This window comes from Skermanella aerolata KACC 11604, assembly GCF_000936425.1.
Lineage (GTDB): Bacteria > Pseudomonadota > Alphaproteobacteria > Azospirillales > Azospirillaceae > Skermanella > Skermanella aerolata.
The window spans coordinates 1-55,333 of sequence record NZ_AVFK01000041.1; the positions used below are offsets into that span (position 1 = coordinate 1).

Below are 55,333 nucleotides of genomic sequence, written 5' to 3' on the forward strand. Positions count from 1 at the left end.
CCAGCGCGCTTCAGTTCGCGATCTCGGTGATCGGCGTCGTCGTCTTCACTGGCCTGACCGCCTACGACACCCAGAACATCAAGGAATCCTACGCCGAGCACTTCGGTCATGACACCATCACCAAGATGGCCATCATGGGCGCGCTCAGCCTCTACCTCAACTTCATCAACCTCTTCCAGATGCTGCTCCAGCTTACAGGACAGCGCGAGGAGTAACGGCAGGGACAACACTGCCGGCCCCTTCAACACGTCTTGCACAGAGAGAAGACAATGGACCAGAACGAGCGCCAGATCATCGACGAGCTTTTCGGCAAACTGCGTCAGGCGGAGGCCCAGTCGGGTCCCCGCGACGCGCAGGCCGAGGGTTTCATCCGCGAGCAGGTCGCCCGTCAGCCGGCGGCGCCCTATCTGATGGCCCAGGCCATCGTCATCCAGGAGCAGGCACTGGCCCAGTCCCAGGCCCGCATCCAGCAGCTTGAGGAGCAGATCCGCAGCCGTCCCGCGGCATCGTCGGGTGGTGGCGGGCTGTTCGGAAGCCTGTTCGGCGGCGGTGCGCAGCAGCGCCAGCCGGCACCTCCGCCGTCGAACTCTCCCTGGGGCAACCAGGGCGGTCAGCAGCAGCAGGTCGGCGACCCGCGCGTGGCGCAGTATGCCAATCCGCAGTACCAGCAGCGTCAGGGTGGCGGCTTCATGGCCGGCGCCATGCAGACGGCCATGGGCGTCGCGGGCGGCATGCTGATCGGCAGCGCACTCGGCAGCATGTTCTCGGGCGGCGAGGCGATGGCGGAAGATGCCGTCGGCGCCGTGGAGGAGCAGCTTCCGGAGGAGATGCCGGTCGATGAGGGCGGCGATTTCTTCGGCGGTGACGAGGAATTCTGATCCCTTCGCTCATAGCTGCTTAGCTGAGAGCGGACAGTAAGCCGGGGGGTGCGGACGTAATGTCCGCACCCCCCGGATTGTTTCCGGCCGCTACGCCGCGTCCGAGCCGTGCCGCGCGCGGCGGCGCTGCATGAACAGCACGCCGCCAAGGGCCGCCAGGATCACCACGAAGGAGATCGCGGTGGTCAGCGAGCCAAGGGCATAGAGCACCGGCGTCGTGACATTGGTGGTCATGCCGTAGATTTCCAGCGGCAGCGTGTTGAAGCTGCCCGCCGTCATCAGCGTTCGGGCGAACTCGTCGTAGGACAGCGTGAAGCCGAACAGGGCGATGCCGATGACGCTGGGGGCGATGATCGGCAGCACGACGAAGCGGATCGTCTGCCACGGTGTGGCGCCCAGGTCGCGCGCCGCTTCCTCGTAGGCGCGGTTGAAGCGGTTGAACACGGCGAACATGATCAGCAGGCCGAACGGCAGCGTCCATGTCAGGTGGGCGCCCAGGCCGGAACTGTACCAGTTCGGCTCCCATTCCATGATGTTGAACATCAGGCCGATGCCGAGGCTGACTAGGATCGACGGCACGATCAGGCTGGCGACCGCGATGTAGAAGATCACGCCCGACCCGAAGAACCGCCGGGGGAACGCCAGCCCGGCCGACACCGCGAACACGACTGTCACCACCATGACGATGACGCCCAGGCTGAGCGACCGGGTCAGCGCGCCGCCGAAGTCGCCAACCGCCTGCTGCTGGAACAGGTTGTGGAACCAGTGGGTCGAGACGCCGTTCATCGGGAAGGTCAGGCCGCCGTTCGGTCCCTGGAACGACAGGATGACGATGGTCGCGATTGGTCCATACAGGAACAGCACGAACAGCCCGAAGAACGCCGCCAGCAGGTAGAAGCTGAGGGAGCGCGGCTCGCGTCTCCTCACATGTTTCGCCATGGCCTACAGTTCCTTGCGGATATCGACGATGCGTAGCATCAGCGCCACCATGATCAGCACGACGCCGAGCAGCACCACCGCGTTGGCCGCCGCCGCCGGGTATTGAAGCAGCGAGATCTCGTTCGCCATCATCAGGCCGACCGACGCGCTCTGGCCGCCGCTCATCAGGCGGACGGTGATGAAGTCGCCCATGACCAGAGTCACGACGAAGATCGACCCAATGGCGATCCCCGGCTTGCTCAGGGGGATGATCACGTTGGTCAGGACTTGCCAGCCGGATGCTCCGGCATCCACCGCCGCCTCGATCAGCGACCGGTCGATCCGCATCATCGAGTTGAAGATCGGCACGACCATGAACAGCACGTAGAGGTGGACGAAGGCGAGCACGACCGAGAAGTCCGAGAACAGCAGGAATTCCAGCGGCTGATCGATCACGCCCATGGAAATCAGGGTGGAATTCAGGATGCCGTTGCGCCCGAGGAACGGGATCCACGAGATCATGCGGATGATGTTGGAGGTCCAGAACGGGATCGTGCAGATCATGAACAGAGTGATCTGCCACGTAAGCGACTTGACGTGGAAGGCTACGAAATAGGCAACCGTGAACCCGATGCCGAGCGTCAGCGCCCAAGTCAGCGCCGCGTACTTCAAGGTGTTCAGGTAGATTCGCCACGTGACCGACGACGTCAGCAGCTCTTCGTAATTGAGCAGGATGAAGTCGGGGATGACCCGGATGGAATCATAGTCCCAGAAACTGACCACGACGATGGTCACGATCGGGACCAGCAGGAACACGGCGAAGGTCAGCGTGAGCGGCGCCACCTGGAGGTACGGCGCCAGTGCGTCGGTCACGCGGCCCCAGTTGAACCGCCGGGAGGGTGTACCCTCCCGGCGTTCCGTAACGATCGTTGTGGTGCGTGCCGTCATGCCGCGACAAACTCGTTCCACTTGCGGACCATGTAGCGGTCCTCGTCCATCACGGCGTTCCAGCAGGCGACCTTGCCCATGCGGTCATAGAACGAACCGCCGTCGCGGACGGCACCGGCCTTCTCCATCACCTTGCCCTCGGGGCTGAGGATGTCGACGGCCGCCGGCTTGCCTTCCATCCAGAAGGCCCATTCCTCCGGGCTCATGTGCTGCTTGGCGGTGTCCAGCACGGCGCTGTAGTAGCCTTGGCGGTTGAGATAAGCGCCGACCCAGCCGGACAGGTACCAGTTGATGTATTCGTAAGCCGCTTCCAACTCCAGCCCGCTGACGTGCTTGGCGATGCCGAGACCACCGCCCCAGGCGCGGTAGCCTTCCTTGAGAGGCTGGTAGGTGCAGGCGATGCCCTTGCCGCGCACGGCGGCGACGGCGGGCGACCACATCGACTGGATCACGACTTCGCCGGACGCCATCAGGTTGACGCTCTCGTCGAAGGTCTTCCAGAAGGCGCGGAACTGGCCGGCCTTCTTGGCCTCGATCATGATGGCGATGGTCTTGTCGATCTCCGCCTTGGTCATGTTGCCCTTGTCGCCGTACTTCACCTCGCCCATGGACTCCGCGACCATGGCGGCGTCCATGATGCCGATCGACGGGATGTTGAGGATCGACGCCTTGCCCTTGAAGGCGGGATCGAGCAGGTCCTTCCATTGGGTGATCGGGCGGCCGACGAGGTCGGGCCGGATACCCAGCGTGTCGGCGTTGTAGATGGTCGGGATCAGCGTCATCCACTGGGTCTGGGACTTGGCGAACTTGACCGAATCCTTGCCCTCGACGAAGCCGACGGAATGCGGCGCAGTGCCCTGGGCGATAACCGATTCCGGCGTCAGCTTGCCGGAGACGAACAGCGGGACGATCTTGTCGAAGTTCTTGATCTTCGACACGTCCATCGGCTGCATCACGCCGGCCGGGAAGACCTTCTTGCAGATCCAGTATTCGATATCGGCGATGTCGTAGGACTTCGGCTGGGTGACCGCCCGCTGGGAAACCGCGTCGCTGTCGAGTGCCGTCATCTGAAGGGTGAAGCCGAGGTCTTCCTTGACCTTGTCGGCCACCGCGTTGAGGTTCGACACGCCGGTACCGAACTGGCGCAGCGTCACGTTCTTGATGTTCTGCGCCCAGATCGTCGGGAAGCCGGTGATGGCGCCGCTGCCGATGGCGACGCCTGCGGCTGCGGCCGCGGTGCCCTTCAGCGCCTGACGGCGGCTGATGCCGGTAGTGGTCGCCTTGGGCGGGGTGTTCGTTTCGCTGCTCATCTCTGAAGCCTCACTTGTTCTTGTTTGTAAGTTCTTGCCCTGCCGTTCACGCGGCCAGGGGATGCATGTCGTCGTCGTTCCACGCCGCGGTCACGGTGTCGCCCTCGCCGAACGGCGCCGCGAAGTAGGCCTGTTCGGTCACTGCGACGGTGAACTCGTCCACGCCGGGCGATGCCAGCCGCAGATGCACCATCGGTCCCTGGTACTCGACCAGGCGCACTTGCCCGGCGAGGCTGTTCACTCCGTTGGTTGCGGAATTCGGCGGCAGGATGCGGATGCGGTCGGTCCGGACCGCGAACTGCTTCTCGACCCCGCCGATAGAGCGGGCCAGGACGTTGTGGCCGCCGATGAAGCGGGCCACGAATGCGTCGCGCGGGTGGTTGAAGACTTCGCGCGGGGTGCCGGCCTGGGCGATGCGGCCGTTATTCATCACGACGACCAGATCGGCCAGCGCCATCGCTTCCTCCTGACCATGGGTCACGTGGATGAAGCTGATGCCGAGCCGCCGCTGGAGGCGCTTCAGCTCTTCCCGCATCTTGACCCGCAGGAACGGATCAAGCGCCGACAGCGGCTCGTCCAGCAGCAGGGCGCTTGGGTCGGTGATCAGCGCGCGGGCAAGGGCAACGCGCTGCTGCTGCCCGCCGGAAAGCTGTGCAGGCAGGCGTTCCGCATACTTGTCCATCTGGACCAGCCGGAGCAGTTCCATCGCCTTCGCCCGCCGCTCCGGCTTGGCGACGCCCTTCAGCTTGAGGCTGAAGGCGACGTTGTCGACGCAGTTGAGATGCGGGAACAGCGCGTAGCTCTGGAACATCATGGCGGTGCCGCGCCGCGCCGGCGGCAGGTCGTTGATATGCGTGTCACCCAGCAGGATGTCGCCGTCCGAAACGGTTTCATGGCCGGCGATCATGCGCAGGGTGGAAGTCTTGCCGCAGCCGCTCGGTCCCAGGAGGCAGCAATAAGTCCCGGCCGGGATCTTGAGGTCGATCGAATCTACGGCGGTCGTGCTCCCATATAGTTTGGTAACCGCAGCGAGTTCGATATCAGCCGGTCCGGCCATCTGCATTGTCTCCGTGTTCTTGCCTGTAAGAGCCTTTTTTCTCTCGTCCGCTACGTTAGCAATTTGAATGCCAAGGAGTGGCCGGCGCTGCCATAAAGGTGTATCGCGGTCGGGCAGGAGGACGCCTAGCTTCTTGATGCGCAACGTTTATGCAAATCTATCATTTTGCACAAAGTATATGCAGAAGAGGAATGGTTGTATGCCTATCGGTGAAATCGAGCGGCCGGGCATAGTCGTGGGCATGGAGGCAGAGGCACGCATCGCGCGTCAGTCTGGGTATGCGGTCGCGACGCTGGGCGGCGCGGAGCAGTTGCTAGCGGCAGGGGCCGGCGGGCTGATCAGCTTCGGCATTGCCGGCGGGCTGGCGCCTGGACTGAAGCCGGGGAGGCTCGTGGTCGCGACCGAGGTCGTCGCGGCGGACGGCCGCCGCTATCCGGCTTTTGCCCTCACACTCGGCGCACGCGGAGAGCCGGAACCGGTCAGGGCACCGATCTACGGCGCTGGAGCTATCGTATCCCGATCCATCGACAAGCAGGCCCTATACAAAGGAGCGGGTGCCGTTGCGGTCGATCTGGAAAGCGCCGCGGTAGCGCGGCTCTGTGCGGATGCCGGAGTGGCGATGGCCGTCATCCGGGCGATCGGCGATCCGGCGGATCGCGATCTTCCTCCGGCGGCGCTTGTCGGTCTGAAGCCAAACGGGCAGGTAGATATCGCGGCAGTCCTGCGCAGCGTGTTCGGGTCTCCCGGCCAGATCCCGGCGCTGCTACGGGTTGCCCTGGATACCCGCCATGCCCTCGCGGCACTTCGGCATGCCCTCGCTTCCTGATCGGCTGCCGGTCAGGTCTCGGTTGCCGAAACGAGGTTCATCACGACGCTGACCCATTCCAGGTCGACCTGGATGCGGACCGGCACCGGCGGCTCGCCTGCAAGCGGCTTCGCGAACCACGCGGTCGCTGTCCGGTCAACGCCGTAGCGGAAGAAGTCTTCCTCGTCCTGGTCGCGTTCGAAGCCGGCGACCGGACGAAGGAGGATCGTGCATTTTTCGGCGGCGCCCGCATGCATGTTGCGCGAGGATTTCTGAAGCGTGTCGGTCCCATTCGACGTCACGATCACGTCGTAGCGGCGGCGGCCGTCGAATACCGGGAAGGTGCCGGCACAGCCGGACGTGCCGCCGGTCGCGATGACGCCGACCATGGCGCTGACAGGATCGAGCGTTCCGGGCCGGAACTCCGGCGCCACGGCGCTGGCGGAGAGTTCCGACTGCGGCGGCTCCGCCGTAACCGAAACGTTGCCGGCGTTGTCGTAGTCCATATTGAGCGCACGCTTACGTTTGCGCTGGCTGCGGAAGGATCTGAACTCCTCCGGAGCGACATGGACCCCGTTCTCGACCCTCCCTCCCGCCGACGCCGTATACGACCAGCGCGACAGGAGATCGACCAAACGGCCGCCCTTCGCCACCACCCCGGCGGCATAGCGGTCGCGCTGAAGGTCCAGCTTCATCTCCCCGCTGACGAGGAACAGCCCGCCCGCATAGATATCGTAGTCCAGTTTCATGGCTTGGGCCTGAACGGGCGACACGATGAGGAGAGCTATGGCGGTCGTGATGAGTCGAAGGGAAGACATTGCTGCTGCCGGACCATTGAGACTGCGGATGGAGGATCGTCCGCAGTCTCAACAATCGGCATGGCAATACGGTGGCAGCGCCCGCCGGATCGAGCCCTAAATCCGCCTCTTCTACGATCCCGCCGTCAGTGCTTGCCGGTGCTCCGGGCGCTGCCGCGCCCCGACAGGCTGGGATTTCTCATGAAATAGGTGTGGGCGTTGGGGGCCTCGGGGTCCTCTTCCATGCGGGTAAAGGTCCCATCGGGCTCCATGATCCAGCTTTGCGCCGTATCGCGAAGATTGGTGCCCATGATCTGCTCGACAATCTGCTCGTGGACTGTCGGGTTCTCGATCGGCACCAGCGTCTCGATCCGGCGATCCAGGTTGCGCGGCATCCAGTCGGCGGAAGAGATGAAGACTTTAGCCTTGGGGGAGGGCAGGCCGTTGCCGTCGCCGACGCACAGGATGCGGCTGTGCTCCAGGAAACGGCCGACGATGCTCTTGACCCGGATGTTCTCCGAAAGGCCCTTCACGCCCGGCCGCAGGCAGCAGATGCCCCGGATGATCAGGTCGATCTGGACTCCGGCCTGCGACGCTTCGTACAGCTTGTCGATGATGTCGGGGTCGACCAGGGAGTTCAGCTTGACCCAGATGGCGCCCTTGCGGCCGGCGCGGGCGTGTTCGATCTCCTTGTCGATCAGTTGGACGATCTTGGGGCGGATCATCAGCGGAGCGATGGCGAGCTTTTCCAGGTGCTGCGGCTTGGCGTACCCGGTCATGTAGTTGAACATGACCGAGGCATCCAGGCAGAGCGCCGGATCGCAGGTGAAGAACGAGAGGTCGGTGTAGACCTTTGCGGTGATCGGGTGATAGTTGCCGGTGCCGAAGTGGACATAGCTGTGCAGCCCGTCGGCTTCGCGCCGCATGACGAGCGACACCTTGGCGTGCGTCTTCAAGTCGACGAAGCCGTAGACGACATGGACGCCGGCCCGCTCCAGGTCGCGTGCCCACTGGATGTTGGCTTCCTCGTCGAAGCGGGCCTTCAGCTCGACCATGGCCGTCACCGATTTGCCGGCCTCGGCCGCCTCGATCAGTGCCGCGACGATGGGGGAGTTCTTGCTGGTCCGGTAGAGCGTCTGCTTGATCGCGACCACGGCCGGGTCGCGCGCCGCCTGGAGCAGGAACTGCACCACCACGTCGAAGCTCTCGTACGGGTGGTGGACGACGATGTCCTTGTGCCGGATCGCGGCGAAGCAGTTGCCGCCGAAATCACGGATCCGCTCGGGGAAACGGGCGGTGAAGGGCGGGAAGAGCAGGTCGGTCCGCTCGTTCAGGATAAGCTGGCGGACCTCGCCCAGTGCTATCAGCCCGTCTTGGACGAACATCTCCTCGGTCGAGACGCGCAGTTCCGACACCAGGAACTCCCGCAGGTCCTGAGACATGGCGGATTCGACCGCCAGACTGATGACGACGCCCCGGCGGCGGCGCTTCAGAGCGGTTTCGAACGTGCGGACGAGATCCTCGGACTCCTCGTCGATATCGATCTCGCTGTCGCGCAGGACGCGGAACAGCCCGTGCGCCGTCAGCTTCAGGGGCTTGGGGAAGATGCGGTCCAGAAACATCAACACGAGATGTTCGAGCTGGATGAACCGGGCCTGGGCGCCCGGCATCCGGATGAAACGGTCGAGCTGGTTCGGCAGCGGGATCATCGCGTCGAGCGGTTCCGACTTTTCCGGATCGCTCAATTGAAGGACCAGCGCCACGCCCCGGTTCGCGATGAAGGGGAAGGGATGTGCCGGATCCACCGCGATGGGAGTGAGGACCGGGAATATCTCGCGCAGGAAACGGCCTTCCGCCCAGGCGCGGTCCTCCTTGGACAGTTCCGCCGGATCGACCACCGTGATGCCGGCCTCCCGCAGTTCGCTCCGCAGGTTCTGGAAACAGCGCTGCTGTGCCTCGTTCAGCCTCGTGATCGCCTGATTGATCAGGGATAGCTGCTGTTCGGGCAGCAGGTTGTCGGGCGTGACGGTCTTGACGCCCGCACGCACCTGAGCCTTCAGGGCGGCAACCCGCACCATGATGAACTCGTCCAGGTTGCTGGCGGAGATCGACAGGAAGCGGAGGCGTTCGAGCAGCGGGTGCTTGACGTTGTTGGCTTCGCCCAAGACCCGGTCGTTGAAGGCGAGCCAGGAGATTTCACGGTTGATGAAACGCTCTGGAGTAAGGTCTGGAGAGGCTGGAACCTTCTCGTCCTGTTCCTCCGCAGCCTGCTTCGTCTTTCCCGTCTGCTTCGTGGCTTCCGCGGTCGTGCTCATCAGGTCCCCCTCCCTTTCGGCGCTTAGCGGCGCAACATGCCGCAACATTCAAGGCTGCGGCATGGAACTTTTGTTAACATTATTTGACGAACCGCTTCCTGTGTCATATCGCCCCGGCGGATGCTTGACTTAAGTACGGGAAATGCGCGTCAGTGTGCGCAAAATGCCCGAAGGTGGGTATGGCAAGTTGTCGGAGCATGAACATGTTGAAAGCTGGACTTCTCATTGCGGGCATCGCGCTGGCTATCGCGTATTCGGCGCCCGTGAGGGCGGAAGATGTCGGTTGCGTCACGACGGCCTGGAAAATGCTGGGCGCCAACCACCGCGTCTGCGTCGAAGCCTTCGACGATCCCAAGATACCCGGCGTCGCGTGCCATCTGAGCCAGGCACGGACGGGCGGCGTATCGGGCAGCCTTGGACTTGCGGAGGACCCGTCGCGCTTCTCGATCGCCTGCCGGCAGGTCGGACCGATCACGCTGCCCGACAAGCTTAAGGACAACGAAGAGGTCTTCACGGCGGACACCTCGATCCTGTTCAAGGAGACGCGGGTCGTGCGGATGTTCGACCGCAAGCGCAACACCCTGGTCTATCTCAGCTACAGCACCAAGATGGTCGATGGTTCGCCGATGAACGCGGTGTCGTCGGTGCCGATCATGCCGTGGCGTCAGTAGGACGCTTTTGTTCCAGGCTTCTCCGCACCATATGGTGCCGACGCCCGTGTTCCCGAAGACCCTATATAGAGAGTGGATTGTGACGTCGCCGACCCATCCGATTTCGGTCGCTCCCATGATGGACTGGACGGACCGGCACTGCCGGTTCTTCCTGCGCCAGATCAGCCGGCATGCGCTGCTGTATACCGAGATGGTTACGACCGGGGCCTTGCTCCACGGGCCGCGCGACCGCCTGCTGGCCTTCCATCCGGACGAGCATCCCATTGCCCTGCAACTCGGCGGCAGCGATCCGGTCGATCTGGCGGAGTGTGCACGGATGGCGGAAGCGGCCGGCTATGACGAGGTCAACCTGAACGTTGGCTGCCCCAGCGACCGCGTTCAGTCCGGACGGTTCGGCGCCTGCCTGATGGCCGAACCGGAACTGGTCGCCGAGTTGATGTCGTCGATGCAGTCGGCCGTCTCGATCCCGGTCACGGTCAAGTCCCGCATCGCGATCGACGAGATGGAGGAATGGCCGACGCTGGAGCATTTCGTCGGCCGCGTCCGCGAAGCCGGTTGCACCCGGTTCATCGTGCATGCCCGCAAGGCTTGGCTGAAAGGGCTGAGCCCGGCCGAGAACCGCGATATCCCGCCGCTCCGCTACGATCTGGTCCACCGTCTGAAGCGGGAGAACCCCGACTTGGATATCACCATCAACGGTGGCATCACAACCTTGGATCAGGTTGCCGGCCATCTGGAGGTATTGGACGGCGTCATGCTGGGGCGGGCCGCCTACAAGAATCCATGGGTGCTGGCGGACGCCGATAGCCGGTTCTACGGAGCCGGCGAATCGGGGATCGACCGCCATGAAGTGGTTCGTAGGATGCTCCCTTACATTGAGGAACGGAGGGGGGAGGGCACACCTCTGAGCGCCATCACCCGACACATGACAGGATTGTTCCAGGGACAACGCGGCGGTCGGGCATGGCGTCGGCATTTGAGCGAGAATGCTCACAAAACCGGCGCGGGACCTGAAGTTGTCGAGGCGGCGCTGGCTCTGATCGAGCCGGCCGCGGTCTTTTCTCAAGCAGCGGAATAAGCACCCGCGACAAAAGGAACAGACCCGTGTTGTACAGAATTCGTCGTTTCGCTCTTGACAACCGCTCCACAAAGACCGAAATGGCCCGCCGTTCACCTATCGGAAATAAGAGTGTCTGAATTTGGTAACGTACACGGGGCCGCAGATCGTAGGCGGTGCCGCAACGTTGGTTTCCGTAGCGTGTGAATTGTTTTTCCTCCGCCTCGGCTGGGGCCGGCGGATAGAGTTGGTAATCCGAGGACAATCGTAATGACCGCCCTTGAAATCACGGCGCGCCCCGTCGCCGACGCCGACCGCGCCACTACGGCGCGTACAGAGACCGCTGGTGCTCGTGGCAACATCGCTTTTGCCGAGCACTCTACCGATCCGGTCCGCCTCTACCTGCGGGACGTGGCGCAGCATCCGCTGCTGACGCGCGAGCAGGAAGTGATGCTGGCGCAGCGTATGGAAGCGGCTCGCGCCGCCATCGACGACGTGATTGCGGCGAGCCCTTTTGCATGCACCCGTCTTATGCAGTGCCTCCAGGGCCTGCGTGAGGAGTCCGTGGCGCTCGGTTCGGTGATCGACCTCGACCGGTTCGCCCGCATGGGTGCCGAGGCGGAAGCGGCGGCGCATGCCGACGACGTCGTGGAAGAGATCGACGAGACTCTGGTGGATGCCGACGACGGCGACGTCGCCGGCGTTCCGCCCGCGATTTCCGCCGCCGAGATGGCAATCGCGGTGATCGAGGCGCTTGAGCGGATCGAGGCGGTCCAGGCCGACCCCGCCGCTGCCGCCGTACTGATCCGCGAGCTTCCGCTGTCGCTCGACCTCCGCGCCGAGCTGATCGCCGCCATGCGCGACCTCAACCGTCGGATCGTCGGCGTAGACGGCCGGCTGGCGCGCGTCGTGATGGCCGGTGGGGTCAAGCGGGAGGTCTTCCTGGAAGCCTATCTCGGCAAGGAGGGCGAGGCCAACTGGCTGGCGACCCGGGCCGCCAAAGGTGGCGCCTGGGCAAAGCTGGCCGAGCGCAAGGGCGAGGAAGTCGATGCGCTGTTCGCCGAGCTGACCGAGATCACGCAGACCATCGGCCTGCCGATCGGTGAGTTCCGTGAGCTGGCGGCACGCCTCCAGAGATCGCAGAACGAGCAGACCCGGACCAAGGAAGCCTTCGCCAAGGCCAACCTGCGTCTGGTCGCGGCGCTGGCGCGCAAGCACCTCAACCGTGGCCTGCCGTTCCTGGACCTGGTCCAGGAGGGCAATATCGGTCTGATGACCGCCATCGAAAAGTTCGACTGGCGCCGCGGCTATAAGTTCTCGACCTACGCCACGTGGTGGATCCGGCAGTCGATGACGCGTGCTCTGGCCGACCAGGGCCGCACGATCCGCATGCCGGCTCATGCCTGCGAGGCGCTGACCAAGATCCGTCGGTGCGCCGTGCAGCTCCGCCTGCGCCGTGGCATCGAGCCGACCAACGAGGACATCGCGTCCGCGCTGGCGATGCCGGTCGAAAAGGTCGCCGAACTGCTGCGCATGGCGGCCGACGCCGTCAGCCTCGACGCCCCCGTCGGCGACGACGACGACGGTGCGCGCCTGGGTGACTTCCTCGAGGACAGCGCCACGACCGGCGCCTTCGACGCCATCGCGGCCGGTTCGCTGCGCGAGAAGCTGTCGGAGATCCTCGACGACCTGACCCCCCGCGAGGCGGACATCATCCGTCGCCGCTTCGGTCTGGCCGGCACCGAGGAGACCCTCGAGGACATCGGCCGCGATTACAACGTGACCCGCGAGCGTATTCGCCAGGTCGAGGCGAAGGCACTTCAGCGCCTGGGCCGGGCCAAGCACGCCCGGGTGCTGAAGACCTTCCTGGAAGGCTGAGAAACGCCTCTCTGGACTGCCAAGTTGAAAAAGGGGCGCCGGACCGCGATGGTCCGGCGCCCCTTTTCCATGTCATAGGCCCTGGATCAGGGGACCTGAGCCCCACGAGTATTGACGTAGAGTGAGTACAGCGACGTGCTGCCGGTCATGAACAGGCGGTTCTTGCGCGCTCCGCCGAAGCACACGTTTGAGCAGATCTCGGGCAGATGGATCTTGCCGATCGGCTTGCCGCCTTCCGGTGAAAAGATATGGACGCCGTCGAACCCTTCGCCGGCCCAGCCCGCCGCCGCCCAGACGTTGCCGTCCACATCGGTCCGCATCCCGTCGGCCAGCCCAGGCGCCATATCCGCGAACACCCGCGCATTGGCGAGCGTCTTGCCGTCAACGACGTCGAGCACCCTGATCTGTTTTGGACCCTTGTCGCTGGTGTCGGCGATGTAGAGCTTCTTCTCGTCGGGCGAAAAGCAAAGGCCGTTTGGTCGATCGAAATCCCCCGCGACGACAGCAGCCTTTCCGCTCACCGGATCGATCCGGTAGACGTTCCGGGGGAGTTCGAACTCCGCTTTCCCGCCCTCGTAGTCTCCCAGGATGCCGTAGCCGGGATCGGTGAACCAGATCCCGCCGTCGGAATGCACCACCGCATCATTGGGCGCATTCAGCCTCTTGCCTTCGTACCGGTCCATCAGGACCGTGACCGTGCCGTCATACTCGGTCCGGGTGACGCGCCGTCCGCCATGCTCGCAACTGATCAGCCGGCCTTGGCGGTCCCGCGTATTGCCGTTGGTGTAGTTGGATACCGGACGGAAGATGCTGACGGCGCCGGTCTCTTCCGTCCAGCGCATCAGCCGGTTGTTCGGTATATCGCTCCAGATCAGGTAGCCGCCGTCGCGGAAGTAGACCGGACCTTCGGCCCAGCGCAGCCCTGCGGCCAGACGCTCCACGTTGGCATTGCCGACACGGTACTTCGCGAAGCTCGGATCAAGGACCTCGACCGAGTCGTCTGGGTAGCGGACCGGCGGCGGGTCGCCCCAGTCACGGGCGAGAACGGGGCTTGCTGCAAGGGTCGCGGCGGCTGCTGCCCCGTTCCGCAGAATCCAGCGTCTGTCGATCTTCATAAATCTTCCTCCCATTCTGTTATTTTCGCCGGTCAGCCTGACGATTGACTGCTTTCTTTTGGCGGCTGCCTTGTCGGATGGCCAGCATCGCACCTGAGTTAGTCGTTGGCGATATATCCGGTTAGTCTATACCGACGAAATTGTTCGCTGATCTTGCGTGGGAACAATCGCGGTATTGACTGGTTGTAGTGTCGGCGCGGGTGACAGCCGCGTATTCCAATCATCTCAATTGCCGACGAGAGTGTGATGTCATGTCCTTAACGTCCAGAGGATGGCGTATGCGCGGGCTTTTTCTCATTACGGGTGCCTTGGCACTTGCAGCCTGCGGGAACGAAGTTCCGCCGCCCAACACACAGGTCACGTTGTCGGATAGCATCATTCGTGACGCGGAAAGCGCGGGTGCCGTCCAGCACGCACCCGTGGAACTGAACACGGCGCGCGAGAAGCTGGAAGCGGCCCGCCGCGAGATGCAGGACGAGAACAACGAGAAGGCTCTCCGGCTGGCCGAGGAAGCCGAGCTCGACGCCCGTCTCGCTCAGCTGAAGTCCAGGACCAAGACGACCCGCGACGCCGCCGCCGCGATCCAGGCCAGCATCGACACGATGCGGCGGGAAATCACGACGCGGCCGACGAGCTGAGAGGGAGGGAAGCCAATATGACCACATCAGCATCGACGATCCGCCGGCTGGCGGTGGGCGTTGCCGCCTGCGCGCTGCTCGCCGCGTGTTCCAACGCCCCGACTCAGACGCGCAGCGTAACGCAGGCCGCCACCGCCTACGATACGGCGCGCAACGATCCCCAGGTCGTCAGCACCGCTCCGCTGGAATTGCAGCGTGCCGAACAGGCGCTCAAGCTGGCGCAGGATTCCCAAACCGATGGCGAGGATGTCGCCGTCGTCGATCATCAGGCCTACCTGGCGCAACGGCGGGCCGACATCGCGGTTCAGACCGCTGCACTCAAGGACGCTGAAAAGCAGATCGAACAGGCCAACCAAGCACGCGACCAAGCTCTGCTCGGCGCTCGCACTGGTCAGGTCCAGAACCTCCAGCGCCAGTTGCAGGACCTCCAGGCCAAGCAGACCGATCGCGGCATGGTATTGACGCTGGGCGACGTGCTGTTTGCGACCGGCCGCGCCGAGCTGCGGTCGGGTGCCGACAGGACCGTCAGCCAGCTCGCCAACTTCATGCAGCAGAACCCGAACCGGACCGTCGAGATCACCGGCTTCACCGACAGCACCGGCAGCGTCGAGTTCAACCAGGAACTCTCGGAACGTCGGGCCGAGGCCGTCAGGCAGGCGCTGGCCAGCTACGGCATCAGCCCGCAGCGTGTCGTCACGCGAGGGCTGGGACCGGCACTGCCCGTCGCCAGCAACAACACAGCCAGCGGCCGTCAGCAGAACCGGCGGGTCGAAATCACGATCTCGGACGAAAACGGATCGATCCCTCCCCGGGGCTGATCAGCACCGCCGGCAGTCGGAGAAACCAGGGGGTTCCCTGGAACTCCGGCTCGCCGGAAGGGTTGAGCGTTTGAATGAAATGTCGGCCATGATGGCGGGCCGGCAGATATTGGTACGGGCGCATTTCTGATCAGGAGCGGAGAATGAACGAAGATAGAACGGTCGATTTGCCCCTGAGCGGCCTTTTCGCCAATCTGCGGCAGGAGGCGACGCTTCTGATCAAGCGGGAAGTCGAACTTGCACGGGTCGAAGCATCCCAGAAGGTCGGTCAGGTAACCCGTGGCGCTGTGGCGCTTGCCATCGGCGGCGCCGTGCTTTTCATCGGCATCCTCTTCCTCATGCTTTCGGGGACGTTCGGCCTGTCCAAGGTTGTGGAGCCGTGGCTTGCCGCCCTGATCGTCGGCGGCGTCGTCCTGCTGGTCGGCGTGATCATGCTGCTGAAAGGCATCAGCAACATGAAGAACATGAGCCTGACGCCGCAGCGGACGATCGAAACGCTCAAGGACGATGCGCGGCTGGTCCGGAGCCGGACACCATGACGGGAACCAGCCGCTCTCCCGAAGAGATCCAGCGCGAGATCGCCGAGACCCAGAACAATCTTTCGCGGACCATTGCGTCGCTTGAGCGCAAGCTGGCACCCAGCGACCTGCTCGAAGAGGTGACCGGTTCGCTGAGGGCCGCCGGCGGCAACCGGCTCGCCGATGCGATCCGGGACAACCCCATTCCGGCGGCGTTGATCGCCCTTGGGGCGGCATGGCTTGCCATTTCGGTCGCGTCGACCAAGCCCCAACCCGACCGCTTCGTGGCCGACGCGCAGGGATGGCGCCGCCGCTCCGTGCTATCTGCCCAATCCCTGCTCGGTGACGAAGTCCGAAATCTTGAGAACCAGATGCTCGGCCGGATCGAGGACATCATGATCGATGTCCCGACCGGCCGCGTTGCCTATGCGGTCCTTTCGTTCGGTGGGATCATGGGCATGGGCGAAAAGCTGTTCGCCTTGCCCTGGCAAAGCCTTCGGGTCGACGAGCGGCGCCGGCAGGTCGTAGTCGACGTGGACAAGGCCCATCTTCGGCAGGCTCCCGGCTTCGACAAGGGCAATTGGCCGGACATGGCCGATCTGTCGTGGAGCAATCGTGTCCATGGCTTCTGGATGGGGCGTGACGGCGATGTCCTTCATCGCCGCGTCGTCTCGACGGGCAGCTTGGCAGGGACCCCGGTCCGCAACCACAGCGGCGAGGACATCGGCACGGTCGAGGCGACCATGGTCGATCTGGCCGACGGCAGGGTCGTCTACGCCGTGCTGGAGTTCGGCGGCACGCTGGGCTTCGGGACGCGCTTCTTCGCCGTGCCGTGGCGTGCGTTCCGGCTGAACGAGGACGAGAAGCGCTTCGAGCTCGATGCCGAGAAGGAAAGGCTGAAAGCCCTTGACGGCTTCGACAAGGACAATTGGCCAGACATGGCGGATCCGGCCTGGAGCAGCCGCGTGGAAATGCAGTTCGCCCGCTAATCCGGATAAGTCGATACGGATCCGGTTATCTGCATATACTGATACGATGTGAGAGAAGACCGTCCAGCGGAGGAAGCGTCACGTGAACAGACCATCTACACTCAATGCGGGGCTTCTCCTTCCTTTGGCTGCTCTTGCTCTGGCGTCCTGCGCCAACCCCAACGCCGACAAGGCCGCCGATGCCCGGCAGGTGCTGGTCGGAATGCCGAAGGAGACGCTGCTGTCCTGTGCGGGCGTGCCGCAGCGCTCCGCCACGGTCGATAATTCGGAGTTCCTGACCTACACCAGCTCCGACTACAGCGGCGGCGGCCCTTCGACCTCCTTCGGGGTTGCCGGCGGCAGCGGTGGTTCGGGCGTCGGGATCGGTTTCGGCTTCCCGCTGTTCGGCGGTGGTGGCGGATACTCGAGCAGTTGCGAAGCCAATTTCACGGTTCGGAACGGCGTCGTTCAGCAACTGAACTATACCGGCTCGTCAGGTTCTTCCGCTTCGCTCGGCCAGTGTTACCGGATCGTCGAAAACTGTCTGGCGCTGGTGCCGCAATCGACCCGTCCGCCGGGCTGACGCCAATCAGGTTCGCGCGGTGTCGCGAAGATTGGCGCTGAAGACCCGGATCGCATCGACCAGATCCGGAACAGCGCGTTCCGTCGCCGCCGCACCTTCCTCCACCGCTTCGGCCGCACGGTCGAATTCCAGCAAGCCGACATGCCCCAATCGGGGCGCTATCTGTACGTCCGGCGGATCGGCGGCAAGTCGGGTCCGTCCGATACGGTCCGTGATGATCCCGAGCGACGACACCATGACGCCGAACAGGCTCGGACCGTCATATTCACGGGTGAAGACCCGCCGCGTCAGGGCGTTCAGGCGTGACGGCGGGGCGGGAGTCTGGTGGGACTGCTCCTCTTCCAATACCTGGATCAGGTCGAATCCCGCTGCGGTCGCGATGCTCGCTCCGGGCTTGCGGGCCTTGCCCAGGATGTCGGAGTTCAGGTTGACCGCGATGACCATCTCGGCGCCGAGCGCGCGGCAGGAGGCGACCGGTACCGGATCGACCAGTGCGCCGTCGACCAGCCAGCGCTGGTCAATGCAGACCGGTGGAAAGACGCCCGGCAGCGAGAAGGAGGCGCGCAGCGACTCCACCAACGGTCCCGTCCTCAGCCAGACCTCATGCCCCGTGACCAGATCCGTGGCGATAGCGGCGAACGGCATCGGCAAATCCTCGATTCGCTGATTGCCCATGTGCTTGGTCATTTCCGCCATCAGGCGGCCGCCACTGATGAGGCCGCCGCTGCGCACGCGCAGATCCAGGTAGCTGACGATCTTCATGCGGCTGAGGTTGCGCGTCCATTCTTCCAGCGTATCCAGATGACCGGCCAGATAGCATCCGCCGACCAGGGCGCCGACCGACGTGCCGGTTACGATATCGGGTTCGATGCCCAACTTCTTGAGCGCCCGCAGGACGCCGATATGGGCCCAACCACGGGCGACGCCGGCACCGAGCGCCAAGCCGATGCGGGGACGGGTTCTGATCAGACTGGCTTCGTCGGGCATGGGCGGACCTGACTGCGTTTTGAAAAACCACTGATACAAACAACGCTACGCGCAACTTGTTAAACGATGCTGAGTAACCATATCGCGACCGTGACAATAGGGCTGTGATGCTCTTCACCAGGGTCGGCGGCGATATCCAATCCACGTAAATGGCCGGTGGGACAAGTCACCGCTGGTCAAATCCCGCCGGATGGGGCAGGGTCCCGTTTCCCGCCGGGCTGTTTTTCCTGTCTCCGGTGACGATCCGCGTCCGGTCAACGCTTCATGAAAATCGCTGCATCCTCTTCCCCTTCCGCGTCCTTCGATAAGTCTCCCAGCCGTCACACGGCCACCATGCCGTTGCTGAAGCGCCTGGTTTCGACCTATCTGAGCCCGTACCGCTGGTTGCTCGCCCAGGCTTTGTTCTGGATGGCCGTTGCGGCCGCGACTACCGGGGCGATGGCAAAGCTCATGGAACCGATCATCGACGAGGTGTTCACCAACCGCAATCAGGCCATGCTGTTTCCGGTCGCCGCCGGTGTGCTAATCGCCTTTGGGCTGCGGGGGATATCGACCTACTTCCATAGCGTTCAGATGAACCAGATCGGCCAGAGCATCGTGGCCGATATCCAGCGTCAGATGTATTCGCACCTCCTTCGCCTGGATCTGGCCTTCTTCCACGGGACATCGGCCGGCAACCTGATTTCGCGCATGGTCAACGATGTCGGCCTGATGCGGCTGGCCGTGGCGGAGTGCCTGACCGGGATGGGCAAGAGCGTGCTGACGCTGATCGTGCTGGTCGCGGTCATGTTCCAGCAGGACTGGGTGCTCGCCACGGGCGCCTTCATCGTCTTCCCGGTTGCGTCCTATTTCGTGGCACGCCTCGGCAAGCGGTTCCGCAAGGTGTCGGCCAGCACGCAGGCGGAACTGGGCCACTTCTCGACGATCCTGAACCAGACCTTCCAGGGAGCCCGCCACGTCAAGGCGTACGGGATGGAGACGTACGAGGAAGGCCGCGTCGGCGGCATCATCGAAAACCTGTATCGGCTGGTCCACAAGGGATTCCGCGTCTCCGCCCTGTCCGGCCCGGTGACCGAGATCCTGAGCGGGCTGGCGATCGTGACCGTCGTCGTCTATGGCGGCATCCAGGTCATCAACGGCGAGCGCACGGCCGGCGCCCTGTTCTCCTTCATCACGGCCTTCCTGCTGGCCTATGAGCCGATGAAGCGGATGGCCAAGCTGAACAGCCAGCTTCAGGGCGGTCTGGCCGCCGCCGACCGGGTCTTCGCTCTGCTCGACACTCCGCCGTCCATCCTGGACAAGCGGGATGCGAAGGCGCTGGACGTCACGTCCCACGACATCCGGTTCCAGGACGTGCGGTTCTCCTATGGCCAGGATTCGACGGCCATCCAGGGCATCGACCTGGACGTGCCGGACGGCCATACCGTGGCGCTCGTCGGCCCCTCGGGTGCCGGCAAATCGACGCTGCTGAACCTGATCCCCCGCTTCTACGACGTGACCGGCGGTGCCGTCCTGGTGGGGGGGGCGGATGTCCGGGACGTGACGCTGGCGAGCCTGCGCGGCCACATCGCCCTGGTCAGCCAGGAGGTGGCGCTGTTCGACGACACCATCCGCGCCAACATCGCCTACGGCAGGATCGGCGCCACGGAAGACGAGATCGTCGCGGCTGCGCGCGGTGCCGCGGCCCATGACTTCATCATGGGGCTTCCCGACGGCTACGACACCATGGTCGGCGAGTTTGGGGTCAAGTTGTCCGGTGGGCAGCGTCAGCGGGTCTCGATCGCACGCGCCATGCTGCGCAACGCTCCCATCCTGCTGCTGGACGAGGCGACTTCCGCCCTCGATACCGAATCGGAACGGATTGTACAGGGTGCCCTGAAGGCTTTGCAGCAAGGCAGGACGACCCTGGTGGTGGCGCATCGCCTGTCCACCATAGTCGATGCCGACCGGATCTACGTGATCGACGACGGACAGGTGGCGGAGGCCGGTACCCATGGCGAATTGCTGCGGAGGAACGGCATCTACGCGAAACTTTGGGGCATGCAGAGCGGTGCCGTTTCTCCGGATGCGGGGGCTCCCGCTCAAGCGGCAATGCAATGATGTTTCGATTTTTTTTGCAAATGAGGGATTGTTAGAGGCCTCGCTTGCGTTCATCTTATGACACTGCGCAAAATGCGGACCGCACCGCATACGCATCTCCCATACATCCTGTTTCTCCAACACGGTAGGTTGCCGTGCCTGATATCGTTATTGCCGAACCCATGCACGAAGCGGCCGTTCTCGAACTGGGCCGCAGCTTCGAAGTCCGCTACGACCATGCTCTTGCCAGCAACGGCGCCGCCCTGAGCGGTGCCGTCGCCGACGCACGGGCCTTGATCGTCCGGGACTGCACGATCATCGACGCCGACCTTCTGGCCGCGGCGCCGCGCCTGCGCGTCATCGGCTGCCTGGGCGCCACGTCGGGGCTGGTGGATGAGGACGCTTGCCGCGCCCGCGGCATCGAGATCCACAGCTACGTCTCCAGCGACGAGCTGACACCGACGGACCGCGTGATCGCCGGACTCGTCCGCCTTCTCGGCCGTTCCGGATGGCAGCCCGGCGGCGATCCCCGGATACTTGGGTTGATCGGCTTCAATCCGACCGCGCGGGACGTGGCGGGCCGCGCCCGTGCCCTGGGGCTGACCGTCTGGGCCTACGATCCGCTGGTCGACCGGGAAAGCCCGCTCTGGGCCGATCTCGGTGTCGAGCCTTCGGGCCTGCTCCATCTGCTGGAACAATGCGACGCCGTCAGCCTCCATCTGCGTCTGACGCCTGAGACGCGCGAGCTGATCGATTGGGAAACCATCACGGAGATGCGGCCGACCTCCGTCCTGATCAACGCTTCGCACGCCGGTCTGGTCGATACCGGCGCCGTTATCGGCGCGGTCCGCACCGGTCGCCTCGCCGGAGCGCTCCTCGACCTGGATCAGGCGGACGACGAACCGGAGTTGGAGACCAGAAGTGCCGCCGATGCCCGTATCGGCGCCTTGATCGCCCACAAGGTTCGGACCACACTGGAGCGGCGCGAGGAAGTCTGATCGGGCAGTCTGACCCGACGGTCTGACCGGACGGCAAAGCCCGCTGCAAATCTGGAGGAGGGAAGATGCGCGTCGTCATCGCGCTGTTGAAGCACGAAACCAACACCTTCTCTCCCGTCCCGACACCGCTCTCCCGCTTCGGCAACGGCGGTCCCGCCTGGGGTGAGGACGCGTTCCGCGCCTACAAGGGCACGGCAACGCCGATGGGCGCCTTCATCGATCTGGCTGAAGCCGAGGGCGCCGAGATCGTGACTCCGGTCGCGGCGGAGGCATGGCCGAGCGGCCCGGTCCATGACGACGCCTATACCCGCCTGACCGACTCCATCCTGGTGGAGGTCGCCAAGGGCTGCGACTGCGTGCTGCTCGACCTCCACGGCGCCATGGTGACGCAGAGCCTGGAAGACGGAGAAGGCGAGTTGCTGGCCCGCATCCGGGCGCTGGCGCCCGACGTGCCGGTCGGGGTGGCACTCGACCTGCACGGCAACCTGTCGCAGAAGATCGTCGGCAACGCCACGGCCATCGCCGGTTTCAAGACCTATCCGCATGTCGATATGTACGAGACCGGCGAGCTTGTCGGGCGAATCGTTTTTCGCGCGCTTAAGGGCTTGTCGCGGCCCACGATGGTCTGGGGCAACCGGCCCATGCTGCCGCACATCATGCGGATGGGCACCGCCGAAGCCCCCATGCGCGATCTGGTCGATGCGGCTCGTGGGTTCGAGGAGGACGGCGCGCTGGCAGTCAGCGTGTTCGGCGGCTTCCCCCATGCCGACATCCATGATGCCGGCATCAGCGTCGTTACGGTGACGGAGGACGATCGGGACTCGGCCGAGACAATATGCAACGGTCTGCTCGACGTCGCTTGGAACCGGCGCGAGGAGTTCGTCTACCGCGCCGAACCACTCGCCCGGTCGGTCGCCCGCGCACGGGATCTGGCGGACGGCCCGGTGCTGTTGCTGGACCATTCCGACAACTGCGGTTCAGGCGGCACCCAGGACGTTACCGCCGTCCTAGCGGAGATCATCCGGCAGGGCCTCAAGGATGTCGTCGCCTTCGCGATCCACGATCCCGGTTCGGTCGCAAAGCTGATCGAAGCCGGCGTCGGTGCCGAGGTGACGCTGGATATCGGCGGCAAGCTGCCGATGCCGGCGATCGGGCTGAAGGCGAAGCCGTTGACGGTGACCGGCAAGGTCCGCGTCATCACCGACGGCGAATATACGATCCGGGGGCCGATGTATACCGGCGTACGTGTCGGCATGGGCCGGACGGTCGTGCTCGACACCGGCACCGTGGAGATCGTGCTGATCGAGCGGCATCACGAGCCCTGGGACCTTGGCTGCCTGCTCAGCCTCGGCATCGATCCGGCGGCCAGAAAATACGTCATGCTGAAGTCGCGGATACATTACCGCGCCGGCTTTCAGCCGATCGCCCGCCATATCGTCGAATGCGCGGGCGAGGGCGTAACGACATCGGATTACGGCCGCCTTCGCTTCGACCGGGTTCGGCGCCCGATCTTTCCTCTCACCTGATGTGAACCGCCATCTTGCGCATCCTTGTCGTCCAGAACAGCCGGACAGCGCCTCCGGGCCTGCTCGGAGAATACCTTGTTGAATTCGGCGCCGAACTCGTCACCGTCACGCCGCCCGAGGGCGATGCACTTTCCGCTGAAGCGGAAGGCTTCGACGGCGCCGTCGTTCTAGGGGGTCCACAGTCGGCGGCGGACGATGGGACCAGCCCCTATATCCCGCGCCTGCTCGCCCTGATGCGGAGCTTCGCCGAGGCTGACAAGCCGATCCTGGGCATCTGTCTGGGCGCGCAGCTTCTCGCCCGTGCCCATGGCGAGCGTGTTTACCAGCACAGTCTGATGGAGCGCGGTTTCAGGGCGGTGGAAACGACTGCTGCCGGCGCTGAAGATCCCATACTGGGATCGTTCGGCCCGGTGCGGCATATCATGCAATGGCACTACGACACCTTCGACCTGCCGAGGGATGCCGTGCTGCTTGCCACCGGTCCTGACTGCGCCAATCAGGCATTCAGGCTCGGCGACAGCCAGTACGGGCTTCAATTCCATCCCGAAGTCAACGCTGACATCGTAAAGGACTGGGTGCGCCGAGCGGAAGGCGCCACGCCGGAAGAGATCGCCACTCTCGGTCAGCAGATGGACGCCCAAGTTGAGCGGTACCTGCCCGACGCAGCGGCCTTCGCCCGCGATCTAGCGCGCGGCTGGCTGGAGTTGGTGCGGCGGAAGAAATCCATGCTTCGATGATCGTGTTCGCTCCGGAGGTTTGTTGGGCCACGGCCCCAACCTACGAAGCCGGAGCCTGTAGGTTGGGCCGTGGTTCAACAAACGTTTCGTCAAGCCGCGTTACGACCCCAACTGCCGCAGCGCCTCCGGCGTATCGATATCCAACCGACGCGTCTATGTCGGGTGCCGCTTCGCTTTAGCCACCAGTTGCGCTACGGCATGAGTTATTTTGACCGGTAAACTTCTGCGGCCATAGGTATGATTCCGATGTCGGTTTGCTTTTGACTAGCGAACACCGCAATCACGTACCCTCATTGATTTCGTGTACTTAGACATCTCTGCTTTAGAAATAGGCGATCAGCCGTCCCAGTGTGGCCGTGGCAGCCCAGGACGCGATCGAAACCGCAGCACCCGTCTTGGCCGACAGTGGGGCAGGGATGCCCGCTACCCAGTGCTCCGCCGAGCGCCAGACGCCGAAGTGGAAGACGCCTATGTTTACAAGCCCAAGCGCTATCAGCGCCAGCTTGTAGACGAAGACCGGGTTGTTCCAGACCGCTGTCGCGTCGGCGATGAACAGCAGCGATCCCGTGATCACCGCCACGATGAAGCCGATCGCGGAGATCGGTAGAAGCAGCCGCGCCAGCCCGGCCACCGGCAGAGACTTCGCGGCGCCCATCAGCCGGAGGTCGAACGCCAGAATGCTGCCGATCATCGCCACAACAGCCAGCACGTGAAGTACGTTGGCGATTGGGTACAGCCACAACGCCTGCCGTAGGATCTCACCGAGCGCTGAATGCTCCAGCGCCAGGGCCCAGGCGGGGCCGGCGCCGGCCGAATGCTCCATCAGCGCAACTCGACCGATTTGCCATCCACCCTGATCCGCTCGGCCCGCAGTTCCACCGGATCGCTCTTATGGATGTAGCCGTCCAGGCTGACCGTTTGGCCCGACTTCAACGTACCGTCCGGCAGACCCCGGCTCGACATCCGAGACGGCGGCGCCAGCACGATTGTCCAGACCTTACCCTGCGCTTCGAGCTGTGCTGAGGCGTGGGGGTTGCTGAATGCGACTGACTGGACGGTCCCCTCCAGTGTCGTCAGGGTCGTGCTGTCGTAGCTGCCCCAGCCATGGTGCGCCAGCGCCGGAACGGCGAGGGCGAGAGAACCCAGGATGAGTGCGGCGCCCGTAACGGCTCTTGCCTGATGTGGGGACATCGCGGCCTCCCTTTTTCGGCGGTTGCTGATGAAGCGCCTATATGGGGCCGCGTCCGGTTTAAACGATACCGTCGCTGCGCAACTTCGAGACAGCTTCGGGATCGAGACCGAGCCATTCCGTCAGCACCTCGTCGGTATGCTGGCCCAAAGTCGGCGGCGCATGGCGATAATCGACCGGCGTTTCGGAGAACTTCATCGGACTGCCGATCAGGTGGATCGGCTCCGGCGCCAGCCGATGCGGCATCTCGATCTCCATGCCGCGCGCCTTGACCTGCGGGTCTTCGAAGACCTGATCGACGCGGTTGATCGGACTGCACGGCACGCCCAGCGTCGCGAGGCCCGTCAGCCAATGGTCACGGGGCTGCTGCGAGATGATTTCCCGAAGCATCGGGATCAGCTCCAGTCGGTTGTTCACCCGTGCCTCGTTGGTCGTGAACCGGAGATCGGTCGCCAAGTCCGGCCGACCGGCGAATTCGCAGAAACGGGTATATTGCCCATCGTTGCCGACGCCCAGGATCACGTAGCCGTCCGCCGCCGGAAATGCCTCGTACGGGACGATGGTCGGATGCGCATTGCCCATGCGCGGCACCTGCTGGCCGCTGGTCAGGAAGTACTGGCCAGCATAGGACAGCCATGCCACCTGGGTATCCAGCAAGGCCATGTCTATATGCTGACCCTTGCCGGTCTGATCGCGATGCCGAAGCGCGGCCAGGATCGCAACCAGCCCGTACATGCCGGTCATCAGGTCCGCGATGCCGACGCCCAGCTTCTGCGGGTCGCCGTCCGGCTCGCCCGTGATGCTCATGATCCCGCCCATAGCCTGCACCAGAAAGTCGTATCCGGCGCGCGGCGCATAGGGGCCGGTCTGCCCGAACCCAGTGACCGAACAATAGACCAGCCCCGGAAACTCTTCCTTCAACTGCTCATAGGCCAGATTGTAGCGCTTGAGCGTCCCGACCTTGTAGTTCTCCAGCACGATATCGCTCCGCGCCACCATCCGCCGCGCCAGCGCCTGACCTTCCGGCTTGGTGAAGTCCAGCGTGATCGACCGTTTGTTGCGGTTGGCGGAGAGGTAATAGGCGCTCTCCGTCGTGTTCTCGCCCTCCGCGTTCCGGATATAGGGCGGACCCCATTTCCGCGTGTCGTCGCCCTGACCGGGCCGCTCGACCTTGACGACGTCGGCGCCGAGATCGCCCAGGATCTGGGTGGCGCTGGGGCCGGCCAGCACCCGCGTCATGTCGAACACCTTCAGGCCGGCGAGCGGTCCGGTGGCGGCGGGGCGGTCGGCGGGCGTTGTCATGGCGGCGGTGCTTCCAGCTGAGGGAGGAACATCGGTTCGGGAATGGTTTGGGACCTGCCGGTTATAGGGATTGCTCCGGCACGTTGACAAGTCGCGCCCGCTCGGCGGCCTGCCGGTAGTCGCGGGCCTCGGCGCAGACCCAGTGATAGAAAGCCGCTACCTTGGGCCGCTCGAAGTAGCGGGGCGGCGCCACGAAGTAATAGGCAAGCTCGCTCGGCAGGCTGATGTCGAACGGCGATACCAGCCTGCCGGCATCCAGATCGTCCGCCGCCAGCACTCGGCGCGCCAGCGCCACGCCCTGACCCGCCATTGCCGCCTGAAGCACCAGCGCCGAGTCCGTGAACCGCGTTCCCCGCGCCGCATCCACTCCTTGGGCGCCGACAGCCTGGAGCCACATGGTCCAGCCATACAGGAAATCGTCGTGGAGCAGGGTAAAACCGCTCAGGTCATCCGGCTTCAGCAGGGGCTTCGATCCTTCCAGCAGGCTGGGTGCGCAGACGGGGAAGATGTCCTCGGTCAGCAGCCGGTCCGCCCGCACGCCCTCCCATCCGCCTCGCCCGAAGCGGATCGCCGCATCGACGTCCTGCTGCGTGAAATCCACCATCTGCGGCGTCGTGGAAATCAGCACGTCGATTTCCGGATGCCGTTCCTGAAAACGGGGCAGGCGCGGCACCAGCCACTTTGCCGCAAAAGATGCAAGTGTGCTGATGGTCAAGGCTCCACCACTGTCGGCCGCCTTCAAACGGGCAGTAGCATCCGCAATCTGGTCTAAGGCGTCACGCAGCGGCGGCAGATACGACTGGCCGGCCTCCGTCAGCATCAGGGCGCGGTTGAGGCGGCGGAACAGCGGAATGCCAAGGACGTCTTCCAGACCCTTGATCTGGTGGCTGATCGCCGCCTGGGTGACGTTCAGCTCCTCAGCGGCGCGGGTGAAGCTGAGGTGCCGCGCGGCGGCCTCGAAGGCGCGGATGGCGTTCAGCGGCGGCAGTCGGCGGCCCATCGGCTCGACCCTTCATCAGATTAGGTTTTCTAATCGATTCTATGAGAAAGCGTCGTTTGTGCGCAAGAACCGGGTCGCGCAAGTATTGGCTTAACACGAAGATGCTTCAAGACGCTACCGGCCGGGACCGGAACCGCTTCGGCCCCGCTTTCGCATAAGGGAGAGCTTCAGATGACTATCGGCGTTCAGAAGTCCCGCGCACTGTCCGGCGTCCGCACGGCGAGCCGTCCCGCTCCGTCCCTCGACATCAGCCTCAAGAGTCTCGGGACCCTGATCATACGGGTATCCGACACCCTGCTCGACTGGCAGGATCGTGCCCGTCAGCGTCACCGTCTTGGCGAGATGGACGATCACCTGCTGCGCGACATCGGCCTGTCCCGCGCCGACCTCGAGCATGAAACCGCCAAGCCGTTCTGGCGCGACTAGTTCCGGCCCGATCGATGCCGATATCCGAAGGACGCCGTGGGTCTACACGTGGGAACCGGGCCGGTCGGACCCGGTTCTCTCGCACATCAAGTCGTCGGTGACCGAAGCGATCTCGTCGAGGGCGCTGGTCAGGCGAGGAAGATAGCGCCGCCCGTCTTCGGTCAGTTCGAGGCCGCGGGCGAAGCGGCGGAACAGGACGACTCCCAGCCAGCCTTCCAGCATCTTCACGTGATGGCTGATGGCTGCCGGCGTCACCTGCAATTCCTGCGCGGCACCGGTGAAGCTGCCGTGCCTGCCGGCCGCTTCGAAGGCTTTGATCGCAGTGAGCGGCGGCAATTGCCGCCCCAGTTGCGTGCTGTAATCCAACGTCTGTCCCACCCGCGACCCATTCCGATCAAAAGATTGCATACCTACTCAAACATTCGGAATGGTGCCGAGGTTTCATCCAAACATCATCTCAGCCAAACATCATCAGGGCGAAGGGGATCGACGGCAGGGCCAGAACCGTCTGCGCCGTGATCAATCCCGCCATCAGGCTCGAGTCTCCTCCCATCTGCCGTGCCAAGACATAGGATGAAGCCGCGGCGGGCAGGGCGTTGAACAGCACGGCGATCGTCAGCGTCAGCCCATGGACGCCGTATACCGCGCAGAACAGCGCCGTCAGTCCCGGTACGATCAGGAGCTTGATCGCCGAGGATTGCAGCAGCGCGCGGCCCGCCGAGCGCACCGCCGGGATATCGAGGCCGGCGCCGACCGCCAGGAGGCCGAGGGGTGTTGCGGCCGCTCCCAGGATCTCGCAGATCGGGCCGATCACGGGCGGCTTGCCGATGCCGCTCAGGTTGAGCAGCGCGCCGGCGGCGACGCCCAGGATGATCGGATTGCGCAGGATGCCGAAGACGGCCGCCTTCACCGACGGGCCATTACTCTGCCCGGTCCCATAGCGTGACAGCACAACGACACACAGTACGTTGACCAGCGGCACGACGCTCGCCAGACCGATCGCGAACAGCGTGACACCCGGCACCCCGAACAGGGCGGAGGCAGCCGCAAGACCGACGAAGGTGTTCGGTCTCACCGATCCCTGGAAGACCGAGCTGAAAGCCGGCCCCGCCAGGTTCAGCCGCCGCCGCAGCAGATAAAGTCCCAGCGTCACCGCAAGGATAGCGGACATCAGTGCCAGCGCCATGGGAAGGACGCTCAGGTCGCCAAGGTTGGCTTTCGACAGGTTGTCCAGTAGCAGGAGCGGAAAGAAGATGAAATAGGTCAGCTTCTCCATCGGAGCCCAGAACTCGTCCGGGACGATCCGGTACCGGCGAAGACAGTAACCCAGCAGGATCAGGGCGAAGATCGGTACCAGTGCGGCGAAGGCGGCGAGTGACTGCTTCATTCTTGCTTTTTATCGGAGTGCCTTTACCGCAATGCCAACGGCGCTCCCACTTCGGGCGGCGGCTTGCGGCTGAGCCAGGAGAGAAACTCGCCGATGTTCTCGCGGATTGCGCCCTCGTTGGCAAGCCGCGTTCTCTCATCAGCCGCGAAAGCGGCGCTGTAGGGTGCGGTAAACTCGGTTTCGATCGTCCGCTCCTGCGCGGGCTGGCCGTTGACCGCATCGGCCAGTTCGTAATGGACCTTGGCGGTTACCGTCATGCTCAGGCCGACCAGCGGCTGGTGAACGTCCAGCAGATGGGCATAGAGGATGTAGCGCGGTGCGCTTCCCTCGGCCAGGAAGCCATGGTTCCGCAGGCTGTCCATCAAGGCGCTCTGAAAATCGTCGTTATCGACTTCCGAGGTGCCGAGTGCGCTGGTTGCCTGTCCGCCATCGACCGAACCGACCGCGATGCCGTCGACAAGGCCCGGATCTGCCACGTCGGCAAGCGCCAGCACCGAAGGGACCGTCATGCCGGACCGGTCGGCCGGTGCGGCGCAGCCTGCCAGCGCCAGCATGGTAGCAAGAAGAATCGGTATGGTGCACGGTCGCATCGGGATCTCCCAAGCCGCTCTTCGAGAAAGAATCATCTTTCATCAACAGCCTGGGAACCGTCACGGCACCGTTACAAAAGAAGAACTTGGATCAGTCCCGATCCGGATCATCGCTATGGCCGTCCAGATCGGCGTCGTCAAGGTCGGCCGGATGCACCGGCGCTTCCAGGTCGCGCTTGTGCCGCCCTAGCGCGTCCAGCGCGCCCTGAAGGATGTAGGCCGCCGCCATCTTGTCCACGACCTCCGCCCGCCGCTTCCGCGTCATGTCGGCGTCGATCATCATCCGCTGCACGGCGCTGGTGGACAGCCGTTCGTCCCAGAACGCGATTTCCTGCTCGCCCCCCAGCAATTCCCTGTGTTCCATCATGCTGGCGCCGAACTGCCGCGCCCGCTCGGCGGAAGGTCCCTCGCTGCCGTCCATGTTGACCGGCAGCCCGATTATCACGGCGCCTACTTCCCGGTCCTTCAGCACCTTCGCCAGTTCCCGCGCATCGGCTGTGAACTTGGTCCGTTTGATCGTGCCGATGGGGGAAGCGACGGAGAATCCCGGATCGGAAATCGCCATTCCGATGGTCTTTGTGCCAAGGTCCAGCCCCAGCAGCCGTTTGCCGCGAGGGACTGATGTCAGGAGGTCCGTAAGCTTGCGGATAGCCATAGCGGGTGTTACTTTCGGCGCACTTTAAATGAAGGCGCACTGCCAGAAATTTGCCATATCCGCCGACCGCCGGGGCCCTGCTCCGGCAATCGGCATTCGCGGACGGAGAGACTTACCCCATGTCGCTCGATAAGGCCACCGTGGCGAAGATCGCCCACTTGGCCCGCATCAAGGTGCCCGAGGCCGACCAGGAACATCTGGCTGGCGAACTCAGCAACATCCTGAACTTCGTCGAGCAATTGAACGAGGTCGATACCGTCGGCGTGCAACCGATGACCAGCGTGGCGCCGCACAAGCTGCGCCGCCGCCCCGACGCCGTTACCGACGGCGGCGTCCGCGACGCCGTTCTGCTCAACGCCCCAGAAACCGCCGAGGGCTTCTTCGTCGTGCCGAAGGTTGTCGAGTAATGACTGATCTTACCAAACTGACGATGACCGGCGCCCTGGAAGGACTTGCCAAGGGCGAGTTCACCAGCGTCGAGCTGACCGAAGCGCATGTCCGCGCGGTCGAAGCCTCGCGCGCGCTCAACGCCTACATCACCGAGACGCCGGATCAGGCGATCGCGATGTCAGAGCGTGCGGATGCCCAGCGCGCCAAGGGCGAGGCCGGGCCGATGAACGGCCTGCCGATCGCGGTCAAGGACCTGTTCTGCACGGCCGGGTTCCAGACCACCGCCGGCAGCCACATCCTGGAAGGCTTCAAGCCGCCGTATGAATCGACCGTCACCGCCAATCTGTGGCGCGACGGTGCGGTCATGCTGGGCAAGGTCAATCTGGACGAGTTCGCCATGGGCTCATCCAACGTGACCAGTTATTTCGGTCCCGTAATCAGCCCGTGGAGCCCTGGCGTTCTGGTCCAGCGCGACGCCGCCGAGACCGATGCCGGCTTCCTGGCGGAAGTCACGGCGGCGATCCGCCAGCCGCGTCCGGTTCAGGAATGGCAGTGGTCGCGGAAGCTGGTCCCCGGCGGCTCGTCGGGCGGTTCGGCCGCCGCCGTGGCCGCCCGATGCGCCATGGCCGCGACCGGCACCGATACCGGCGGATCGATCCGTCAGCCGGCCTCCTTCGTCGGCATCGTCGGCATCAAGCCGACCTACGGACGCTGCTCGCGCTGGGGCATCGTCTCCTTCGCGTCGTCGCTCGACCAGGCGGGTCCGATGACCCGCACGGTCGCCGACGCGGCGTTGATGCTCGGTTCGATGTGCGGGTACGATCCCAAGGACTCGACCAGCGTCGATATGCCAGTGCCCGATTTCAAGGCGGCGCTGACCGGCGACATCCGGGGGCTGAAGGTCGGTATTCCCAAGGAATACCGCGTCGACGGCATGCCGGCGGAGATCGAGAAGCTGTGGCAGCAGGGCATCGACTGGCTGAGGGCGGCGGGCGCCGAGCCGGTCGAAATCAGCTTGCCGCACACCAAATACGCTTTGGCGACCTACTATATCGTTGCACCGGCGGAATGTTCTTCCAACCTCGCGCGCTACGACGGCGTCCGCTTCGGCCTGCGGGTCGAGGGCGGCGACCTGAAGGAGATGTACGAGAACACCCGCGCCGAAGGTTTCGGGGCGGAGGTCAAGCGCCGCATCATGATCGGCACCTACGTCCTGTCCGCTGGTTACTACGACGCCTATTATCGCAAGGCCCAGCAGGTGCGGACCCGCATCGCGCAGGACTTCGAGGAAGCGTTCAAGCTGTGCGACGTCATCCTGACGCCGACGGCACCCAGCACCGCCTTTGAGATCGGCGCCAACATGGACGACCCGATCGCCATGTACCTCAACGACGTGTTCACCGTGCCGGCCTCGCTCGCCGGTCTGCCCGGCATCTCTGTGCCGGCCGGTCTGGCGTCCGACGGCCTGCCGCTGGGTCTCCAGATCCTCGGCCGTCCGTTCGACGAGGCGACCGTCCTGAAGGTAGCCGGGGTGGTCGAGAGCGCCGCCGACTTCACCGCCCTGCCGCCTTTCGTCTCCGCCCGTTATTGAGGAAGTTGGACCATGACGTCTGTGATTGAAGGGACCAGTCTGATCCAGGGCGAGACCGGCAACTGGGAAGTGGTGATCGGCCTCGAAGTCCATGCCCAGGTCGTTTCGAACGCGAAACTGTTCTCCGGCGCCTCGGCTCAGTTCGGAGCCGAACCGAATACCCAGGTCAGCTTCGTCGATGCCGCGTTCCCCGGAATGCTGCCGGTCATCAACGAGTACTGCGTCGAGCAGGCGGTTCGGACGGGCCTCGGCCTCAAGGCGCAGATCAACCTGTTCTCGGTGTTTGACCGCAAGAACTACTTCTACGCCGACCTGCCCTCCGGCTACCAGATCAGCCAGTTCCAGCAGCCGATCGTCGGCAAGGGCGAGATCGTGCTCGACATGCCGGACGGGTCGAGCCGCACCGTCGGCGTCACCCGCCTCCACCTGGAGATGGATGCCGGCAAGAGCCTGCACGACCAGCATCCCAGCAAGACCTATGTCGACCTGAACCGGTCCGGCGTGGCCCTAATGGAGATCGTTTCGGAACCGGATATGCGTTCGGCTGAGGAAGCCGCGGCCTACGTCCGTAAGCTTCGGGCGATCCTACGCTATCTCGGCACTTGCGACGGCAACATGGAGGAAGGCTCCATGCGCTGCGACGTCAACGTTTCGGTCCGCCGTCCCGGCGGCCCCCTTGGGACGCGGACGGAAACGAAGAACGTCAACTCGATCCGCTACGTCCAGATGGCGATCGAGTACGAGACGCGCCGCCAGATCGAGGTGCTGGAGGAAGGCGGGACCATCGTCCAGGAAACCCGCCTGTGGGACACGACCAAGTTCGTGACCCGCTCCATGCGCAGCAAGGAAGAAGCGCACGACTACCGCTACTTCCCCGATCCCGACCTGCTGCCGCTGGAGTTGGAGCAGGATTGGGTCGACGCCATCAAGGCGACCCTGCCGGAACTGCCGGACGAGAAGAAGGCCCGCTTCATCAGCGACTACAAGCTGTCGCCCTATGACGCCGGCGTTCTGGTGGCGGAACGGGCGAGCGCCGCCTTCTACGAGACGGTGGCCAAGGGCCGCGATCCCAAGCTGGCCGCCAACTGGACGATGGGCGAGCTGTTCGGCGCGCTCAACAAGCAGGGCAAGGGCATCGACCAGTCGCCGGTTTCCGCCGAGAACCTGGGCGGCCTGATCGACCTGATCTCCGACAACACGATCAGCGGTCGTATCGCCAAGGACGTTTTCGCCGAGATGGTCGAAACGGGCAAGCCCGCGGCCCTGATCGTCGAGGAAAAGGGCCTGCGTCAGGTCACCGATACGGGAGCCATCGACTCTGCCATCGCCGGCGTGCTGGCGGCGAATCCCGACAAGGTCGCCGACTACAAGGGCGGCAAGGAGAAGCTGTTCGGCTTCTTCGTCGGTCAGGTCATGAAGCAGACCCAGGGCAAGGCCAACCCGGCCCTGGTGAACGAACTTCTGACCAAGAAGTTGAAGGAGTAACGAGGCTGGACGCGGTAGCCGCTTCCTCACGGGAGCAGCCACCGCGTCCCCCCGGCTCAAGTCCCTACACATATCCCGGAGAATTCCCGCCATGGCCGGCAAGCCCGACAGCCTCAAGCCTGAAACCCTTGCCGCGAATGCCCTTGGCTGGATCGACGAGAAGACCGGCGCGATCGTTCCCGCGATCCATCCGAGCACGACGTTTCTGCGGGACGCCGATAACAGCTACGACACCACGGGCCGCGTCTACAGCCGGGCCGACAATCCGACATACGATCAGGTCGAAGCGCTGCTGAACACGCTGGAAGGCGGCCAGGGGGCCTTGGTCTTTTCCTCCGGCATGGCGGCGGCCACGGCGCTGTTCATGTCGCTCAAGCCCGGCGACCATGTCGTGGCGCCCAGCGTCATGTACTGGTCGCTCCGCAACTGGCTGAACGATTTCGCGCGCACCTGGGGCCTGGATGTCGAGTTCGTTCAGAGCGCCGACCTCGACGCACTCGCCAAGGCGATGCGGCCGGGCAAGACGGCGCTGGTCTGGCTGGAAACGCCGAGCAATCCGCTATGGGACGTAACCGACATCCAGGCGGCGTCCGACATCGCGCACAAGGCAGGCGCCCGCCTCGCCGTGGACAGCACGTCCGCCAGCCCCGTGATCACCAAGCCGTTGGCGTTCGGCGCCGACTACGTGATGCATGCCGGCACCAAATACCTCAACGGCCACAGCGACGTGATCGCCGGAGCGCTGGTGACCGCCGCCGACGACGATCACTGGAACCGCGTCAAATCGGTCCGCAAGAACCTCGGCGCCGTCCTCGGCCCGTTCGAAAGCTGGCTGCTGCTGCGCGGCATGCGGACGCTCTATCCAAGGGTCCGCACCGCCTCGGCCAATGCGCTCGACATCGCGCGCTACTTCGAAGGCCACCCCGGCGTCGCGGAGGTTCTGTATCCCGGCCTGCAAAGCCACCCGCAGCACGAGATAGCATTGCGCCAGATGACCGACGGCTTCGGCGGCATGCTGTCGATCCGGATGAGCGCCGGCACGGCCGCCGCCATCGCCGTCGCCGCGAACACAAAGGTCTTCACCCGTGCGACCTCGCTCGGTGGGGTGGAAAGCCTGATCGAGCACCGCGCCAGCATCGAGGGAGCCGACAGCCCGGTCCCCGGCGACCTGCTTCGTTTGTCGGTCGGGATCGAAGCGATCGAGGACCTGATCGGCGACCTTGCCCAGGCAATCGCCGTCGCTTCCAGGGGTGCATGACTTATCCCGAGAAAAGGAAATGAATAGCGTGCAATAGGGCTTGCCGAGACAGGCGTCAGTGGCTATACAAACGCCGCGCTGGATAGGTGGCCGAGAGGCTGAAGGCACAGCTTTGCTAAAGCTGCGTGGGGGAAACCTCACCGTGGGTTCGAATCCCACCCTATCCGCCATTTCTTTAGATTAAGTCGTTGAAATTACAGAATTTTTTCTGTTGGGGTGGATTCTGTCCCATCCTTTGATCCATCCACAAGGTAATGGCTGGGTTCCTGAACCCTCACCGTCGAACCAAACGGTTTATCCCCGCAGGCGTGGGGGAGCCGTCGCCGCCTCTGGTTCGTCCCAACCGGGCAGGGGTCTATCCCCGCAGGCGCGGGGGAGCCCCCACGAAAGGCGAAAACATTTCGACGCGCTGGGGTCTATCCCCGCAGGCGCGGGGGAGCCAACAGCCTTCACTACGTCGGCGGTTGGTTCAAGGGTCTATCCCCGCAGGCGCGGGGGAGCCAGCTCTGAGGTTGTCCTTCTGTACTACGGGGAGGGACTATCCCCGCGGGCGCGGGGGAGCCATGCCGGTAGCGCCGGCGATCAGCTTTGCGATGGGACTATCCCCGCAGACGCGGGGGAGCCTCCGCAACCACGTCGTTACCTTCGATTTCCGCGGGTCTATCCCCGCAGACGCGGGGGAGCCGCAGGCGGTCCCGGACAGGCTGTCATGGCCGAGGGTCTATCCCCGCAGGAGCGGGGGAGCCAGCGTGTTGCGCATGACCGTATCGGTGTACGGGGGTCTATCCCCGCAGGCGCGGGGGAGCCCGCTCCACCGTCACATAGGGCGGCTGAAGGAAGGGGCTATCCCCGCAGGCGCGGGGGAGCCGCGCAGCAGCTCGCCAACGACATGACAGCGGACGGTCTACCCCCGCATGCGCGGGGGAGCCTAGAAGCCCTGATAGTTGCCCGAGAACGTGCAGGGTCTATCCCCACAGGCGCGGGGGAGCCTTGGGCTCGATCAGCGTGTAGAGTTCGCGGTAGGGTCTATCCCCGCAGGCGCGGGGGAGCCCGGCTTGCCGGCGAAATCGACAAGTCGCTCCGGGGTCTATCCCTGCAGGCGCGGGGGAGCCCACCGAGATCAATCCCTCGCCTCACCAGTCGGGGGTCTATCCCCGCAGGCGCGGGGGAGCCCGTGCGTCATATCGGCGTCGGCCTCGAGATACCGGGTCTATCCCCGCAGGCGCACGGAAGCCCATGGGGCCGCACACCCCAACAAACCCAAGGAGGGTCTATCCCCGCAGGCGCGGGGGAGCCTGGCGCAGTCCCGCGAACGTGAATTCCGTACCGGGTCTATCCCCGCATGCGCGGGGGAGCCGCCATCGACGGCGACTGGTGTACCATTCACCAGGGTCTATCCCCGCAGGCGCGGGGAAGCCGTGTGCATCCACACTTTGTAGGTAGGCTCGTTGGGTCTATCTCCGCAGGCGCGGGGGAGCCTGCCAGAACGGCAGATTGATGGTGTTGCCGCCGGGTCTATCCCCGCATGCGCGGGGGAGCCAACGCCAGGAAGCCCTGCGGCGTCTGCGGGAAGGGTCTATCCCCGCATGCGTGGGGGAGCCGCGAGCGCGGCCGGGATCGTCAACACCGAGGCGGGTCTATCCCCGCATGCGCGGGGGAGCCTCGATTGGCGCCAATCAGTCAATCATGAAAGCGGGTCTATCCCCGCAGGCGCGGGGGAGCCTACCGGCGCGAGTATGACGACAAGCTGAAGGCGGGTCTATCCCCGCAGGCGCGGGGGAGCCTCCGGGCACATGATTTCCCAGTCGTACCAGCCGGGTCTATCCCCGCAGGCGCGGGGGAGCCTTGGCCAGCAGTTCAAGATGGTACCGCAGGTAGGGTCTATCCCCGCAGGCGCGGGGGAGCCACCGGCAGGATGACCTTGTTGAGGGTCGCGACGGGTCTATCCCCGCAGGCGCGGGGGAGCCGAGCGGCCGGACAGATCCTGCCAGAACGGGAGAGGTCTATCCCCGCAGGCGCGGGGGAGCCAAATAGCTCTCAGAAGTGATTTCCTGATCCCAGGGTCTATCCCCGCAGGCGCGGGGGAACCACCTGGGCGAACAGATCGCGGGCGCGGTCGTAGGGTCTATCCCCGCAGACGCGGGGGAGCCTCTAAGGCGTAAATACCTGATCCTATTTGATTGTCAAAGATTCTGATGGTGCATTAGTATCATTCAACCTCGCGCAAGGCGAGCAGAACAATGTAAGCCAAGAACAGGGTACCTAGAGATGTTTCCCATTCCACGTCCCTGGGCAAAGCTGCGACGGAACGAGGATGGAGAGATCGTTTCGTACCTTTCCTTGATCGACCACAGCGCCGATGTCGCTGCCATGACGGAAGCGCTGCTCGGCCTGCCGACTATCTGGCTTCGGCTGGCTCGGCTAGCGGGGAAGCAGGAACTTTCAGTCGGCCAGCGCAGACGCTTGGCGGCGCTGGCGGGGCTGCATGATTTCGGCAAGGCCAATCACGGGTTCCAGAACAAGGCGCTCGACCGGGACGGGCGGCAATCCGTACCGCGGGCGGGTCATGTCGGTCCGGCAATGGCTATACTACTGGGAGACGAGGGTGGGGGTTCGCTTGACATAACAACCAGATTGAAAGATCGGTTGTACAGCATGCTGGATGTGGAAATCCTTGCCGACTGGTGCGAAGAAGAGGTCGCCGGTGAAGGGCTGGCGAACCTCATGACGGCTTTGTTCGCCCATCACGGCTCGCTGCCGAAATCCACAGTTGTCGAGCCGGCACTTTGGGAGTCCACCGACGTATACGATCCGCTTGCCGCCGTCGGCGAGCTGACCGCGGCCCTGCGCCGCTGGTTTCCCGACGCCTTCGCGCCCGACGTCGAGCAGGTTCCGACTTCTCCGCGCTTTCTCCATGCCTTCGCCGGGCTGGTCATGCTGGCCGACTGGCTGGGGTCGGACGTCAGCCGGTTTCCGTTGTCCGGTGCTCCGGAGGCACCCTCGGCAGCGGCGGACCGGATGGTCTTGGCCCGTGCAGCGGCGTGGCGTGTCCTTATCGATAGATGGCTCGATCCGGAACGGGCACGCGACGCCGCCTGTCGCCTGGACTGGGATTTCGCATCGCTCTTCCCAGAACCTGGCCGACAGCCGCGCCCGCTCCAGGCCGACCTGCTCGCCCGTGCGGCGCCGGAACCCGATTCCGGCAGCCTGCTGATCGTCGAGGCCGAAACTGGTTCCGGCAAGACCGAGGCGGCGTTGATCCATTTCCTGAACCTGCTGCGCGTCGGTTGCGTCGATGGACTTTACTTCGCCTTACCTACACGGGCGTCGGCAGTTCAGATCCATCGTCGCATACGCGACGACCTCCACCGGCTGCTGGGTGACGGTTGCCCGCCCGTCGGGTTGGCGGTTCCGGGCTATCTCCGGGTCGATGACCAGGATGGCGAGCCGCTGCCCGACTACGGCGTGCATTGGCCCGATGATGACGGCGATAAGTTTCGTGACCGGGGCTGGGCAGTAGAGCAGCCGAAGCGGTTTCTGGCTGGAGCGGTCATGATTGGAACGATAGATCAGCTCTTGATGGGCGGGTTGATGGTGCGACATGCTCAACTGCGCTCCGCCGCTATGCTGCGCCATCTCCTCGTGGTGGACGAAGTGCATGCGAGCGATCCGTACATGGAAGAGCTGTTGCGGCACGTGCTCGACCAGCATCGCGCCGCCGGCGGTCACGCCCTGCTGATGTCCGCGACACTTGGTTCCGCGGCGCGACATCGCCTGACCGGCCGCACCGACAGGCCGTCCGCACCGGAAATCGTCGCGGACATGCCTTTCCCCGCCGTGACGTCTGGCACGGGAAATCCGATTGAACCGACAGCGGGCGAAGCTGCTCCGCCGAAGTCAGTAGCGATTGAACTGGTCGATGACGCGGAAAACCTCGACGCAGTGGCTCGCCTTGCAGTGGAGGCTGGGAAACAGGGCGCCCGGGTGCTCGTGATTGTCAACACGGTCCGCCGCGCCATGGAGCTTCAGCAGAAGATCGAGAAGCTGGCCGGCCCATCCAACTCCCGTCTGCTGTTTGGCGTCGCCGGGCGGCCATGTCCGCATCATGCGCGGTTCGCCGCCGAGGATCGCCGCCTCCTCGACGACGCGCTGGAACAGGCGTTCGGAAAAACGGCAAATGCTCCCCGCATCGCCGTCACGACCCAGACGGCCGAACAGAGCCTGGACATCGACGCGGACCTACTCGTGACCGACCTGTGCCCGGCCGACGTCCTGCTGCAACGCATCGGGCGGTTACACCGCCATGAACGATCGCGCCCTACTAAGTTCGAGACGCCGCGGCTTGTCGTACTGGCACCCACGATCGATGTCCTGTCGTCGCTATTGCGGTCGGATGGAAGTGTCATCTCACGGCTTCTCGGCTTCGGCCGAACCTATCCCAATCTGCTGGGATTGGCGGCGACCCGTCGCGAACTGGAGGTGCGGCGCGGTTTAGATCTGCCGCGCGAGAACCGATTGCTTGTCGAAGCGGCGACTCATCCCGAAGCGCTTACGGCCCTTGCCAAGTCGCTGGGCGGCTTTTGGCCAGAGCATGGCAGGACTGTCATAGGTAAGGCCATTGCGCACGGGATGGCGGCGAATATGGCGGAAATTAAGTGGAACAAGCTGTTGGAATCCTTGCCCGAGGGGCTGGACGGCGCGATCAGTACCCGCCTCGGTCTCGACGACCGAATGGCGATCTTCCGGAACGGCGTTGAAGGGCCGTTCGGCCGGGAAGTGACGCGCATCCGCATTCCCGGATGGCTGGTCCCAAACCCATCAGCGGAGGCTGCCCCCGAAAATATCCGGGTCGCGGGCGGCTCGCTGCTGTTCGATTTCGGCGGCATGTCGCTCGGCTATGATCGTCTTGGGCTTAAAGCAACTTAACGTCGGTCTTCGGCGTGTTATTGTCGGTTTTTCTCGCTTGACGCGAGATGGACCGTCGTGGGCCGACGGCACACGATCAAAATCGGAGTCTTCCCCGTATGCGACGGGGGCAGAAAGTAGAACACGGACTTTCTTCAAAAGGGTGTGCCGTCGACCGATGGTACGCCCTTTTTCTTTACGAGGCGCCGGAATTTTGCCTTCGGCACACGAGTTAAAAAACATTGCGTCAAATTGACCCTCATGATCATATGTTGTTCATCGATGTCCGCGCCGATGGTGGAAACCAACAACATCGATCTCTGAACACGTATAGCCGACAATCGCAACCGGGGCGCTGTCTATGGCTAATTGCCTGCTTACGGACCCGATGCTCCCGATCGAGGGGGGTGATGCCACCTGCTCGTCGGCATCTTTGCCCCAGGTCCTGGCTCACCTTTCTTCCGGCATGGTCACGGCATTTCCTGGCCTCGCGCCACATCAGCGGCAGGCTTGGCATCAATTTCTGGTTCAGCTCGGGGCGATAGCTCTCAACCGCGGCGGCCTCGACACACCTCCGGAGGACGAGGACGCGTGGCGTGACCTACTGCTGGCCCTGGCTCCAGAACCGGGTTGGTGCCTAGTGGTTGAGGATCTCCGCCAGCCGGCGTTTTTCCAGCCGCCGATAAAGGAAGGCAGCCTGAAGGGCTTCAACAGAATCGCCGACAAGCCCGATGGCATCGACGTGCTGATCACCGCCAAGAATCACGACGTCAAGGCATTCCGATTGGGTGCGGCCGATCCGCATCATTGGGTATATGCCCTGATCACCTTGCAGACGCAGCAGGGTTTCCTCGGCCGAGGGAATTACGGCATCGCCCGGATGAACGGCGGGTTCGCCAGCCGCGTCCTAGTCGATCTGGTTCCATCCGCCGATTGGGGAGAACGGTTCCGGCGCGGGTTGCGGCTCGCCAGCGCCAAGCGCAACGATCAGCTCGCGTTGCCGTTGCGGTTCCGGCCTGAAGACGGCCTGGCTCTGCTTTGGACCCGCGAATGGGACGGCGCGGAGAGCCTATCGTTCGACGATCTGGACCCGCTGTTCATCGAAATCTGCCGCCGGGTTCGCCTCACCCGCGACGATGCCGGCGGGGTGATGGCTTGGGGCAAGCCCACGGAAGCGGCAAGAGTTGCCGCCAAGGACCTGAAGGGCGTCGTCGGCGATCTGTGGACGCCGGTCCGGAAAAAGGAGCCGGCTGCCCTGACCGTCGGGCCGGGAGGGTTCCGGTACGAATTGGTCGCTGACATTCTGACCGATCCAGAAATCGATCCGCCCCCCGCCTTGAGCAATCTGCCGGAAGATCCGCCCGGCCGGATGCTGCTGCACCTATCCGTGCTGGTTCGCGGACAGGGGACAACCGACGGCTTGTACGAACGCTGGCTTCCCCTGACCCGGGAAACTCGCCGGCGCCTGTTCCGCCGCGAGGACCGTCTTACAATACATGCCATCGCGAAGACGATGATCGAGGATTGCCGGGAGGGCGCAAAGAAGGCGCTGAGGATCGCCTTGCTGTCTCTCGTCCAGGGCGGGCCGGAGGGCGACAGGCTCGACTTCAAGGACAAGCGGGTGGGCGAGGCCGGCGAGGCACTGGACCGGCATATCGACGACTTCTTCTTCAAACATCTTTGGTTGATTGTGGAAGCCGGCGGCGACGATCCAGTACGGACCGCATGGCAGCGGGAATTGTATGTCACCGCCGACGATGTCTTCAATGATTGGTCAATCCGCCTGACGCCGCCTTCACAGCGGCGTGAGAGGGCGCATGCCCTCGCCGAACTCACTTTCACCCGCATCCTGTTCAAAAGGCTCGCCCTGCTGGGGCAGTCAATCGCCCGATCCGAAGAGGAAGCATGATGGAAACCGCCTCAGAGCCTGTCTCCGGTACCAGCCCCGGGGCCGCGAAGGAGCCGACAAAGGCGCTGCGCGAACCGGCGAAATCGCTGTTCAGCCTGGCCCGTGCCTTTGATGATCGAGACGATCGGCTGGGTATCGGCAGCGGTGCCGTGGCGGAGTTGCGGCGCATGCGGCCGGAAGCTGGCGGGTTGCCGTCCGCCTTCTGGCATCTCGCGCTGCCCCGCATCGAGGAGGATTGGATCGGGAGCGTGGCTCAGGAAAAGGCGTGGGCAATCGTGGTCGCCGGAATGGCGACCATGGCACCCGGCGCCCATGCGAGGCATGCGGCTCCCGGCGCCGTGCTTGCTGCCAGCGGCTATGCCGAATCCCGGTTCGTTCGCCTGCTGCGCGCCGAAGGTGACACGCTGGGGGCAGAGGTGCGGACCGTTTGCCTATGGTTCCGTAACAAGGGCCGAGCGATCGATTGGCTAGAATTCGGCCGGTTCGTCCTGGCCCGCTCCGGAGCGCGTTTTCCAGAACGGCTCGATCCAGATGATGAAGCCCACCGCATGGCCCGACGGTATTTCCGCGAACTGACAAGAACCGCAAAGGAAAACGATAATGAGCGTTGAACCGCGCTTCCTTCAGATTCATGCGCTGACACCCTATGTGGCGGCGCTGTTGAATCGCGACGACGTGGGTCGCGCCAAACGCCTGCCCTTCGGCGGAGCGGAACGTACCCGTGTGTCGTCGCAATGCCTAAAACGCCACTGGCGCCGCGCGGTCGACGAATGGTCGTTCGACCAGCTTGGCGTCCCGCTGGCGGTGCGCTCGCGTATCACCTTTCGAAAAGAGATTGCCGAGCCCTTGATCGCCGAGGGATTGCCGAGCGACGTGGTGGTCACTGTCGTTGCGGCGCTCCAAGCCAAACTATTGGGCGCGAGCGCCAAAGCGGAGAAGGAGCGTTCTCAGAAGAAGGGGAGACAGGGCGAAGGGGAGAACTCCTCCGATCTGCTGGAGCGACTGGACACGAACCAGGTGATCGTGCTCGGTCGGCCGGAGATCGAGTTCATCAAGAATGCCGCGCGCGATCTCGCCCACGACGCCACCGCAGTGAAAGACGCCACCAAGGCGGCCGAGACCTACGTCAAGGAGAATCGGGCCAACCTGGAGGCACTGTCAAAGGCGTCGGGGCTCGACGGCGCGCTGTTTGGCCGGATGGTCACCTCCGATTATCTGGCGCGCGGGGACGCCGCGGTCCATGTCGCCCACGCCTTTACTGTCCATGGGGAGGAGGCGGAGCCCGATTATTTCACCGCCGTGGATGACTTGCGCCAGAGTGCCGGCGAAATGGGGTCCGGTCTGATCGCGACTAGCGAGTTGACCAGCGGACTGTTCTACGTGTATGTCGTCGTAGATGTGCGGTTACTGGTATCTAACTTGGAAGGCTGCGATGCACGCGGCTGGCATGAAGCCGACCGCGATCTCGCGTCAAGCGTGGTCGAGCATCTTATCCACTTAATAGCTAGTGTTTCCCCAGGCGCCAAGCGCGGATCGACGGCGCCCTATGGCTATGCAGAGTTGATGATGATTGAGGCCGGAGCCCGCCAGCCACGCAGCCTCGCCAACGCTTTCCTGCGGCCAGTTTCGACGCGAGGCGACCTGCGGGCGAACGCCTTTCGCGGGTTAGGCGAGCATCTGGCGGGTTTCGACCGGATGTACGGCCGGCGCGAATTACGCCGCTTCGCTTCCATTGCCGACCCTGGCGCGCTGCCGGCCGATCCAGCCGAGGGGCTGGACGCCCTCGCTGCCTGGGCTGCCGGCCTAGTTCGCGACGGCGGAGACGCCGCATGACTGCGCCGGCCGTCGATGCTCTGCTTCTGCTGCTTGATGCGCCGCTGATGGCTTTTGGGGTGCCGGTCATTGACCAGAACGGGGTGACCGGAAGGTTTCCGGGTGTGGCGCAGGTGGCGGGACTGCTAGGTAATGCCCTAGGTTGGCGACATGCCGACACGGCGCCGCTCCAACGGCTGCAGGAACGCGTGCGGCTGGCCGCCGCCATCATGCGCAATGGTACACCGATGCGCGACTTCCAGACAGTGGACCTGTCCCAGCCGCACCTTGTCGGTACCGGGTGGACGACGCGCGGACGGCGTCAGGATCGGGGCGGCGGAGAGGCCACGTCTGGCACCCACATCCGCTATCGCTGGTACCGCGCCGGAGAAGCAATTATGGTGGCGCTCCGCCTCGATGCGCCAGAGGAGCGGCCGACCTTGGCCGATCTAGAGGCGGCGCTGGACGAGCCGTTCCGTCCGCTGTTCATCGGTCGAAAGGCATGTCTTCCGGCGGCGCCGCTGCTGGTCCGGCGTTGCCGGGCGGCTTCGCTGGCAGATGCGCTGGCTCTAGGCGTGGCCGAAAGGCAAGCGACGATGCGAAAGGCCGGAGTGCATGGCCCTGAAGCGCCGGAATTCACCGATGCGGAGTGGCCGGAGGACGAGCCTGGGTTTCCTACAACGGGGGACAATTTCGACCGCGGCGTCGTGTATGACCGGCGCGACTGGCGCAACCAGCTCCACGGCGGTGAACGGCGGGTCCGCCGCGGCCGTATCCGCCTGAAGGAGCCGCAGCCGTGACCGTCGCTCCCGATGCATCGCTGTTCATGCTTCACTTCCCGATCGATACCCGTCGGCTGGTTGCCTTCGCGGAAGCTCAGGGGATTGGCGGCGCACGGCGCTTCGATGAAGGCTATGCCGTGCATGCCCTGCTGCGCGCCCTGTTCGGCCCGTCCGCACCCGTTCCCTTCACAGTACGCGCAGCCCGCGATCTACCGGGGCCGGCAGTGCTCGCCTATGGGCCGGAGCCGCTGGCTGGTCTTGCGCATACGGCTGGACTGACGGCCGAACCGCTGGCACATGCTGTCGTCGATTGGGCGCGGGCCGCCGACAAGCCCATGCCGGCCGCGTTTCCGGCGGGCATGCGCGTCGGCTTCGAGGTGCGCGCTTGTCCGGTAGTCCGGGTCGGCCGGAGCACCGTCGCAAAGCGGCCAGGGGCGGAGGTCGACGCATTTCTTTCGGCGCTGGACGCTTACGATCGCTCAGGCGAGGGTGCCGAACGCCCGGTGCGCGAATCAGTTTACCTGGACTGGCTGCGCCGTCATCTGGAGGGTGGCGGTGCCGCCGGGTTGCTGGACGGACGGGTTGACGCGCGGCGACTGCGCACCGTGCTGCGCAAGACCCAGCCGACCGAAGACAAGCCGGATCGCGCGTCCCGCAACTTCGCGCGCCCGGACGTTGTATTTTCGGGGACGCTGCGGGTCGAAGACTCGATCGCGTTCCGTACGCTGCTGGCGCGTGGCATTGGGCGGCACCGGTCCTTCGGCTTCGGAATGCTGCTGCTGCGCCCGGCGGGGAACGACTGAACGGGACGGCCATGCTGAAAGGTCGCCTTGGTCTTGAAACTGCCCGACCTCCCCACGCCGATCGCCATGGGCTGATGTGGTTGTCTCGCGGGAACCTCTATGTCGAGGACGGCACCCTCCGCTTCCGCACCACCGGCATGGACGGGCTGGAAAGCGGCGACTATGCCTTACCATACGGCCCCGACCCTCAGCGCCGCCGTACGCGAGCGCATCTGGACGATGATGACTAATATTCGGAAATCGGCCGACGTTTCATCGTGATGCCTTGGCGCGTCTCTGAGGCTCCCACCCGCAGGCCATCATGTCCCTAGTTTAGGCCGCTGGAAGTTCGTAACCCTGTCGGCAGTTGGCGAGGGGGGGCCGCTGGCATCTGTGAAGATGAATGAGTCAGCTTTCTCGGCAGCCTGTAATAGCTTGGATGCGAGTGCCCATAAGCCAATACGCATAATACTTTCTGATGTAGACAATCCACTAAATTTATCATCGACCGCACGTACATCTTAGTCGATAAGAGCTCACATCTTTGCAACCGAGCATAGCTGGATATCATGAGCGACAACAATAAGCACGGCCTTTCCCGTACCATCAATCCAAGTACGAAAAGGATAATTAGGCAACGTTGCGGCTTTGGTTGCGTAATTTGCGGATCTGCCATAATCGAGTATGAGCATATTGATCCACCTTTCTCCGAAGCAACACATCATGATCCAGAAAGAATCACACTTCTATGTCCCAGCCATCATAGCGAAGTAACGAAAAATATCATTGATAAAGAATATATCAAACAGGCTGATAAAAATCCTGCGGCTAAACAGAGAGGGTATTCTGACCTATTGTTTAGAACGATCTCAAAACCTCCAGTTTTAGTATTTGGGAAAAGAAATATTTTTGAGGGAGGGGGGTTCATTACCGTAGAGGGCGTGCCTCTGATAGCTGCAAAAGCACCAGAAATAGGTTCAGGAGTCTGGAGACTCGATGGTAATATATGCAACTCAGACGGATCGTCTATAGTTAAGATAAATAATAATGAATTCCACCTCCAAGGGCATGCGCAGTTCGATTTTCAACAAATTCAAAACCGCCTTACTGTCAGGGATGAGAAATCGATCATCGTATTCGAAATGGAATTCCAATCGCCGAACTATGTTCGCATCAAGCACATGGTTTCACGATCAAGAAATGTAGTTATTGTTGCACACGATGATGACTTAACGATATGGCGGGAGGACGGACCAGTAAGTTTTACTGCCTGTCGATGGCTCGATTACGGATTGAACATCAGATCTGAGGAAATTTCGTTCTTACCGTGAGGTGTTTCATTTAACTTCAAGCAAGCACTCATCAGCGAGTATGCTTAACTGTCGATATGGTTACTCATACAGGCTGCCGGAAACGCCTGACCCACTCTCGTTACAAGTGCCAGCGGTTCCGCCCCCGCCAACCGCCGATAAGGTTACGAACTTCCAGCGACCTGTATTAGGAATTCCTCCAGTCCGGGTGATGAGTATGACGGATGAATGCTCCCAAAGCTTGACTGAGTGCGGTAAGGTTCGCCACCAGAGTCTATGACAAATGAATAAATTCGGGCGCTTATTTGGCAGAGGTTTCCCCGTGCAGGCGGGGATAAACCCAACACGGGTTCCGTTTTGCTGGCGGCCGCACCGGCTCCCCCGTGCAGGCGGGGACAGACCCTCATCGACCGGCACGATCTCGCCCTTGCTGAAGGCTCCCCCGTGCAGGCGGGGATAGACCCGGCACGACGTACTGCGGCAGGCCGGCTAACATGGCTCCCCCGTGCAGGCGGGGATAGACCCGTCGTGCGGAAGTTCGGCGGCATCAAGAAAACGGCTCCCCCGTGCAGGCGGGGATAGACCTCCTCATCGGGGGGAAGTCGCGTTTGAACTGGCGGCTCCCCCGTGCAGGCGGGGATAGACCCAAGACCACCGGCAACGTCGACTTTGCGAATATGGCTCCCCCGCGCAGGCGGGGATAGACCCATGCACCAGATCTACTCCGACAAGCGGAACGAGGCTCCCCCGTGCAAGCGGGGATAGACCCGGCACGACGTACTGCGGCAGGCCGGCTAACATGGCTCCCTCGTGCAGGCGGGGATAGATCCTGGACGATGTCCGCAGGGCTGCGGCTGATACCGGCTCCCCAGTGCATGCTGGATCTGACAGTATTGTTGTTGGTGCAGCGAGGAAGGTCATGATGCCAATCGTAATCGTTGCTGTTGCGATTACGTGATTTAGCGGTAATCAAGTGGAATCATGCAGCGATACTCGTCGATCTTCAGAAACTCGCGGTGAACCGTCATCGGATCAAGGCCGTGGCCGATGACCAGCGTGTTGAAGTCCTTGAACAGCATCGCGGCCCGTTCCGCTGGATTAAGCTCATGCACGACCGGCATGCAGCCGCCGCCGAGGCCGTCATAACGGCTTGTCCAGCCGGTCCGATCAGGGTACGGCCCGACCTCGATTTCGGTCCTGCCTTTGGCCGTCAGTGCATTCCAGCCGATCGCGGTTTCGATCAGTTTCATGTCCGTCTCCTTGTGCCCGCCGCTTGTGGGGATGCGGTTGGTTCAGTGTTGCCGTTCGGAAGCTGGAAGCAGATTGGGGTCGCCGTCACTGCAGGCGGCTGCATCCGTGATCTGCGCCGATCCGGTCGCGGGATCGCTGCTGGCATGGTTTTGGTTCAGGCTGACAAGCAGATCGACGAGAGTGGAGCAATCGCCGGACATCTCGACCGATTGGGTGGGTCGGCCATAGGCGCGATCCAGGATCGCGTTTGCCGCGACAAGTCGCTCCCCCGGCTTACCCGACCGCATCACCTGCACCAAGGTCTCCAGCGCCTCCATGCTGTTCTGTTGCGCCAGATCCCGGATGCTCACTTCCAGCTTCGGCCGACCGCCGGGGTTGCCGGAAACTCCTTTTGCCCATTTCATTCTGTAAAACTCCTGATCTGAGATATTTCGGCAGTGTAGTTCTGGCGGCGACAGACTGCCCGCCGAGTAAAACATCCTGACCACGGCCGGCGGCGCACGGGCCATGCCGCCGATCACGATCTCCGCCCCAGCGGTTCCAGCCCCATCGCCATCAGCCCGACATAGGCGGCACCGCGCCACTTCTGGCCGTAGGCGGTCAGGCACTCCAACCCGTAATCCTGACCGACATGGACCACGGCGCCGTCCAGCAGGGACATGCCGGGACCATCAAGCATGAAGGCGTCGCAGCCGGCGCAGCGGTCGAAGCTGGGTTCGGCGCCGTGCCGCCGATGCCAGACGTTCTCGGCTTCGCCCCAGGCGACCCGGCCTGCCTCGATCGACAGCAGGCCATGCTCAAGCCAGTGGTCGGTTCGGTCCTTCAGCCACAGACGCCAGTCTTCAGGGGTATCACTGGCAGGGGCAGGGGTTTTGGGTTGAAGAAACGCTTCTCGGATGGCCTTGAGCGCGTTGGGGTTGATGTCGTTGACGGTTCCGCTCGCACTGCCTGCCTTTTTGGACACCGGTTGGACACCTGGAGGGGTCTGGTGTCCAACTCTAACCTCTTGTTCTATATAAGGTTTGGACACTTTGGACACTTTGGACACCTGAGATGGATGATCTCGTGCGCGCGACCCCCGCGTCGTGGCTTCATGGTCCATTTTTCTGTCCACGTCCGGAGCCTCGTCTGGAGCTTCGGAACCATGGATCTCCTGTTTCAGGTGCCCAAAGTGTCCAAAGTGTCCAAACCCCTTATCCGTCAATGGGTTAGCGTTGGACACCTGCCCCTTTTCGGTGTCCAATCGGTGTCCAAACTTCTCCTTCTGATTGTTGAACTTAGAGACTTTGTCGCCAAAACGACCTTCCCCAACGCTGTCGATGGTCGAAATCGTGGCGTTGATGGCGTCGAGGATGTTGGACACCGGCTTCGGCGCGGTCATGGCCGCCCTCCGTCGTACACGGTGAAGGGCGCTTCGCCGGCGGCGTTGGTGGACCTGCCGAAATGAGCGCGGGAAAGGGCATACACCTGGACATGACCAATCTTAGGCACGTACCTGACCGCCAGCCGCTTCGCATCGGTTCGTTTCGCCAGCAGGCCGCGATCATTCAGCACCTTCGCGATCTGCTGTTCCTTCAGCGCCCCGCCTGCCGCTTCCCGGATACGTTCAGTCGGCAGATAGACCGCGCGATCGTCATGCCACGCGACGGCATCCCGCATGCCGCCGTCTCCATCGACATGTCGGATCGTCACGCCCCACCGTTCCGCGATCCAGCGAATGATGTTGCCGATTGCCTGATCTTCGGGGTTCAGGACGACGGCATCGGTGGAAGCCAGGAACCGACACCATGCCCAATTAACCGCCTCGGAAACCTCCATGGACGCCGGCAGAAGGTTGAATGCCTTCGCCATTTGCCCGGCAACAAGCAGCAGCGCGAACGATATGGCCGCCCGGATCAGGGCGCTGTCGGCGCCCGGTCCGGCGAGCTTCCGCGCGGCCTGGTTGACGCTCTCGCGCAATCTGTCAGGGTCGCGGTGCATGCCCTCCGCGATCAGCGCCTTGACGAAGGCCGGACCGGCATGACCGTGGTTCCGGCAGGCGGCATCGATGGCATTCAGCACGTCCTGTCCCGCATTCCGGTTGACGCTGGTCACGTCGATGTCGGGGAAGCGGACGGGCATACCGGTGGCCCATTGGCCGCCATCGCCGCGCACCTTCTCCTCCAGGGAGCATTCGCCTGACAGGATCGCGAAGGTGTTCCAGGCGTAGGGGGTCTTGAGCTTCGCCCCCGCCGTCATGCGGGCTTTTCCGACGCCGCCGGCGATGCTGTAGATCAGGCGGCCGATCACCTTCCCATCGGCATGAGCCATTTCGTCTAAGGCCAGCACGGTCCCGTTCGCCCGCTGGGCCAGTCCCTCGACCGCGTTCTCGGTCGCCCGCATCGACTGGAGAAGGCCGTTCCCGATCTTCGTCGACGACCAGGGCGAGACCGCCAGCCGTTGCGCCGTCGTCTTGCCGGCTGATGTCATGCCCGACAGGTTGATCCCGCACGCCTCCATGCCGGCAAGTTCGAGGACCGGTCCGGCGAAGCCGCCGATGATACCGAGATGCCAGTGCGGGCAGTTGTCCGCCTTGATCACCGTCTCGATGGCCGCGCGCCAGTCATCGAACGTGCCGGCCGCAGATGGGACGGGGAGCCGGGCGCCGGCCGACAGTTCCAGGTTCTGCCCATCCGGCAAGCCGCTCACCTCGCCGCTTGGATCGACGAAGACGGGGACGTCCGCCGTCAGGCGATGCCAGCCCGGCCGAGAGACGACGACCATCTCCCGCGTCGGTTTGGCGGCCTTCAGGATGGCGACCACGATGGCTTCGCCATCAGCCTCGACGCGAAGACCGGCTTCGAACAGCGCGGCCTTGATCTCGACCCCATTCATGCGCCCCAGGTCGGCACGATCGAAGTCCACCAGCCGGGGCTGGCCGCTCATGTCCTGAACGGCGACCCGCAAACCATAAGCGTCGTCCTGATCGGCGTGGCGCAGCATCGCGATCACCCCAAGGGGCGAGAACACGGGGACCATCGTCTCCTCACCCGAGGAGATGCGGGTGACCTTGTGGACCCATATGTCGCCGCCGGGCATGTGCCGGTAGCACAGGCGCGTGCCCCCAAGCGCCGGCAGCGGATAGGCTGTCACGATATCGTCCAGTTCGGCGGCATGCTCCTTGTCAGCATCGGCCGCAGCCGCCTCGTCTTCGGACGGTTCGAAAGGTTCTGCCGCCTGCATGCCGGCCCGCACCGCATCCAGGCCGTCGCGCAGGAAGATGTCGAGCCAATCGGCCTTTTCGCCGGCCGCACCCGGCATGGCGATCGCGACCGATACGCGGTCGTGCAGCTTCGCGCCGAAATTGCGGGCCGCTTTCTCGCCACGCCGGCTGGCCGGCTTGCTCAGGGTGCGCTTCTCGTCGCGATCGGCCGCGACCGTGATGTGCTTGGTTGCCGGCCATGGCTGGAACGCCTCGATCCCGCTGGCGGAAATTGCCGCGGCGACCACCACCTTCCCGGCTTCGATCTCGGTCCGCATGGCGACCGCCACGGCGGCACCGGTCTCGATGCCTTCGCATACGATGATATGCGGCGCCGTCGCCGGATCACCCCATAGCACCGACCTGCCGGCCGTGCTGACGCCATCGGATGCGCGCACCGACTTCTTCGGGTCGCGGCCGTCAAGATCAGCCTTCCCCTGACCGTCAGGCGCGACGTAGATCCGGAAGGCATGGCGGCGGCCCATGGCGTCGATCGTCTCAAACACCGCGCACGGGAACATGCCCACCAGCTTCGGCTTCGCGCCAGCAGCGTCGGGTAGATCGAAGTACCCCAGCGCCTTGATGCCGACAGTCTTGGTGGTCGGCATCAGCATAGCCGCTGGCTCGATCCCAAGCCGGAAGGCGAGATACTTTCGCGGCAGCGCGTCGTCACGGTTCTCCGCCGGCGCCGACAACAGGCTTGCGGCGTCCTGCTTCTGACCGCGCGGACCGCCGCCGCCTTCCTCGATCAGGTCGGTGCAGCCGATGATTTCGGCCACGCGGACCTTGGCCTTCTCGAAGTCGATGCCCTCGCGGGCCGACACCACGTCGAAGATGCTGTGAGATCCACCCTCATCAGGCCGCTTGCCGATGCAGGTGCAGAAGGCGCATGCCTTGCTGTCATCCCAGCGCCAGTCATCCTTGCCGCCATGATCGGGATACGGACAGTTGATGTGGCCGCGACCACCCCGCCAGTCGATGCCGATGGCGCTCAGGACGTCGAGTTCATGGCCGGCGACCGCTTCCTTGATCGGGTCGGTTCTGACGTACCGCGCGCCCGTCATCGTTTGGTTCCCGACAACCTGCGGAGCGCCTGTTGACTTGTACTAGGGGCATTCCCCTCGCTTGTCAGCAAGCCACGACGCGGTGGGGGTGGTAGATGACGCGCAGTAAGCTTCCCAGGCCGAGCGGCATTATGTTCGCTGCCGGCTATATCGATGTCAGTCGGCGGCTGCTTAATTTCCTCGCCCATCGCCAACCACGATATGAAGTCGCCGTCCATGACACCAGTTCGGCCGGCGAGCTTTGAGAGTTTCAGGCGGCCAGCTTTCGCTTCACGATAGATCGTTGTGCGGGAAATGGAAGCAAGCGTTTTAATCTGTTCAATCGAATAAAACGCCCGTCTCCATGGCTGATCCGAAGACACATTACCCACGATCGGCACACAAGAGCCGCAGGATATATTTGCCATGGTGGGGCTCCGTCGTTGATTGGGACGGATTTCTATTTACACCATGACGTGTCTGGCCTCACCACCTAGCGCTGACAGAAATCCCTACGTTATAAAAGGGGTTTTTCTGTCAGTTTCTCGACCTTCCCGGATATCTGTTCTGGCGCGCTTCATGGCGGTCCGGAGACTTCCCTCATCCACATCCGGAACGAAATGCTTAACCAGAAGCCACAGGAGTACCGAGACGGCCGGGATCGGATCTCCGTCATCAGTGAAGTCAACCCTGAATTCCAAGCCATAGTGCTGGTCGATCGTCAGGACAAGTTCATAGATGAAATCGTCGAGATGTTCGTGAGATGGCCTTCCGGCTGAGGCAGGACCGACGAGTTGCGTCGCGGCTGTCAGTGTCTTGGTCGCCGCCTGGTGTAGTTCGCCAATCACTCCACCCAGGATATCCAAGCGGTCCAGGGTGATGTCACTCGCTTCATTGATCGCGTGGATCAGCATGCTGGCCGCGTCGGCGATCCGAATAGCTTCGCCACGACGTTCCGCCCGCTCTGGCGACGTCGTTTCTGTACGGCGCGCGTAATAGCGGGTGGCATAAGCTTCGAAGTCGGCGATCGGGTCGCCGACCTCCTTGTCGCCTCGGTCGTCTCCTGGGTTTACAGCGACGCCTGCATCCATTTCGTACTGCCGAAGCTGATCGGCGGACAGGCGATGAAAATCAGTTTGCTGGAGGGCACGACGCCAGCCGATCTTTTCGGCTTGGACGGGAATGTTATCGCTGGCGTTTTTATCGACGGGCATGTTGATCTCTCAGGTTTATGAGAGCCGCCATTTACCCCTTCATCTTCCCCAATGAAAGGTTCGAAAGACATATCAGGAAGCAACAAGATAGCCCTGAGTGTTGCAATCAGGGAGTTCTGCTGCATTGGCCAAGCATGATATCTACTGTCAGCGCATAAGCTGGAAAGCTGACCTCGCTCCGAGCCCCGAAGACTGGCTGCCGTTGCGTGCTTCGATGGAGAGTGGCGGTCACGTGCTTTTCAATCACCATGACGGGGCGCCCCGGTGGCCGAAACCCCTTTGCCTGATTCCGCAAATTTTTTTCGAGGCGTGGGGTTAAATGAAGTCGGTTTTAGATTTCGAGGGTCGGGCTGTCGTCGAAGGAGATTAAAAGCACCGCGTCGTATGGGACCCGTGACGTCGATGGTGGGGTTGTCCGGTGTGGCTTCACCCGGCAGGCGGACCGCTGGTGAAGGCGATCAGGCTGTCGTCCGGTCGCCATAGGGCGACGACATGCCTCCGGCGCCGGCTTCACGCGGCGAGATCAGGCTCGACCGCCCGTACCGGAGGCACGGCCTTGATCGCTTCCCGCCGCTTCAGCAGATCGCCGACCCACCTTGCATTCGGAGGGGTCGGGCTGGAGCGGAAGGAGATTAAAAGCACCGCGCGGTATGGGACCCGCTGCGGCGATGCTGGGGGGAGAGCGCCCCTTTACGACGTTCCGCTGATCGACACCGCCAATGCAGCCGGCGAGAGTATCTGCTGCTGGGGAGAGGGCAGGAGCACAAGCCGCCGGCTTGACGGCATGAGCGGTGCTGCTGAAGCGGATGCCGCCGATGTGGACGGCATCCTGGCGGAGGGGTGAATGATGACGACGCACGACGAGGCGCGCCAGTCGCTCGAAGCGGAATAACCGCAGGATGAAGGACGATCCGGAGACGATGCACAACAAGGTACTGCATCGGCGGATACTGGAGACTTGGGAACGGAGCAGTCCGAAAATGTACGCCCGGCTGAAGAAGGCGGGAACGCTGGAGATGACGGCGTTCGTCAGCCAGCAGCGGATGTGGGCGGAACAAGCGCTTCTGATGAAGTCGGGGATGCCAGTAACGGACGCGACGGAGGAAGCGGAGAAGGGGTGGCTGATGCTGGAGCCGGAGGACGATCCGGAGGAGGCAGCCGACGAGGAAGCGGAAAACGAACTGCTGGACAGGTAGAGCCGATCGCCGCAGAGACCAGGGTCGAAGCTCCGGAAGTCTCGCCGGCAAAGCCGGCAGGTATCAGCGGGAAGGGACAGGACAGCATCTTGAAGCCCAACACCTCGTACAAACTGGCGTGGGTGCCGGACGGGGCGCCGATACTGGCGCTGATGGTGGTCCCTCTGCCGATGGGGGCGGAGAGGATCGATCAGCGTCGATATCTAGACCTGATGACGCTGCGGTTGTCGGATCTGCTGGACCGGCAGGAGGACCCGGAGGAAGCGGCGCGACTGGTGGCGAGGGAGTTTGACCGGGCGGGGCTGGCGCCGGGGGACGTGCGGACGCACAGCCCGCTAGCGTGCGCGATGGACCTGATCGAGGACAACCTGCTGTTCAGGATGTGGCTGACGTTGACGGACGTCCTTGAGGAACCGGAACAGGCGATACCGCACCCCAACGCGCTGGAGGTTCTGAAGGAAACGGATCTGGCGACGTATCTGGAGAACGTGCCGGCGATGTCGCCGGAATGGTGGCGTCTACCGCTGCTGACCTGCACCGGCGAAGCTGGTGACGCTTCACATCAGCGACAGCGCCAGCAGCACCACCGTCAAGCCCATCAGCGCAGCGGGGGCGGTGTAGCCCTGGTGAAGCATCATCGTCATGCCGGTGAGGTTCACGATGATAGCGAGGGCCGTCACCGACACCATGGCTTGCTCCGACATCCTGGCTTGCTCCGACATCCTGACCTCCCGCTTCTCAAGTTCAGACGCCCTTCGTGGATCTCACTTCAGCAGGTTGATGATGGAAGCGATAGCGGCAATCACGGCGCTTACTGCACCAACGGTTATGGTGATAGGCATGATGAAGCTATCGCGGTTCAGCCTCCTGTCTTCGGCAGCCAGCTTCATTTGCTCGAAGTCGAACTTCCGCATTTCGATTGACAGCTTCTCAGCTTCGACCATCAGCTTCTTCTGTTCGGCGCCAAACTTCTCGCTTTCCTCTCGATCGCGTCGCAAGCGGGCAACCTGTTCC

At 63.6% G+C, this 55,333-nt stretch carries 53 protein-coding genes, 1 tRNA gene and 1 CRISPR repeat array; of the genes, 31 read left to right on the top strand and 23 right to left on the bottom strand.

Annotated features, from left to right (window positions below; all coding sequences use genetic code 11):
* A partial coding sequence (locus tag N826_RS31140; RefSeq protein ID WP_044435464.1) for a Bax inhibitor-1 family protein occupies nucleotides 1–215 on the top strand: 215 nt, incomplete at its 5' end.
* Between the two features lie 54 nt (nucleotides 216–269).
* Entirely contained in the window at nucleotides 270–878 is a 609-nt protein-coding gene (locus N826_RS31145) for a DUF2076 domain-containing protein (RefSeq protein ID WP_044435466.1), read from the top strand.
* A 90-nt stretch (nucleotides 879–968) separates the two neighbouring features.
* Here N826_RS31145 and N826_RS31150 read toward each other — a convergent pair whose 3' ends face one another.
* Genes N826_RS31150 through N826_RS31165 form a run of 4 tightly spaced genes read right to left on the bottom strand, consistent with a single transcriptional unit; the run spans nucleotide 969 to nucleotide 5,111 of the window.
* Nucleotides 969–1,817: an ABC transporter permease gene (locus N826_RS31150; protein ID WP_044435468.1), complete on the bottom strand. Its 849-nt coding sequence runs from the start codon at nucleotides 1,815–1,817 to the stop codon at nucleotides 969–971.
* Between the two features lie 3 nt (nucleotides 1,818–1,820).
* Nucleotides 1,821–2,744, bottom strand: a complete 924-nt coding sequence (locus N826_RS31155; protein WP_084721325.1) for an ABC transporter permease — start codon at nucleotides 2,742–2,744, stop codon at nucleotides 1,821–1,823.
* On the bottom strand, nucleotides 2,741–4,054 hold the full coding sequence (locus N826_RS31160; protein ID WP_044435469.1) for an ABC transporter substrate-binding protein: 1,314 nt from the start codon (nucleotides 4,052–4,054) through the stop codon (nucleotides 2,741–2,743). The genes N826_RS31155 and N826_RS31160 overlap by 4 nt, the downstream gene beginning before the upstream one ends.
* A gap of 46 nt (nucleotides 4,055–4,100) precedes the next feature.
* Nucleotides 4,101–5,111, bottom strand: coding sequence for an ABC transporter ATP-binding protein (locus N826_RS31165; RefSeq protein WP_044435537.1), 1,011 nt, complete (start codon nucleotides 5,109–5,111; stop codon nucleotides 4,101–4,103).
* 199 nt (nucleotides 5,112–5,310) lie between these two features.
* Here N826_RS31165 and N826_RS31170 point away from each other — a divergent pair, with 199 nt between their 5' ends.
* Complete coding sequence (locus N826_RS31170; protein ID WP_044435471.1) at nucleotides 5,311–5,937, top strand: phosphorylase family protein; 627 nt, start codon at nucleotides 5,311–5,313, stop codon at nucleotides 5,935–5,937.
* A gap of 11 nt (nucleotides 5,938–5,948) precedes the next feature.
* Here N826_RS31170 and N826_RS31175 read toward each other — a convergent pair whose 3' ends face one another.
* Both N826_RS31175 and N826_RS31180 read right to left on the bottom strand, forming a co-directional pair.
* Nucleotides 5,949–6,734, bottom strand: a complete 786-nt coding sequence (locus tag N826_RS31175) for a DUF3108 domain-containing protein (RefSeq protein ID WP_084721327.1) — start codon at nucleotides 6,732–6,734, stop codon at nucleotides 5,949–5,951.
* 125 nt (nucleotides 6,735–6,859) lie between these two features.
* On the bottom strand, nucleotides 6,860–9,028 hold the full coding sequence (locus N826_RS31180; protein ID WP_084721328.1) for an RNA degradosome polyphosphate kinase: 2,169 nt from the start codon (nucleotides 9,026–9,028) through the stop codon (nucleotides 6,860–6,862).
* A gap of 203 nt (nucleotides 9,029–9,231) precedes the next feature.
* On the opposite strand from N826_RS31180, the gene N826_RS31185 reads away from it, so the two are divergent.
* The 3 genes from N826_RS31185 to N826_RS31195 all read left to right on the top strand — a co-directional run bounded on the left by N826_RS31185 (nucleotide 9,232) and on the right by N826_RS31195 (nucleotide 12,634).
* Nucleotides 9,232–9,699: a CreA family protein gene (locus N826_RS31185; RefSeq protein WP_147041094.1), complete on the top strand. Its 468-nt coding sequence runs from the start codon at nucleotides 9,232–9,234 to the stop codon at nucleotides 9,697–9,699.
* Nucleotides 9,700–9,778: 79 nt separating this feature from the next.
* Nucleotides 9,779–10,777: a tRNA dihydrouridine(20/20a) synthase DusA gene (gene dusA, locus N826_RS31190; protein WP_280178496.1), complete on the top strand. Its 999-nt coding sequence runs from the start codon at nucleotides 9,779–9,781 to the stop codon at nucleotides 10,775–10,777.
* A 249-nt stretch (nucleotides 10,778–11,026) separates the two neighbouring features.
* Nucleotides 11,027–12,634 (top strand): sigma-70 family RNA polymerase sigma factor, encoded by a 1,608-nt coding sequence (locus tag N826_RS31195; protein ID WP_052832362.1) that lies wholly within the window; start codon nucleotides 11,027–11,029, stop codon nucleotides 12,632–12,634.
* 86 nt (nucleotides 12,635–12,720) lie between these two features.
* On the opposite strand, the gene N826_RS31200 is transcribed toward N826_RS31195, so the two are convergent.
* Nucleotides 12,721–13,749, bottom strand: a complete 1,029-nt coding sequence (locus N826_RS31200; RefSeq protein ID WP_084721330.1) for an SMP-30/gluconolactonase/LRE family protein — start codon at nucleotides 13,747–13,749, stop codon at nucleotides 12,721–12,723.
* A gap of 278 nt (nucleotides 13,750–14,027) precedes the next feature.
* Between N826_RS31200 and N826_RS31205 the strand changes: the two genes are divergently transcribed.
* The 5 genes from N826_RS31205 (at nucleotide 14,028) to N826_RS31230 (ending at nucleotide 17,274) form a co-directional block, all read left to right on the top strand.
* Nucleotides 14,028–14,387: a DUF4398 domain-containing protein gene (locus N826_RS31205; RefSeq protein ID WP_044435475.1), complete on the top strand. Its 360-nt coding sequence runs from the start codon at nucleotides 14,028–14,030 to the stop codon at nucleotides 14,385–14,387.
* Nucleotides 14,388–14,404: 17 nt separating this feature from the next.
* Entirely contained in the window at nucleotides 14,405–15,205 is an 801-nt protein-coding gene (locus N826_RS31210) for an OmpA family protein (RefSeq protein WP_044435476.1), read from the top strand.
* Nucleotides 15,206–15,348: 143 nt separating this feature from the next.
* Nucleotides 15,349–15,744: a phage holin family protein gene (locus tag N826_RS31215; protein WP_052832364.1), complete on the top strand. Its 396-nt coding sequence runs from the start codon at nucleotides 15,349–15,351 to the stop codon at nucleotides 15,742–15,744.
* Nucleotides 15,741–16,712, top strand: coding sequence for a PRC-barrel domain-containing protein (locus N826_RS42145; RefSeq protein WP_084721332.1), 972 nt, complete (start codon nucleotides 15,741–15,743; stop codon nucleotides 16,710–16,712). The genes N826_RS31215 and N826_RS42145 overlap by 4 nt, the downstream gene beginning before the upstream one ends.
* An 82-nt stretch (nucleotides 16,713–16,794) precedes the next feature.
* Nucleotides 16,795–17,274, top strand: a complete 480-nt coding sequence (locus N826_RS31230; RefSeq protein ID WP_044435479.1) for a hypothetical protein — start codon at nucleotides 16,795–16,797, stop codon at nucleotides 17,272–17,274.
* A gap of 6 nt (nucleotides 17,275–17,280) precedes the next feature.
* Here N826_RS31230 and N826_RS31235 read toward each other — a convergent pair whose 3' ends face one another.
* On the bottom strand, nucleotides 17,281–18,261 hold the full coding sequence (locus N826_RS31235; protein WP_044435481.1) for a patatin-like phospholipase family protein: 981 nt from the start codon (nucleotides 18,259–18,261) through the stop codon (nucleotides 17,281–17,283).
* 264 nt (nucleotides 18,262–18,525) lie between these two features.
* Between N826_RS31235 and N826_RS31240 the strand changes: the two genes are divergently transcribed.
* From N826_RS31240 to N826_RS31255, 4 genes are all read left to right on the top strand, one after another.
* On the top strand, nucleotides 18,526–20,361 hold the full coding sequence (locus N826_RS31240) for an ABC transporter ATP-binding protein (RefSeq protein WP_084721333.1): 1,836 nt from the start codon (nucleotides 18,526–18,528) through the stop codon (nucleotides 20,359–20,361).
* 134 nt (nucleotides 20,362–20,495) lie between these two features.
* On the top strand, nucleotides 20,496–21,338 hold the full coding sequence (locus N826_RS31245) for an NAD(P)-dependent oxidoreductase (RefSeq protein ID WP_147041095.1): 843 nt from the start codon (nucleotides 20,496–20,498) through the stop codon (nucleotides 21,336–21,338).
* Nucleotides 21,339–21,403: 65 nt separating this feature from the next.
* On the top strand, nucleotides 21,404–22,864 hold the full coding sequence (locus tag N826_RS31250; RefSeq protein WP_044435485.1) for a M81 family metallopeptidase: 1,461 nt from the start codon (nucleotides 21,404–21,406) through the stop codon (nucleotides 22,862–22,864).
* A gap of 14 nt (nucleotides 22,865–22,878) precedes the next feature.
* Nucleotides 22,879–23,601, top strand: coding sequence for a type 1 glutamine amidotransferase (locus N826_RS31255; RefSeq protein ID WP_044435487.1), 723 nt, complete (start codon nucleotides 22,879–22,881; stop codon nucleotides 23,599–23,601).
* Nucleotides 23,602–23,923: 322 nt separating this feature from the next.
* Here the strand turns inward: N826_RS31255 and N826_RS31260 are convergent, their stop codons facing one another.
* The 4 genes from N826_RS31260 to N826_RS31275 form a co-directional block, all read right to left on the bottom strand.
* Entirely contained in the window at nucleotides 23,924–24,424 is a 501-nt protein-coding gene (locus N826_RS31260; RefSeq protein WP_044435489.1) for a hypothetical protein, read from the bottom strand.
* The gene (locus N826_RS31265; RefSeq protein ID WP_044435491.1) at nucleotides 24,424–24,792 is read right to left on the bottom strand and encodes a DUF6152 family protein; all 369 of its coding nucleotides are present in this window, start codon (nucleotides 24,790–24,792) and stop codon (nucleotides 24,424–24,426) included. Before N826_RS31265 ends, N826_RS31260 begins: the two co-directional genes overlap by 1 nt.
* Before the next feature lie 58 nt (nucleotides 24,793–24,850).
* Nucleotides 24,851–26,092: a CaiB/BaiF CoA transferase family protein gene (locus tag N826_RS31270; protein ID WP_044435493.1), complete on the bottom strand. Its 1,242-nt coding sequence runs from the start codon at nucleotides 26,090–26,092 to the stop codon at nucleotides 24,851–24,853.
* Between the two features lie 61 nt (nucleotides 26,093–26,153).
* Nucleotides 26,154–27,092: a transcriptional regulator GcvA gene (locus tag N826_RS31275; protein WP_044435494.1), complete on the bottom strand. Its 939-nt coding sequence runs from the start codon at nucleotides 27,090–27,092 to the stop codon at nucleotides 26,154–26,156.
* A 171-nt stretch (nucleotides 27,093–27,263) separates the two neighbouring features.
* Here N826_RS31275 and N826_RS31280 point away from each other — a divergent pair, with 171 nt between their 5' ends.
* Entirely contained in the window at nucleotides 27,264–27,518 is a 255-nt protein-coding gene (locus N826_RS31280; RefSeq protein WP_084721334.1) for a DUF1127 domain-containing protein, read from the top strand.
* 42 nt (nucleotides 27,519–27,560) lie between these two features.
* Here N826_RS31280 and N826_RS45810 read toward each other — a convergent pair whose 3' ends face one another.
* The 4 genes from N826_RS45810 to ruvX form a co-directional block, all read right to left on the bottom strand.
* A complete protein-coding gene (locus N826_RS45810; protein ID WP_280178497.1) occupies nucleotides 27,561–27,896 on the bottom strand; it encodes a LysR family transcriptional regulator in 336 nt (111 codons plus the stop codon).
* 79 nt (nucleotides 27,897–27,975) lie between these two features.
* Nucleotides 27,976–28,905: an AEC family transporter gene (locus tag N826_RS31290; RefSeq protein ID WP_044435498.1), complete on the bottom strand. Its 930-nt coding sequence runs from the start codon at nucleotides 28,903–28,905 to the stop codon at nucleotides 27,976–27,978.
* A 23-nt stretch (nucleotides 28,906–28,928) separates the two neighbouring features.
* Nucleotides 28,929–29,495, bottom strand: coding sequence for a hypothetical protein (locus tag N826_RS31295; RefSeq protein ID WP_147041096.1), 567 nt, complete (start codon nucleotides 29,493–29,495; stop codon nucleotides 28,929–28,931).
* 91 nt (nucleotides 29,496–29,586) lie between these two features.
* Nucleotides 29,587–30,150, bottom strand: a complete 564-nt coding sequence (ruvX, locus tag N826_RS31300; RefSeq protein ID WP_063772344.1) for a Holliday junction resolvase RuvX — start codon at nucleotides 30,148–30,150, stop codon at nucleotides 29,587–29,589.
* A 119-nt stretch (nucleotides 30,151–30,269) separates the two neighbouring features.
* On the opposite strand from ruvX, the gene gatC reads away from it, so the two are divergent.
* The 13 genes from gatC (at nucleotide 30,270) to N826_RS43530 (ending at nucleotide 46,395) form a co-directional block, all read left to right on the top strand.
* Nucleotides 30,270–30,557: an Asp-tRNA(Asn)/Glu-tRNA(Gln) amidotransferase subunit GatC gene (gene gatC / locus N826_RS31305; RefSeq protein WP_044435499.1), complete on the top strand. Its 288-nt coding sequence runs from the start codon at nucleotides 30,270–30,272 to the stop codon at nucleotides 30,555–30,557.
* Nucleotides 30,557–32,131, top strand: a complete 1,575-nt coding sequence (locus N826_RS31310; protein WP_044435501.1) for an amidase family protein — start codon at nucleotides 30,557–30,559, stop codon at nucleotides 32,129–32,131. Before gatC ends, N826_RS31310 begins: the two co-directional genes overlap by 1 nt.
* A 12-nt stretch (nucleotides 32,132–32,143) precedes the next feature.
* Complete coding sequence (gatB, locus tag N826_RS31315) at nucleotides 32,144–33,616, top strand: Asp-tRNA(Asn)/Glu-tRNA(Gln) amidotransferase subunit GatB (protein WP_044435503.1); 1,473 nt, start codon at nucleotides 32,144–32,146, stop codon at nucleotides 33,614–33,616.
* Nucleotides 33,617–33,707: 91 nt separating this feature from the next.
* Entirely contained in the window at nucleotides 33,708–34,874 is a 1,167-nt protein-coding gene (locus N826_RS31320) for a trans-sulfuration enzyme family protein (RefSeq protein WP_044435505.1), read from the top strand.
* An 80-nt stretch (nucleotides 34,875–34,954) separates the two neighbouring features.
* Nucleotides 34,955–35,044: transfer RNA gene (locus N826_RS31325), tRNA-Ser, on the top strand.
* 2,098 nt (nucleotides 35,045–37,142) lie between these two features.
* Nucleotides 37,143–39,800: a CRISPR-associated helicase/endonuclease Cas3 gene (locus tag N826_RS31335; protein WP_044435511.1), complete on the top strand. Its 2,658-nt coding sequence runs from the start codon at nucleotides 37,143–37,145 to the stop codon at nucleotides 39,798–39,800.
* A gap of 340 nt (nucleotides 39,801–40,140) precedes the next feature.
* Complete coding sequence (casA, locus tag N826_RS31340; RefSeq protein ID WP_084721335.1) at nucleotides 40,141–41,688, top strand: type I-E CRISPR-associated protein Cse1/CasA; 1,548 nt, start codon at nucleotides 40,141–40,143, stop codon at nucleotides 41,686–41,688.
* Nucleotides 41,685–42,299 (top strand): type I-E CRISPR-associated protein Cse2/CasB, encoded by a 615-nt coding sequence (gene casB / locus N826_RS40720; RefSeq protein ID WP_084721336.1) that lies wholly within the window; start codon nucleotides 41,685–41,687, stop codon nucleotides 42,297–42,299. The genes casA and casB overlap by 4 nt, the downstream gene beginning before the upstream one ends.
* A complete protein-coding gene (cas7e, locus tag N826_RS31350; protein ID WP_044435514.1) occupies nucleotides 42,289–43,521 on the top strand; it encodes a type I-E CRISPR-associated protein Cas7/Cse4/CasC in 1,233 nt (410 codons plus the stop codon). Before casB ends, cas7e begins: the two co-directional genes overlap by 11 nt.
* Entirely contained in the window at nucleotides 43,518–44,300 is a 783-nt protein-coding gene (cas5e, locus tag N826_RS31355; protein WP_044435517.1) for a type I-E CRISPR-associated protein Cas5/CasD, read from the top strand. The genes cas7e and cas5e overlap by 4 nt, the downstream gene beginning before the upstream one ends.
* Nucleotides 44,297–45,085 carry a type I-E CRISPR-associated protein Cas6/Cse3/CasE gene (locus N826_RS31360; protein WP_052832373.1) on the top strand — a complete coding sequence of 263 codons (789 nt, stop codon included), beginning with the start codon at nucleotides 44,297–44,299 and terminating at the stop codon, nucleotides 45,083–45,085. Before cas5e ends, N826_RS31360 begins: the two co-directional genes overlap by 4 nt.
* A gap of 80 nt (nucleotides 45,086–45,165) precedes the next feature.
* Nucleotides 45,166–45,315: a hypothetical protein gene (locus N826_RS44920; RefSeq protein ID WP_211099433.1), complete on the top strand. Its 150-nt coding sequence runs from the start codon at nucleotides 45,166–45,168 to the stop codon at nucleotides 45,313–45,315.
* 318 nt (nucleotides 45,316–45,633) lie between these two features.
* Complete coding sequence (locus N826_RS43530; protein ID WP_147041097.1) at nucleotides 45,634–46,395, top strand: HNH endonuclease signature motif containing protein; 762 nt, start codon at nucleotides 45,634–45,636, stop codon at nucleotides 46,393–46,395.
* A gap of 292 nt (nucleotides 46,396–46,687) precedes the next feature.
* Nucleotides 46,688–47,203: a CRISPR direct-repeat array (repeat unit 28 nt; unit sequence GGCTCCCCCGTGCAGGCGGGGATAGACC).
* Nucleotides 47,204–47,333: 130 nt separating this feature from the next.
* Here the strand turns inward: N826_RS43530 and N826_RS31370 are convergent.
* The 5 genes from N826_RS31370 to N826_RS40730 all read right to left on the bottom strand — a co-directional run bounded on the left by N826_RS31370 (nucleotide 47,334) and on the right by N826_RS40730 (nucleotide 53,123).
* A complete protein-coding gene (locus tag N826_RS31370; protein ID WP_044435522.1) occupies nucleotides 47,334–47,624 on the bottom strand; it encodes a hypothetical protein in 291 nt (96 codons plus the stop codon).
* Nucleotides 47,625–47,666: 42 nt separating this feature from the next.
* Nucleotides 47,667–48,146 (bottom strand): hypothetical protein, encoded by a 480-nt coding sequence (locus tag N826_RS40725; protein ID WP_147041098.1) that lies wholly within the window; start codon nucleotides 48,144–48,146, stop codon nucleotides 47,667–47,669.
* A complete protein-coding gene (locus N826_RS43535) occupies nucleotides 48,143–49,006 on the bottom strand; it encodes a hypothetical protein (protein WP_157599379.1) in 864 nt (287 codons plus the stop codon). The genes N826_RS40725 and N826_RS43535 overlap by 4 nt, the downstream gene beginning before the upstream one ends.
* The gene (locus N826_RS31385) at nucleotides 49,003–51,930 is read right to left on the bottom strand and encodes a DUF927 domain-containing protein (RefSeq protein WP_044435526.1); all 2,928 of its coding nucleotides are present in this window, start codon (nucleotides 51,928–51,930) and stop codon (nucleotides 49,003–49,005) included. The genes N826_RS43535 and N826_RS31385 overlap by 4 nt, the downstream gene beginning before the upstream one ends.
* Before the next feature lie 491 nt (nucleotides 51,931–52,421).
* On the bottom strand, nucleotides 52,422–53,123 hold the full coding sequence (locus N826_RS40730; protein WP_052832378.1) for a hypothetical protein: 702 nt from the start codon (nucleotides 53,121–53,123) through the stop codon (nucleotides 52,422–52,424).
* Nucleotides 53,124–53,679: 556 nt separating this feature from the next.
* Between N826_RS40730 and N826_RS31390 the strand changes: the two genes are divergently transcribed.
* Both N826_RS31390 and N826_RS31395 read left to right on the top strand, forming a co-directional pair.
* Nucleotides 53,680–53,967, top strand: coding sequence for a hypothetical protein (locus N826_RS31390; RefSeq protein ID WP_044435529.1), 288 nt, complete (start codon nucleotides 53,680–53,682; stop codon nucleotides 53,965–53,967).
* Between the two features lie 55 nt (nucleotides 53,968–54,022).
* On the top strand, nucleotides 54,023–54,319 hold the full coding sequence (locus N826_RS31395) for a hypothetical protein (RefSeq protein ID WP_044435531.1): 297 nt from the start codon (nucleotides 54,023–54,025) through the stop codon (nucleotides 54,317–54,319).
* A 557-nt stretch (nucleotides 54,320–54,876) separates the two neighbouring features.
* On the opposite strand, the gene N826_RS43540 is transcribed toward N826_RS31395, so the two are convergent.
* Complete coding sequence (locus N826_RS43540; RefSeq protein WP_157599380.1) at nucleotides 54,877–55,041, bottom strand: hypothetical protein; 165 nt, start codon at nucleotides 55,039–55,041, stop codon at nucleotides 54,877–54,879.
* Between the two features lie 42 nt (nucleotides 55,042–55,083).
* The coding region (locus tag N826_RS44460; RefSeq protein ID WP_044435533.1) for a hypothetical protein at nucleotides 55,084–55,333 on the bottom strand (250 nt) is incomplete at its 5' end.

Coding starts and splice junctions, on each gene's coding strand:
- casA (WP_084721335.1), top strand. CDS start 40,141: ATGGCTAATTGCCTGCTTACGGACCCGATGCTCCCGATCGAGGGGGGT.
- N826_RS31215 (WP_052832364.1), top strand. CDS start 15,349: ATGAACGAAGATAGAACGGTCGATTTGCCCCTGAGCGGCCTTTTCGCC.
- N826_RS31145 (WP_044435466.1), top strand. CDS start 270: ATGGACCAGAACGAGCGCCAGATCATCGACGAGCTTTTCGGCAAACTG.
- N826_RS31385 (WP_044435526.1), bottom strand. CDS start 51,930: ATGACGGGCGCGCGGTACGTCAGAACCGACCCGATCAAGGAAGCGGTC.
- N826_RS31370 (WP_044435522.1), bottom strand. CDS start 47,624: ATGAAACTGATCGAAACCGCGATCGGCTGGAATGCACTGACGGCCAAA.
- N826_RS31180 (WP_084721328.1), bottom strand. CDS start 9,028: ATGAGCACGACCGCGGAAGCCACGAAGCAGACGGGAAAGACGAAGCAG.
- N826_RS31170 (WP_044435471.1), top strand. CDS start 5,311: ATGCCTATCGGTGAAATCGAGCGGCCGGGCATAGTCGTGGGCATGGAG.
- N826_RS31195 (WP_052832362.1), top strand. CDS start 11,027: ATGACCGCCCTTGAAATCACGGCGCGCCCCGTCGCCGACGCCGACCGC.
- N826_RS31295 (WP_147041096.1), bottom strand. CDS start 29,495: ATGCGACCGTGCACCATACCGATTCTTCTTGCTACCATGCTGGCGCTG.
- N826_RS43530 (WP_147041097.1), top strand. CDS start 45,634: ATGAGCGACAACAATAAGCACGGCCTTTCCCGTACCATCAATCCAAGT.
- N826_RS31175 (WP_084721327.1), bottom strand. CDS start 6,734: ATGTCTTCCCTTCGACTCATCACGACCGCCATAGCTCTCCTCATCGTG.
- N826_RS42145 (WP_084721332.1), top strand. CDS start 15,741: ATGACGGGAACCAGCCGCTCTCCCGAAGAGATCCAGCGCGAGATCGCC.
- ruvX (WP_063772344.1), bottom strand. CDS start 30,150: ATGGCTATCCGCAAGCTTACGGACCTCCTGACATCAGTCCCTCGCGGC.
- N826_RS31240 (WP_084721333.1), top strand. CDS start 18,526: ATGAAAATCGCTGCATCCTCTTCCCCTTCCGCGTCCTTCGATAAGTCT.
- cas5e (WP_044435517.1), top strand. CDS start 43,518: ATGACTGCGCCGGCCGTCGATGCTCTGCTTCTGCTGCTTGATGCGCCG.
- N826_RS31160 (WP_044435469.1), bottom strand. CDS start 4,054: ATGAGCAGCGAAACGAACACCCCGCCCAAGGCGACCACTACCGGCATC.
- N826_RS31290 (WP_044435498.1), bottom strand. CDS start 28,905: ATGAAGCAGTCACTCGCCGCCTTCGCCGCACTGGTACCGATCTTCGCC.
- N826_RS31265 (WP_044435491.1), bottom strand. CDS start 24,792: ATGTCCCCACATCAGGCAAGAGCCGTTACGGGCGCCGCACTCATCCTG.
- N826_RS31270 (WP_044435493.1), bottom strand. CDS start 26,092: ATGACAACGCCCGCCGACCGCCCCGCCGCCACCGGACCGCTCGCCGGC.
- gatC (WP_044435499.1), top strand. CDS start 30,270: ATGTCGCTCGATAAGGCCACCGTGGCGAAGATCGCCCACTTGGCCCGC.
- N826_RS31150 (WP_044435468.1), bottom strand. CDS start 1,817: ATGGCGAAACATGTGAGGAGACGCGAGCCGCGCTCCCTCAGCTTCTAC.
- N826_RS31165 (WP_044435537.1), bottom strand. CDS start 5,111: ATGGCCGGACCGGCTGATATCGAACTCGCTGCGGTTACCAAACTATAT.
- N826_RS31335 (WP_044435511.1), top strand. CDS start 37,143: ATGTTTCCCATTCCACGTCCCTGGGCAAAGCTGCGACGGAACGAGGAT.
- N826_RS31155 (WP_084721325.1), bottom strand. CDS start 2,744: ATGACGGCACGCACCACAACGATCGTTACGGAACGCCGGGAGGGTACA.
- casB (WP_084721336.1), top strand. CDS start 41,685: ATGATGGAAACCGCCTCAGAGCCTGTCTCCGGTACCAGCCCCGGGGCC.
- N826_RS43535 (WP_157599379.1), bottom strand. CDS start 49,006: ATGACCGCGCCGAAGCCGGTGTCCAACATCCTCGACGCCATCAACGCC.
- N826_RS40730 (WP_052832378.1), bottom strand. CDS start 53,123: ATGCCCGTCGATAAAAACGCCAGCGATAACATTCCCGTCCAAGCCGAA.
- cas7e (WP_044435514.1), top strand. CDS start 42,289: ATGAGCGTTGAACCGCGCTTCCTTCAGATTCATGCGCTGACACCCTAT.
- N826_RS31260 (WP_044435489.1), bottom strand. CDS start 24,424: ATGGAGCATTCGGCCGGCGCCGGCCCCGCCTGGGCCCTGGCGCTGGAG.
- gatB (WP_044435503.1), top strand. CDS start 32,144: ATGACGTCTGTGATTGAAGGGACCAGTCTGATCCAGGGCGAGACCGGC.
- N826_RS31200 (WP_084721330.1), bottom strand. CDS start 13,749: ATGAAGATCGACAGACGCTGGATTCTGCGGAACGGGGCAGCAGCCGCC.
- N826_RS31205 (WP_044435475.1), top strand. CDS start 14,028: ATGCGCGGGCTTTTTCTCATTACGGGTGCCTTGGCACTTGCAGCCTGC.
- N826_RS31310 (WP_044435501.1), top strand. CDS start 30,557: ATGACTGATCTTACCAAACTGACGATGACCGGCGCCCTGGAAGGACTT.
- N826_RS31320 (WP_044435505.1), top strand. CDS start 33,708: ATGGCCGGCAAGCCCGACAGCCTCAAGCCTGAAACCCTTGCCGCGAAT.
- N826_RS43540 (WP_157599380.1), bottom strand. CDS start 55,041: ATGTCGGAGCAAGCCAGGATGTCGGAGCAAGCCATGGTGTCGGTGACG.
- N826_RS31210 (WP_044435476.1), top strand. CDS start 14,405: ATGACCACATCAGCATCGACGATCCGCCGGCTGGCGGTGGGCGTTGCC.
- N826_RS31395 (WP_044435531.1), top strand. CDS start 54,023: ATGAAGGACGATCCGGAGACGATGCACAACAAGGTACTGCATCGGCGG.
- N826_RS31275 (WP_044435494.1), bottom strand. CDS start 27,092: ATGGGCCGCCGACTGCCGCCGCTGAACGCCATCCGCGCCTTCGAGGCC.
- N826_RS31185 (WP_147041094.1), top strand. CDS start 9,232: ATGTTGAAAGCTGGACTTCTCATTGCGGGCATCGCGCTGGCTATCGCG.
- N826_RS31235 (WP_044435481.1), bottom strand. CDS start 18,261: ATGCCCGACGAAGCCAGTCTGATCAGAACCCGTCCCCGCATCGGCTTG.
- N826_RS31250 (WP_044435485.1), top strand. CDS start 21,404: ATGCGCGTCGTCATCGCGCTGTTGAAGCACGAAACCAACACCTTCTCT.
- N826_RS31280 (WP_084721334.1), top strand. CDS start 27,264: ATGACTATCGGCGTTCAGAAGTCCCGCGCACTGTCCGGCGTCCGCACG.